This window comes from Sphingobium sp. KKT206, from assembly GCF_055640555.1.
In genome coordinates this window covers 490,344-545,374 of record NZ_CM145765.1, presented here as the reverse complement: position 1 = coordinate 545,374, position 55,031 = coordinate 490,344, and the positions used below count along the sequence as shown (strand labels likewise).

At 60.6% G+C, this 55,031-nt stretch carries 58 protein-coding genes and 1 pseudogene (2 of these 59 cut by a window edge); 19 read left to right on the top strand and 40 right to left on the bottom strand.

Annotation, left to right across the window (positions count from 1 at the left end):
* The 5 genes and pseudogenes from istB to ACZ2HM_RS20505 form a co-directional block, all read right to left on the bottom strand.
* Positions 1-655: the 5' portion of an IS21-like element ISSsp5 family helper ATPase IstB gene (gene istB / locus ACZ2HM_RS20525; RefSeq protein ID WP_007686288.1), read on the bottom strand. Its footprint begins 113 nt before the window's first position; 655 of the gene's 768 nt are visible here — the first part of the coding sequence; its start codon is at positions 653-655; its stop codon lies beyond the left edge, outside the window.
* Positions 652-2,145: an IS21 family transposase gene (istA, locus tag ACZ2HM_RS20520; RefSeq protein WP_011950768.1), complete on the bottom strand. Its 1,494-nt coding sequence runs from the start codon at positions 2,143-2,145 to the stop codon at positions 652-654. Before istA ends, istB begins: the two co-directional genes overlap by 4 nt.
* A 128-nt stretch (positions 2,146-2,273) precedes the next feature.
* A pseudogene (gene mobF / locus ACZ2HM_RS20515) lies at positions 2,274-4,244 on the bottom strand (MobF family relaxase); the annotation flags it as partial.
* Positions 4,241-6,274, bottom strand: a complete 2,034-nt coding sequence (locus ACZ2HM_RS20510) for a type IV secretion system DNA-binding domain-containing protein (protein ID WP_470427161.1) — start codon at positions 6,272-6,274, stop codon at positions 4,241-4,243. The pseudogene mobF and the gene ACZ2HM_RS20510, both read right to left, overlap by 4 nt.
* A complete protein-coding gene (locus tag ACZ2HM_RS20505) occupies positions 6,271-6,573 on the bottom strand; it encodes a hypothetical protein (protein ID WP_470427162.1) in 303 nt (100 codons plus the stop codon). The genes ACZ2HM_RS20510 and ACZ2HM_RS20505 overlap by 4 nt, the downstream gene beginning before the upstream one ends.
* Before the next feature lie 488 nt (positions 6,574-7,061).
* Here ACZ2HM_RS20505 and ACZ2HM_RS20500 point away from each other — a divergent pair, with 488 nt between their 5' ends.
* A complete protein-coding gene (locus tag ACZ2HM_RS20500) occupies positions 7,062-7,433 on the top strand; it encodes a hypothetical protein (RefSeq protein WP_470427163.1) in 372 nt (123 codons plus the stop codon).
* 78 nt (positions 7,434-7,511) lie between these two features.
* On the opposite strand, the gene ACZ2HM_RS20495 is transcribed toward ACZ2HM_RS20500, so the two are convergent.
* The 6 genes from ACZ2HM_RS20495 to ACZ2HM_RS20470 all read right to left on the bottom strand — a co-directional run bounded on the left by ACZ2HM_RS20495 (position 7,512) and on the right by ACZ2HM_RS20470 (position 11,804).
* The gene (locus ACZ2HM_RS20495) at positions 7,512-8,510 is read right to left on the bottom strand and encodes a DUF2493 domain-containing protein (RefSeq protein ID WP_470427164.1); all 999 of its coding nucleotides are present in this window, start codon (positions 8,508-8,510) and stop codon (positions 7,512-7,514) included.
* A gap of 372 nt (positions 8,511-8,882) precedes the next feature.
* Positions 8,883-9,257, bottom strand: a complete 375-nt coding sequence (locus tag ACZ2HM_RS20490; RefSeq protein ID WP_130754541.1) for a DUF6915 family protein — start codon at positions 9,255-9,257, stop codon at positions 8,883-8,885.
* A gap of 12 nt (positions 9,258-9,269) precedes the next feature.
* Positions 9,270-9,758 carry a DUF6878 family protein gene (locus ACZ2HM_RS20485; protein ID WP_313921847.1) on the bottom strand — a complete coding sequence of 163 codons (489 nt, stop codon included), beginning with the start codon at positions 9,756-9,758 and terminating at the stop codon, positions 9,270-9,272.
* A 158-nt stretch (positions 9,759-9,916) separates the two neighbouring features.
* Positions 9,917-10,180, bottom strand: a complete 264-nt coding sequence (locus tag ACZ2HM_RS20480) for a DUF6117 family protein (RefSeq protein ID WP_313921846.1) — start codon at positions 10,178-10,180, stop codon at positions 9,917-9,919.
* Between the two features lie 30 nt (positions 10,181-10,210).
* Positions 10,211-11,224, bottom strand: coding sequence for a DUF2493 domain-containing protein (locus ACZ2HM_RS20475; RefSeq protein WP_313921845.1), 1,014 nt, complete (start codon positions 11,222-11,224; stop codon positions 10,211-10,213).
* A gap of 76 nt (positions 11,225-11,300) precedes the next feature.
* Positions 11,301-11,804 (bottom strand): DUF736 domain-containing protein, encoded by a 504-nt coding sequence (locus tag ACZ2HM_RS20470; protein WP_119749426.1) that lies wholly within the window; start codon positions 11,802-11,804, stop codon positions 11,301-11,303.
* 347 nt (positions 11,805-12,151) lie between these two features.
* Between ACZ2HM_RS20470 and ACZ2HM_RS20465 the strand changes: the two genes are divergently transcribed.
* Positions 12,152-13,585, top strand: a complete 1,434-nt coding sequence (locus ACZ2HM_RS20465; RefSeq protein ID WP_470427165.1) for a DUF6880 family protein — start codon at positions 12,152-12,154, stop codon at positions 13,583-13,585.
* 17 nt (positions 13,586-13,602) lie between these two features.
* On the opposite strand, the gene ACZ2HM_RS20460 is transcribed toward ACZ2HM_RS20465, so the two are convergent.
* From ACZ2HM_RS20460 to ACZ2HM_RS20420, 9 genes are all read right to left on the bottom strand, one after another.
* Positions 13,603-13,809 carry a hypothetical protein gene (locus ACZ2HM_RS20460; protein WP_119749430.1) on the bottom strand — a complete coding sequence of 69 codons (207 nt, stop codon included), beginning with the start codon at positions 13,807-13,809 and terminating at the stop codon, positions 13,603-13,605.
* Positions 13,810-13,960: 151 nt separating this feature from the next.
* Positions 13,961-14,248 (bottom strand): type II toxin-antitoxin system RelE/ParE family toxin, encoded by a 288-nt coding sequence (locus ACZ2HM_RS20455; RefSeq protein ID WP_119749433.1) that lies wholly within the window; start codon positions 14,246-14,248, stop codon positions 13,961-13,963.
* Positions 14,248-14,523: a type II toxin-antitoxin system ParD family antitoxin gene (locus tag ACZ2HM_RS20450; RefSeq protein ID WP_470427166.1), complete on the bottom strand. Its 276-nt coding sequence runs from the start codon at positions 14,521-14,523 to the stop codon at positions 14,248-14,250. The genes ACZ2HM_RS20455 and ACZ2HM_RS20450 overlap by 1 nt, the downstream gene beginning before the upstream one ends.
* A 98-nt stretch (positions 14,524-14,621) precedes the next feature.
* The gene (locus ACZ2HM_RS20445; protein ID WP_130754530.1) at positions 14,622-14,945 is read right to left on the bottom strand and encodes a DUF5983 family protein; all 324 of its coding nucleotides are present in this window, start codon (positions 14,943-14,945) and stop codon (positions 14,622-14,624) included.
* Between the two features lie 44 nt (positions 14,946-14,989).
* Entirely contained in the window at positions 14,990-16,657 is a 1,668-nt protein-coding gene (locus ACZ2HM_RS20440; RefSeq protein ID WP_130754528.1) for a sensor histidine kinase, read from the bottom strand.
* Positions 16,658-16,784: 127 nt separating this feature from the next.
* Positions 16,785-17,189, bottom strand: a complete 405-nt coding sequence (locus ACZ2HM_RS20435) for a DUF5983 family protein (protein ID WP_130754526.1) — start codon at positions 17,187-17,189, stop codon at positions 16,785-16,787.
* Between the two features lie 69 nt (positions 17,190-17,258).
* Positions 17,259-17,471 carry a hypothetical protein gene (locus tag ACZ2HM_RS20430; RefSeq protein WP_119749441.1) on the bottom strand — a complete coding sequence of 71 codons (213 nt, stop codon included), beginning with the start codon at positions 17,469-17,471 and terminating at the stop codon, positions 17,259-17,261.
* 101 nt (positions 17,472-17,572) lie between these two features.
* Complete coding sequence (locus ACZ2HM_RS20425) at positions 17,573-18,769, bottom strand: DUF932 domain-containing protein (protein ID WP_130754524.1); 1,197 nt, start codon at positions 18,767-18,769, stop codon at positions 17,573-17,575.
* A 123-nt stretch (positions 18,770-18,892) separates the two neighbouring features.
* Positions 18,893-19,396, bottom strand: a complete 504-nt coding sequence (locus ACZ2HM_RS20420; protein WP_119750476.1) for a hypothetical protein — start codon at positions 19,394-19,396, stop codon at positions 18,893-18,895.
* Between the two features lie 166 nt (positions 19,397-19,562).
* Here ACZ2HM_RS20420 and ACZ2HM_RS20415 point away from each other — a divergent pair, with 166 nt between their 5' ends.
* The gene (locus ACZ2HM_RS20415) at positions 19,563-20,531 is read left to right on the top strand and encodes a Ros/MucR family transcriptional regulator (protein ID WP_130754522.1); all 969 of its coding nucleotides are present in this window, start codon (positions 19,563-19,565) and stop codon (positions 20,529-20,531) included.
* Between the two features lie 109 nt (positions 20,532-20,640).
* Here ACZ2HM_RS20415 and ACZ2HM_RS20410 read toward each other — a convergent pair whose 3' ends face one another.
* From ACZ2HM_RS20410 to ACZ2HM_RS20390, 5 genes are all read right to left on the bottom strand, one after another.
* A complete protein-coding gene (locus ACZ2HM_RS20410) occupies positions 20,641-20,877 on the bottom strand; it encodes a hypothetical protein (RefSeq protein WP_119750480.1) in 237 nt (78 codons plus the stop codon).
* Between the two features lie 55 nt (positions 20,878-20,932).
* Complete coding sequence (locus tag ACZ2HM_RS20405) at positions 20,933-25,105, bottom strand: strawberry notch-like NTP hydrolase domain-containing protein (protein WP_239019105.1); 4,173 nt, start codon at positions 25,103-25,105, stop codon at positions 20,933-20,935.
* Between the two features lie 267 nt (positions 25,106-25,372).
* Positions 25,373-27,436, bottom strand: coding sequence for a ParB/RepB/Spo0J family partition protein (locus ACZ2HM_RS20400; protein ID WP_043150398.1), 2,064 nt, complete (start codon positions 27,434-27,436; stop codon positions 25,373-25,375).
* On the bottom strand, positions 27,433-28,383 hold the full coding sequence (locus ACZ2HM_RS20395) for a DUF7146 domain-containing protein (protein ID WP_043150397.1): 951 nt from the start codon (positions 28,381-28,383) through the stop codon (positions 27,433-27,435). The genes ACZ2HM_RS20400 and ACZ2HM_RS20395 overlap by 4 nt, the downstream gene beginning before the upstream one ends.
* A gap of 4 nt (positions 28,384-28,387) precedes the next feature.
* Positions 28,388-28,765 (bottom strand): sigma factor-like helix-turn-helix DNA-binding protein, encoded by a 378-nt coding sequence (locus ACZ2HM_RS20390; protein ID WP_043150395.1) that lies wholly within the window; start codon positions 28,763-28,765, stop codon positions 28,388-28,390.
* 269 nt (positions 28,766-29,034) lie between these two features.
* Between ACZ2HM_RS20390 and ACZ2HM_RS20385 the strand changes: the two genes are divergently transcribed.
* The 6 genes from ACZ2HM_RS20385 to ACZ2HM_RS20360 all read left to right on the top strand — a co-directional run bounded on the left by ACZ2HM_RS20385 (position 29,035) and on the right by ACZ2HM_RS20360 (position 32,248).
* Positions 29,035-29,616, top strand: coding sequence for a helix-turn-helix domain-containing protein (locus ACZ2HM_RS20385; RefSeq protein WP_119750486.1), 582 nt, complete (start codon positions 29,035-29,037; stop codon positions 29,614-29,616).
* Positions 29,617-29,670: 54 nt separating this feature from the next.
* Positions 29,671-30,006, top strand: coding sequence for a hypothetical protein (locus tag ACZ2HM_RS20380; protein ID WP_043150391.1), 336 nt, complete (start codon positions 29,671-29,673; stop codon positions 30,004-30,006).
* A 14-nt stretch (positions 30,007-30,020) separates the two neighbouring features.
* A complete protein-coding gene (locus ACZ2HM_RS20375) occupies positions 30,021-30,497 on the top strand; it encodes a hypothetical protein (protein WP_470427167.1) in 477 nt (158 codons plus the stop codon).
* Positions 30,401-31,069 carry a JAB domain-containing protein gene (locus tag ACZ2HM_RS20370; protein ID WP_470427168.1) on the top strand — a complete coding sequence of 223 codons (669 nt, stop codon included), beginning with the start codon at positions 30,401-30,403 and terminating at the stop codon, positions 31,067-31,069. Before ACZ2HM_RS20375 ends, ACZ2HM_RS20370 begins: the two co-directional genes overlap by 97 nt.
* 212 nt (positions 31,070-31,281) lie before the next feature.
* The gene (locus ACZ2HM_RS20365) at positions 31,282-31,599 is read left to right on the top strand and encodes a MarR family transcriptional regulator (RefSeq protein ID WP_470427318.1); all 318 of its coding nucleotides are present in this window, start codon (positions 31,282-31,284) and stop codon (positions 31,597-31,599) included.
* 49 nt (positions 31,600-31,648) lie between these two features.
* Entirely contained in the window at positions 31,649-32,248 is a 600-nt protein-coding gene (locus tag ACZ2HM_RS20360; protein WP_119750488.1) for an alpha-ketoglutarate-dependent dioxygenase AlkB, read from the top strand.
* Between the two features lie 4 nt (positions 32,249-32,252).
* On the opposite strand, the gene ACZ2HM_RS20355 is transcribed toward ACZ2HM_RS20360, so the two are convergent.
* The 4 genes from ACZ2HM_RS20355 to ACZ2HM_RS20340 all read right to left on the bottom strand — a co-directional run bounded on the left by ACZ2HM_RS20355 (position 32,253) and on the right by ACZ2HM_RS20340 (position 34,189).
* Positions 32,253-32,444 carry a DUF6961 family protein gene (locus ACZ2HM_RS20355; protein WP_043150386.1) on the bottom strand — a complete coding sequence of 64 codons (192 nt, stop codon included), beginning with the start codon at positions 32,442-32,444 and terminating at the stop codon, positions 32,253-32,255.
* Positions 32,441-33,091 carry an SOS response-associated peptidase gene (locus ACZ2HM_RS20350; RefSeq protein ID WP_081764065.1) on the bottom strand — a complete coding sequence of 217 codons (651 nt, stop codon included), beginning with the start codon at positions 33,089-33,091 and terminating at the stop codon, positions 32,441-32,443. The genes ACZ2HM_RS20355 and ACZ2HM_RS20350 overlap by 4 nt, the downstream gene beginning before the upstream one ends.
* Positions 33,092-33,140: 49 nt before the next feature.
* On the bottom strand, positions 33,141-33,611 hold the full coding sequence (locus ACZ2HM_RS20345; protein ID WP_235209618.1) for an SOS response-associated peptidase family protein: 471 nt from the start codon (positions 33,609-33,611) through the stop codon (positions 33,141-33,143).
* Positions 33,612-33,913: 302 nt separating this feature from the next.
* Positions 33,914-34,189 carry an HU family DNA-binding protein gene (locus ACZ2HM_RS20340; RefSeq protein WP_043150384.1) on the bottom strand — a complete coding sequence of 92 codons (276 nt, stop codon included), beginning with the start codon at positions 34,187-34,189 and terminating at the stop codon, positions 33,914-33,916.
* A gap of 202 nt (positions 34,190-34,391) precedes the next feature.
* Between ACZ2HM_RS20340 and trxC the strand changes: the two genes are divergently transcribed.
* Positions 34,392-34,847, top strand: a complete 456-nt coding sequence (gene trxC, locus ACZ2HM_RS20335; RefSeq protein ID WP_043150382.1) for a thioredoxin TrxC — start codon at positions 34,392-34,394, stop codon at positions 34,845-34,847.
* Positions 34,844-35,173, top strand: coding sequence for a hypothetical protein (locus ACZ2HM_RS20330; protein ID WP_043150456.1), 330 nt, complete (start codon positions 34,844-34,846; stop codon positions 35,171-35,173). The genes trxC and ACZ2HM_RS20330 overlap by 4 nt, the downstream gene beginning before the upstream one ends.
* Here ACZ2HM_RS20330 and xth read toward each other — a convergent pair.
* On the bottom strand, positions 35,143-35,964 hold the full coding sequence (xth, locus tag ACZ2HM_RS20325; RefSeq protein WP_043150380.1) for an exodeoxyribonuclease III: 822 nt from the start codon (positions 35,962-35,964) through the stop codon (positions 35,143-35,145). The genes ACZ2HM_RS20330 and xth overlap by 31 nt on opposite strands.
* Positions 35,965-36,040: 76 nt before the next feature.
* Complete coding sequence (locus tag ACZ2HM_RS20320) at positions 36,041-36,262, bottom strand: GNAT family N-acetyltransferase (protein ID WP_081764064.1); 222 nt, start codon at positions 36,260-36,262, stop codon at positions 36,041-36,043.
* A 259-nt stretch (positions 36,263-36,521) separates the two neighbouring features.
* On the opposite strand from ACZ2HM_RS20320, the gene ACZ2HM_RS20315 reads away from it, so the two are divergent.
* From ACZ2HM_RS20315 to ACZ2HM_RS20300, 4 genes are all read left to right on the top strand, one after another.
* On the top strand, positions 36,522-36,911 hold the full coding sequence (locus tag ACZ2HM_RS20315; RefSeq protein WP_130754749.1) for a DUF6771 family protein: 390 nt from the start codon (positions 36,522-36,524) through the stop codon (positions 36,909-36,911).
* Positions 36,912-37,608: 697 nt separating this feature from the next.
* Positions 37,609-38,340 carry an ImuA family protein gene (locus ACZ2HM_RS20310; protein WP_043150375.1) on the top strand — a complete coding sequence of 244 codons (732 nt, stop codon included), beginning with the start codon at positions 37,609-37,611 and terminating at the stop codon, positions 38,338-38,340.
* Positions 38,261-39,814: a Y-family DNA polymerase gene (locus ACZ2HM_RS20305; RefSeq protein WP_081764063.1), complete on the top strand. Its 1,554-nt coding sequence runs from the start codon at positions 38,261-38,263 to the stop codon at positions 39,812-39,814. Before ACZ2HM_RS20310 ends, ACZ2HM_RS20305 begins: the two co-directional genes overlap by 80 nt.
* Positions 39,811-43,128 (top strand): error-prone DNA polymerase, encoded by a 3,318-nt coding sequence (locus ACZ2HM_RS20300; RefSeq protein ID WP_043150453.1) that lies wholly within the window; start codon positions 39,811-39,813, stop codon positions 43,126-43,128. Before ACZ2HM_RS20305 ends, ACZ2HM_RS20300 begins: the two co-directional genes overlap by 4 nt.
* A 242-nt stretch (positions 43,129-43,370) precedes the next feature.
* On the opposite strand, the gene ACZ2HM_RS20295 is transcribed toward ACZ2HM_RS20300, so the two are convergent.
* Both ACZ2HM_RS20295 and ACZ2HM_RS20290 read right to left on the bottom strand, forming a co-directional pair.
* On the bottom strand, positions 43,371-43,592 hold the full coding sequence (locus ACZ2HM_RS20295) for a hypothetical protein (protein ID WP_043150372.1): 222 nt from the start codon (positions 43,590-43,592) through the stop codon (positions 43,371-43,373).
* A 9-nt stretch (positions 43,593-43,601) separates the two neighbouring features.
* Positions 43,602-44,552: a DnaJ domain-containing protein gene (locus ACZ2HM_RS20290; protein ID WP_051519885.1), complete on the bottom strand. Its 951-nt coding sequence runs from the start codon at positions 44,550-44,552 to the stop codon at positions 43,602-43,604.
* Between the two features lie 773 nt (positions 44,553-45,325).
* Between ACZ2HM_RS20290 and ku the strand changes: the two genes are divergently transcribed.
* The 4 genes from ku to ACZ2HM_RS20270 all read left to right on the top strand — a co-directional run bounded on the left by ku (position 45,326) and on the right by ACZ2HM_RS20270 (position 50,653).
* Entirely contained in the window at positions 45,326-46,213 is an 888-nt protein-coding gene (ku, locus tag ACZ2HM_RS20285) for a non-homologous end joining protein Ku (RefSeq protein ID WP_043150451.1), read from the top strand.
* A gap of 18 nt (positions 46,214-46,231) precedes the next feature.
* A complete protein-coding gene (locus tag ACZ2HM_RS20280; protein WP_470427317.1) occupies positions 46,232-47,059 on the top strand; it encodes a GNAT family N-acetyltransferase in 828 nt (275 codons plus the stop codon).
* Between the two features lie 71 nt (positions 47,060-47,130).
* The gene (gene ligD, locus ACZ2HM_RS20275) at positions 47,131-49,608 is read left to right on the top strand and encodes a DNA ligase D (RefSeq protein ID WP_086486054.1); all 2,478 of its coding nucleotides are present in this window, start codon (positions 47,131-47,133) and stop codon (positions 49,606-49,608) included.
* A 151-nt stretch (positions 49,609-49,759) separates the two neighbouring features.
* On the top strand, positions 49,760-50,653 hold the full coding sequence (locus ACZ2HM_RS20270) for an SDR family oxidoreductase (protein WP_086486055.1): 894 nt from the start codon (positions 49,760-49,762) through the stop codon (positions 50,651-50,653).
* Positions 50,654-50,932: 279 nt separating this feature from the next.
* Here ACZ2HM_RS20270 and ACZ2HM_RS20265 read toward each other — a convergent pair whose 3' ends face one another.
* The 7 genes in view from ACZ2HM_RS20265 to ACZ2HM_RS20235 are tightly spaced (at most 32 nt apart) and all read right to left on the bottom strand, a layout consistent with a single transcriptional unit that may run on beyond the window.
* Positions 50,933-52,147, bottom strand: coding sequence for an acetyltransferase domain-containing protein (locus ACZ2HM_RS20265; protein WP_043150450.1), 1,215 nt, complete (start codon positions 52,145-52,147; stop codon positions 50,933-50,935).
* A gap of 23 nt (positions 52,148-52,170) precedes the next feature.
* A complete protein-coding gene (locus ACZ2HM_RS20260; protein ID WP_043150366.1) occupies positions 52,171-52,788 on the bottom strand; it encodes a hypothetical protein in 618 nt (205 codons plus the stop codon).
* 1 nt (position 52,789) lies between these two features.
* A complete protein-coding gene (locus ACZ2HM_RS20255; RefSeq protein ID WP_043150364.1) occupies positions 52,790-53,518 on the bottom strand; it encodes a HupE/UreJ family protein in 729 nt (242 codons plus the stop codon).
* Between the two features lie 10 nt (positions 53,519-53,528).
* A complete protein-coding gene (locus tag ACZ2HM_RS20250) occupies positions 53,529-53,909 on the bottom strand; it encodes a hypothetical protein (RefSeq protein ID WP_043150362.1) in 381 nt (126 codons plus the stop codon).
* A 32-nt stretch (positions 53,910-53,941) separates the two neighbouring features.
* Complete coding sequence (locus ACZ2HM_RS20245) at positions 53,942-54,190, bottom strand: DUF4198 domain-containing protein (RefSeq protein ID WP_470427316.1); 249 nt, start codon at positions 54,188-54,190, stop codon at positions 53,942-53,944.
* A 15-nt stretch (positions 54,191-54,205) separates the two neighbouring features.
* Positions 54,206-54,685 (bottom strand): hypothetical protein, encoded by a 480-nt coding sequence (locus ACZ2HM_RS20240; RefSeq protein WP_239018957.1) that lies wholly within the window; start codon positions 54,683-54,685, stop codon positions 54,206-54,208.
* A 17-nt stretch (positions 54,686-54,702) separates the two neighbouring features.
* On the bottom strand, positions 54,703-55,031 hold the 3' portion of the coding sequence (locus ACZ2HM_RS20235) for a hypothetical protein (protein WP_130752820.1). 145 nt of this gene lie beyond the right edge of the window; only the last 329 of its 474 coding nucleotides appear in the window; the start codon falls outside the window, past its right edge; its stop codon occupies positions 54,703-54,705.

Here is a 55,031-nt window from a genome sequence, read left to right as displayed (position 1 = left end):
GACGCTCAGATCCGAAGGTTTCGGTCCATTCGTCGAAGGGCAGGTTGCTGGTGATGAAGGTGGAGCCGCGTTCGTAACGCTGGGAGATCAGCTCGAACAACAGTTCGGCGCCGGTCTTGGAGAGCGGCACAAAGCCCAGTTCGTCGATGATGAGCAGCTTGTATCCGGCCATCTGCTTCTGGAAGCGCAGAAGACGGCGCTCGTCGCGGGCCTCCATCATTTCGCTGACCAGCGCTGCCGCGGTGGTGAAGCCCACCGACAGTCCTTTCTGGCATGCTGCCAGTCCGAGCCCCAACGCTACGTGCGTCTTTCCGGTGCCTGATGGCCCCAGAGCGATGGCGTTCTCACGCCGCTCGATCCACTCGCAGCGCGCCATCTCGAGCACCTGCATCTTGTTGAGCCTGGGGATGGCGGCGAAGTCGAAGCTGTCGAGGCTTTTGACGGCGGGGAAGCGCGCGGCCTTGATGCGCCGCTCGACCATGCGACGCTCCCTGTCGATCATTTCCATCTCGACGAGGCGGGCGAGGAAGCGGATATGATCGACGCCTTCAGCGGCACATTGCCGCGCGAGCTTGTGATGCTCACGCAGGCACGTAGGCAGCTTGAGCGCTTTGAGATGGTGAGCGAGAAGGATCTCCGGGGCCTGATCGCTCATGCGGCCTCCTGCCGGTCGGAGAGCAGGCTCAGATAGGCTCTGGCAAAGGTCTTCTCGACCGTGGTGCGTGGCAGGAAGGGATAGACGTCCAGGTCCAGCCTGGGCGGTACGCGTTCGATCCGGCACAGGACGAGGTGCTTGACGGCATCGAAGCCGATGGCGCCAAGATCGATGGCCTGTTCGACCGCCGCCTGGAGATCGGCGAGGGTGAACGTTTCCAGCAGGCGCAGTACCTGCACATATTCGCGCCTGCCATGTTTGTGCATGCGCCCTTCCATCAACCGCTGCAGTGTCGTGAACGCTTCGGGCAGGTCCCAGCCCTGCAAAGGCGCAGCCTGGTCGAATGCGTTGATCTTCTGCTCGATCAGCGGGAGATAATGGAGCGGGTCGAAGACAACCTCCTCGCGGGCATAGCAACGAGGATGACGGGCGATGACTTCGCTGCGGCAGCCGATCACCACCTCATCGACATAGGCCCTGATCCAGACCTCCTGATGGCCCCAGGCCACCGGAACCGAATAATCGTTGGTCCTGTAGCGCACCAGGGATTGCGAGGAGACCCGCCCGCCTTTCTGATCGCAGGCCTCGAAGGGTGTAGCGGGCAGAGGCTGCATGGCCGCGAGATCGCGCTGCAGCCGCTCACCGATCGTCTCGCTCTGCCCGCGCACCTTGTCCTGCTGGCGCTTGCGGCATTGCTCCTCCAGCCACAGGTTGAACGCCTCCCAGGTCGGGAACTTCGGGATCGGCACCATGAAGTTGCGCCGGCAATAGCCTACCAGCCCCTCCACATTGCCTTTCTCGTTCCCCTTGCCCGGGCGAGCATAGCGGTCGCGGATCACGTAATGTGACAGGAAAGCGCTGAACAGCGTGGCACGCTGCCGCGTGCCGTCGGGCAGGATCTTCGTCACAAGGCAGCGATCGTTGTCATAGACGATCGAGCGCGGTACCGCGCCGAAAAACGCGAAGGCATGCACGTGTCCGTCCACCCAGGCCTCCGCCACCGCCGCCGGATAGGCCCGCACATAGCAGGCATCACTGTGCGGCAGATCGAGCGCGAAGAAGTAGGCCTTCTGCTCCACCCCGCCGATCTCCACCAGCGCTTCCCCGAAATCGGCCTGCGCATCTCCCGCAGGGTGCGCCAGCGGCACGAACATCTCCCGGCTGCGCTGTTCGCGCTCCCGGATGTAATCCTTGATGATCGTATAGCCGCCGGTGAAACCATGCTCGGTGCGCAAACGGTCGAATACCCGCTTCGCCGTATGGCGTTGCTTGCGCGGGACACTGCGGTCACCCTCAAGCCATCCATCAATGATCGCCACAAACCCGTCCAGCTTCGGGCGCTGCGGTACGGACTGGCGCCGGTAACCCGGCGGCGATGAAAACGACAGCATCTTGCGTACCGTTTCGCGCGACACATTGAAACGCTTCGCCGCCGCCCGTTGGCTCATGCCATCCGCGCAAGCCAGACGGACCTGAAGATAAAGTTCCACGCTGTAGATCCCCACACCTCCCTGACTCGGCAGAAAGGCTTCAAGGTGGACGACTTTTACGCCGCCCGCAGCAGGACTATCCCGCCGCTACCGTGGTCGAATATTGCTCCGCCGTTCTCAGTAAACCCGGTATCTCGCCCGGCGAGCGCTCCTTCGGCCTTCAAAGCTTGCCGGATTTTGTCGTTGAGGATGAGACGGGTCGCATTTTCCAGCACCAATATGTTGGTCCTGGTGCGGCTCTTGGCACCAAGGCGCGTCCACTCTCCTACAAGCGCCTGCGCCAGATTTTCGGCGGTATCGCCACTTACCACCTTGTCGAGCGATGCCAGCGAAGCCCCATAATTCTCAAGCCGGGCCTGCGTCACTGCGACCTTCATAGGGCGTGTTTCTTGCCGAACCGATGCGGTCAGTTCCGCCTTGGGCAGCCCCAAGCGCTGCATGAGCCAGAAAGCCTTACCCTGCTCGATCGCACCGGTCTGCATATTATCGCCGAGCAGAATCAGGCGCGCGCCGGTCTTGCGACTGATCTCCAGCACTCGCATCGCCTGGCGGTTGCCAAGCTGCCCAGCCTCGTCAAGGATCAGGACATGGCGGTTATCGACATTGCGGCCACCACCCGCGATCAGGCTGGCCACGGTCCGCGATTCTATTCCCGCACTGTAACCCAGATTGGCGGCGGCCGAGGAGGTGGGCGCCAGCGCGATCAGGGTCGTTTCAGGCCCGGCACCTGCGTTCAATACCCTGACCAGCGTCGATTTGCCCGCGCCCGCAACGCCATGGACACCGACCACGCGGTCAGCCGTCGTGCCGATCATCACCAACGCCGCAGCCTGCTCGGCGTTGAGACCATTTTCGTCAGCCAGATTTTGAAGTTTCTCGCCGGTTGCGATTGGCTTTGCATCATTGAGCGCGAGCGCGAGTTGATCCGAGAGCGCCAATTCAAGTCGCGCGGTTCGACGCGAAGTGCGCCCGCGCGTATGAATTTCGTCGCCAGTTGGGTGGCGGGTTTCAAGCAGCCTGGCTCTGGCTTCATGCGCCTGCGCGAGGGGGCGGATATCTTCCAACCGCACCTCGCCGACATGAGAGGCAAGGCCGATACGTAACAGCTTGCCCAGATTATTGACCGCCTCGCGCGCCTCCGCCTGGCGCAGGCCAAAGAGCATGGCGCGCGCAGCAGTGGCGGGCTCGATACCAAGACGGCGCTCCCCTTTCTGCTCGGCTGCCACCTTCACGCCTTCGATAGCATCCTGGTGGACACCCAGGCGTGCTGACCAACGGTGGTGAAGCGCATCCAGGGCAAGTTTTTCCTTGGGACCGCGCGTCTGGTAGAAGGACATGCGTCGGGCCGCCTGGCCCGCCAGCCCATTTTCCCGCGCATGCGCCTCGATCTGCTCCGCGCGCTGGGACATATGTTTGATGAGTTCTTTGGGTATGTCACCAATCTCGAACAGTCCCTTGCGCGGATCATAGTCGATTTCATAGCCAAGTTCTTTGAGCCGATGGGCCAGATCGTTGCGATAAATCTGCCCTGCAACCATCTGTTCTGAAAACATCGCCCGGGTTTCGAGGCTGGACATGGGCGTTCCGTCCCCCCGATTGGTCATGTTCATGATCACGACATGGGTATGGAGGTGGGGGTCCAGTTCGCGCGAGGGATGTTCGGTAAACCGGGCAAAGATCAGACGCCCGGTGGTTTCGTGAAGGATATTGCCATCGACCCGGTGACGCAGCGTCGCATGCTCCTCCAGATAGGATAGCGCCGCGCTCACCGCTTTTTCATGCGCGGCAATGACCCGTTCGTCACCAGCAACGAGCGCCATGATCGACACCGATTTGGGCGCATTCACTGCAAAGTCCCATCCTGGATGATGCTGGATCTTGCCTTCCCCACGGCGGCGACCCAACTGCTGCTCACCGACCTTCCCATCGAGCAAAGCCTGGAAGGTCGAGGGATCGACCTTACCGTTTAGTCCAAGCTCCGCAGCGATGGCACCACCCCATTGCGAATGTTCGTCGGCACCTTTGGTGTAATAATCACCCACCATATAATAGCGGGTGAGATTGGTCGGCGTGCCCTTCAAGCGACGAGGATGGATCATGCTGGCGTCGCCCTGTTGCGAGCACCATCGTGACGCGCATGCTGGGAAAGGCGGAAGCCCGCGGGCTTGCCAAAAAGCTCCAACGGCGGTGGTACAGGTGGCGCTAGGCTTTCACCATCATTCCTGCTCGGCATAACGGCATTTGGTGCGGGCGCATCTACCCCGCCAAAACCGGCTTCTTCTTGTTCAGGCGGAATTTCGGCGGTCTCGTGGGATGACGATGAAGTCTTGCGACGGGTCGGCCTGGCCATGCGTTTCGATGCAGTTTTTGTCGGTGCCCCTTCCCCATCCAGCTGCGGTGACAGCCGGACAGGCGGGGCGATCCGCTCTGCAAACGCGACAGCAATTGAGGGCAACTTATTATAGCTGTCGATAAAGCGCACCACCGGAAGACTGCGACCGAAACGCAGATAACCGACGAGATTGGGAAGATTGGTAACCTCGGTATGCATGACCAGCGGCCGGGTCACTTGCATGCGCGACAGGTTTACCCCATCGCGCATATCGTTGACGCCGTAGGACATGCCCTCATTGGCTTCGACCTGTTCAACCTGTCCCAGATTTTCGCTGACATGCCTTGCGGTCGGGGTGTCGTTGGCGCGCAGCGCTACCCAGGTCGAGCAATAGCCGGTGATGGCTGCTGCATCCTGAATACCATAGGTGGCCTCAAGCTGCGGATAGCTTTGAAACCCCAATATACCACATCCGCCATATTTGCGGGCGCGGGCCAGAAAGTCGGAGAGCGAGGGCAGTTTCTGGAGTGATGGCAGTTCGTCGATCACACAGTAAAGACGCCGATCCTGGTCCGGCTCCAGGCTCATGATGGCGCTGATCGCGATGTCCAGCCAGACCGTTATCAGCGGACGAAGCGAGGGCAACTGGTCAGCCTTTACGGTAATGAATAGCCAGCTATCATCCTTTTCATTGGCGACCCAATCGCGGATCGACAGGCCATCATCTGTATCATCCAGATAGGAGAAGCTGCGCATGACCGAAGCGAGTTCCGCCTGGATGCCCGCTGAGGTTCGTTCCCCTTCAATGGAAATAAAGGCCGACGCATCGGTTCCGGCGGCAAAAGCGGCCAGTTCCTTGAGCTTGGACCGAAGCAGGGTGTCCAGCAGGATCGAAACCAGGGTCCGTTCCTGCCGCGCCAACTTGCGCATGACGGCGACCAGCGTGCCGCGCGCCGCTTTCGCCCAGAAGGGATCGCCGGTCTTGTCGGGGATGGTCGATTCCGCAATCTGGTCATAATGATAGTCGCGCGGCACATCGACCCAGGGGGCCCAGGCATCAGCGCGGGCATCGAGCGGGTTGAGGAGGATGTCGGTGCGTGGCCGGTAGAATTTCTCCACAAACGTACCCGCAGTGTCATATACGATAGCCCGGCGCTTCTTCTTGCGTACCCCGTCGAGCATCTTGATGATGAGGTTGGTCTTGCCTGTGCCAGGCGCGCCGCAGATGAGGATATGCTCTGACTCGAATGCGTGAGGCACGGGAACGCCGCCGATGGCGAGGCTGCCGCGCTTCTGCCAGCGCAACGCCCGGCGTATCTGCCGCACGGTTCCAAAGCGCGCGCCGCGCAGGAACTGGTTCGACCCGAGCCCCCTGCCCATGCGGGTAAAATAGAACCAGGCCCAGAACAGCATAGCGAGGGCAAATAGACCCGAAAGCGCCGCCCCGTGCAGGAGATAGGTTTCGAAAGCGACAAGCGTCTTATGGGCAATGCCCGACTCTAAAATATCTCTGGGCGTCGTCCAATATTCACGGCCGGCGGGTGTCTTGAACAATATGGGCGTGACGTTGCCAGGGACAGTATCCCCCATCACCATTGCCTGGCCGAGCTTCATCAGAACGAAGCGTTCATAGTCGGATGACTTCTCCAGCGCATACCAGATGATGCCGCCAATCCAGATGATGACACTGGCAAGAAAGGTCTGGTAAAAAACCTGCGTGGTCATGCGGACATTGTGGACGATCGCCTGGCCGCCACGCGTCCAGGACCCCAATGTGTCATGTCGGAAAATGCTCATGGCCGGTCCTGCTCGGGATCGAGCAGCCCCCTTTCCTTGAGCAGGCGTCGGGCATCGGCCAGTCCTGCTGCCAATATGTCGGGTGTGCGCGCGCCGATTGACTTGGCGAGGATCGCAAGGGTTTGAATGGCAGTCGCGTGCAGCTCATCCAGACGGGCATGATATCCCGATGGATCGTCCCCTTCAAAGCGGTGCAGAATATCACGGAGATAGGCAGACGGGGTGCTGCCGCTGCTATGGGCCTGATCGACCAGTCGGTCGAACAGGGCGTCATCTAGACGGATAGTTATTCGGGCCATGCGCAGATCCTGTTTCTGCGCCGACGGGTAGTGAAGCCTTGACCTTATGGCAGATTCGTCGCTTGATCTCAATGCCATAGAGAAATTTTCGGTGTCTGCCATGTCCGACAAATGATGACATGGGCGATCAAAGACTTAGCGTAGATCGACTGATCGGGCGTCATACCGGTATGACGATCAGTGACAAACTGTCCGACCGATGTGACAGACATAAGCTGCGGAAATTAGGGCGGTTCGCGTTCGCAGCACTCGTGCGTACGGTGCATTACAAAACGGCCTCGTGCCGTGCGTCCTTACCTCGCAGCGCACTTGCCGCTGCGCTGCCTCGTGCCGGAAGGCGCGGGGCTCCCCGCAGGGGTTTCTGTCCTTGCCCGCGGCACATCCCGCCACAGGCCAACGCACCCCAGCTGCAACATTTCCATTGCGATCATGATGCACTCCATCGATAAGAAACAGGTGGCGGGCAGGCCATCTGACAGGAAGATGCCATGCCCAGAATGACTGAACGCGAACGCCTCGCTGACCTCGAAGCACGACAGAAGAAAGTCGCGCAGGAGATCGACCAGACCCGCCGCGCTTTGCGCGGCAAATATGCCGCGATCGTCTCCGAACTGCCGATCGAGTTTTTGACTGAACGCGAGTTACGCGACATTCTCACCCACGCGATCCGCGCCGGTGGCGCAGCCTCTGTCGCTACGCTCAAGACCCTGCCGCCCGCCACAATCGCACATAACCAACAACCCGGCCCGCGCCCGCAGGGCGTCCCTGCGACGAGCACGGCGGAGCCGCGCGCAGGAGGCCGGGGTCGCCCAAAAGGCGACACCGCATCGCTCCGCGACGGACCCCTTACGGGTCCCTGAGCGGGGCGACATATCCCGACAGTAAAAACAGGAGGACCGGTTCGGCAAACCCGAACCGGTCCTCCTGACCCCTTTCCGTCAGGCCGCGCTGTGACGCTGCCCTGCTGCGCCGCTCTTCTGATCTGCAAGCCGGAAGAAGTGCGCGGGCACGCCTTTTGCGCGGACCAATCGTGCCAGATGGGACTGAAGCCCTGAGCCTTCGCACACCACCGCCTCGACTGGCTGCAGCGCCAGGAGTTGCTCATTGCGCGCGAACCCGGCCCTTTGTCCCAGCTTGCGGTTGAGGGTGAAGGCTATCAGCGGTGTGCCACTGCGCGCCGCCCAGGATGCCGCGATCGCATCGCATCCCTTGTCCTGCGCGCTCGTCGCCAGCACCATTGTCGGAATGCGCTGGCGTATCGCATCAAGGGTCGTGGTGATCTGGTCATGATCCTCCCAGACTTGCCCACCGGAGAATATGACGATCGGTCCCTTTGGGGAATGGCTTGCGGCTTTTTTCTCCCTGCGGGCGGTCAGGAAGTCCTGGGCGGCAACCACCGAGGCGGTGCGCTTGCTCGACACCAGCGATCCCTGCGGTGAAGACCAGGGCCGCCCTGTTTCATTATGATAACTTCCTGCGGCATGGTCGCGCATGCAGGCCACCGCATCGCGCGCCTCGTCGAGGGACTGGCAGATGGTTTGCGCTTCTTCCAACTGCGCCATCAGCACCTCGCTGCCGTCGGCATCGCGGACCAGATCCCGGACCTTGAGCGCTGCCTTGTCCGCCTCGCCATCGAGCTGTCCTGCAACCTTGTGGAAGCTGTGCACGATCCCCCAGGCGATCCGTCCGGCTATGCTTTCGAGCCTTGTGTCGCGCAGGACGTCAAAAAGAGTGCAGATCATCAGTTCGGTCGCCTGCTGCACCTGCCAGGGATCGGGCATCCCGGCATCGCTCTCCTCCTCGGCATGCCCCATGCGGAACCCGTCGATCGTCTCGGTAAAAGCCTGGCTGAAGCGGTCGGACACCTGCCCGGTTTCGAGCCCCAGCAGGTCGGCAATTTCGGGGAAGGAACGGACGGTACGGAAAATCCTTGTCATGAAAACCTCCTCTTTACAGTTTGAGATTTTCTCTTCGGCACGGGCTCCGAGCAGCGGGGTCAAGGATCGGGCGTAGCCCGACCGCGCAGCGGCGGTGGGGGTCACGATTTTTTCTGGCGGCCACTAAGGCTGGATCGACAGACACAGGTCAGACCCGCCGGAAAAAATGGTGGGGCCCTGCCGTCCTTGAGGCCGGTGCTGACCCCGTGCCACACTAAAAAGAGTTGAGAGAAGAGAGGAGGCTCCCGAATCTGGGGCTCGATGCCCCTGATTCGGGAATGGGTCCTGGGATGACCTGGCGATATTACGCCATCAGCGAGCCCCGTTTGAATATGAACTCTTCAGGGGTATCGCGCTCAAATATGCCAAAGTTCAGGCCGCCGTCGGAGTGATGGAAAAGGGATCGACCAGGCTATGGATAGGCTGCGCTCGTCCCATCCATGGTTCGGGCTTGATGGCGCGAACCCAGTCGGCAAAGGATGGAATAAATCCCAGATCCTCGATGACATGCTGTTCGGCAATCAGGCGCACGGGAACAATGCGGCCTGTCGAAAGGGTGATCGTTGGCCCAAAAAAATGCTCCGCCATGAAAATGCCTTCGGCATGATGGCGCAGGCTTCGGTGCCGATAGTCGGCGATGATCAGTTTTGAAGGCTCATCGAACCATTGATGAAGCGGCAGGAAATCTTCGGCCTCACCGCCCCATTTGCGTACGCTCGAAAGCGCATGATGATAGCAATGTCCCATGACGCGCCTCCTTTAGAAATGGTGGGTAAATTCTTCCGTGGCGGTATAGCGGTCATAATGGTCGAGCCGGATCGTTCCGGCAGCGACGTCGAAGATAAATTCACCAAAGGCCCCGTCTCCATTTTCCCAGCCCGGATGGGCAGAACCCAGTAAATGATAGGTGATATTTTCCAAGGCCTGGCCCAGCGGAACAGTCTGCGATTTAGGGATATCTTCGCCCCAGGGCAGTACCAGCATGTTCACCGGCACATCGGTTATCGGAAGGCTAATGCCCTGTGCATCGCGCGCCTCCATCTCTTCGATCTGGCCACTATCGCCCGATCCATCAAAGCGGATGAGCACCATGCTCATGCCAGCAGCCGACAGTACGCCAAATATGCCGGTCTTGTTCACCGGCAGAAGCTGGGCCTCCTGCGCCTCCCGGCGCGCCCACCTGGCCATGACGTCGTCTACCACCACAGGCGACACAGACGCATCGCCCCATTCTGATCCTTCTTCCATGCGCAGCCTCCTTCATAGCCACGCGATGATCCTGTCATCGCGCCACATCCCCCCTCCTCCGCTCCTATCCTGGGGCCGTAAGCTTGCAGTCGCTCACCTGAGAGCAATGCCCCGACACTCGCCTTAGACGCCGGCCCGCCACGCGCTCAGATCTGCGATCAGTATGTTTCAGGATTTCCCGGTGGCACATAGGCGAGGTAGGGATCGCCTTCCCACAGATGCCCGAAAGGCGTCATAATATAAGCCTCTCCATCCCGTCCAACCGCGCACAGAACATATTTTGGTTCGCCCGTCACGGAATCGGTACATTCCACCAGCGCAAGATTGCCGTCTTCCGCTGCCCGCAGCAGCGTTTGAAAATTCCGCCGGTACGCATCAGGTATCGCCATATTGGCCTCCCAAAAAAAGGGACGGTCGCTCATGCGCCGTCCCCGGTTTGGTAGATTGAACGATCAGGCAGCGGCGTTGCGCCGGCGCCTAGCGCCAGGCCTGCCCACGGCCTCTAACGGGGCCTGATCTGCCTTGCGGAAGGCATGGATTGGAATGCCCGCCTTGCGCAGCACCTGGTAGAGATTGGCCTGAATGCCCGATCCTTCGCCCAGCACCGCTTCGACGGGTTTCAGTTCTACCATCTTGCGGTTGCGCAGGAAGGGCGCTTTACGACCTGACCCCGCCAGGGTGTAGGCGACCAGCGGCACGCCGCGGTCACCGGCCCAGGCCGCGACGATCGCGTCGAACCCCTTGCGCTGGGCTGTTGTCACCAATGTCATGTGCGGCACCCGCTTGCGCACCAGATCGAGCCGGTCCCATATCGGTTGCCAGTCATGCCAGTCGGCATGGCCGGAGGCGACCACAATCGGGCCTTTGGGCAGATAGCGCTCGCGCGCAGCCAGATCACGGGCGCGCATGAAATCCTGCACCGCGATCTGGGTGGCGCTGGATGCAGGCGACGCCCGCGTCCCCCGGGAGGGCGACCAGGGCCAGCCCGACTGAGCGCTATACACATGGGCGGCATAGTCGCGCATACATTCGATCGCTTCGCGCTGCTCGGTGGTCGATTGGCACAGCAACTGCCGTTCTTCCAGTTCGCTGTTGAAGACTTCGGAAAGATCGGGCCGCCGCAGCATGTCGCGTAGTTCATCGACCAGCGCGTCCTCGCGCCGCTCTAGTCTGGACGCCACGAAATGGAAGCTGTTGACGAACCCCCAGGCGATCTCGGCGGCAAGCGGTTCGAGCCGCGTACCAGAAAACAGGTCGAAGATGGTGGCAATGACGGCCCCGCATTCGGCCTGCGCGGCAAGCGGTTCGGGCATGTCATGTTCGCTTGGGCTTTCGCCCGGCTCGATGATGCTGAGCGGGATCGGATCGCCAAAGGCCCGCTGAAAATCGGGACTGGCGGTGATGGCGGCATAAAGCGTTTTAAGATCAGCAAAGCTGTCGACGCTGCGGGCATTATCCTGGGACATGGATTGTCTCCTGGGTGATGGCATGACAAAAAAATGGCCGGAGAAGCGAATGCTTCCCCGGCCACAGTGCGGATGATCAGCCGTTCAGCCGTTCAAAGTCGGCTTGCCTGTCGAACCCCGCGTCGGCACCGGCCAGCGACCCGTCCATGCCAGCGGTGCTAGCGCCAAAGCCGCTCTCTTCTGCCCGATCATAGCCAGCGTCACCGCCACCCATCCGGTCATAATTGGCCGCGCCAAAGCCAGTGCCACCAAAGTCCGAGCGCAGCGTGTCGCGCCGCCAGGCGATCGAATAGCCGCCATTGTCGGTCGGGAAAAAGGCAACCGGCAGCGGTTCAGGCAGGCTGGGATCATCGATATTGCCGGCGAGGAATATTTCGCCCGACTTTTTGGCCACCGCTTCCCACAGCGCACCGACCTGCACCCAGCGCCGCGCGACGTTAAGCGCGAGGATTTCATAGACCGGCGCACGCGGATTCTGGCTATCGACTTTGCGCAGGCCGATGCGGGGGAGATCGATGGTGCGGGTGGCGACACGGCCTTCCAGACGACCATTGACGATACGAACTTCTCCGATGTTCATTGACTTAACCTTTCCAGATCGTCGCTCGAAACCCATTTCCGGCGACAATCTTTCCAGATCCTCCTCTCCTCTGATCCTGCCCTCGCCCCCTGCGCCATTGGTAGGGGCGACCCACTGCCATTCGCCTATGCCCCCATTCTTCACGCCGCGCCGCGCTTCCTTTCCACGCATACCCCCGCCCCACGCGGCAGGGATGCGCGCCCGTCAGGGCCAAGACCCGCGCAGCGGGGCTTGGGGCGCCAGCCCGCCAGCCCGGTGCCCGCGCACCGCGCGGGCAGCCGCCCATTCCCAGTCCCAATATCATTCCACGCTTGACGTCCCTCGTCCCAGCAAGACAAAAATGGCCCATGGCCTCATCCAAAACCCTCAATCAGACCAACCTCGAAGCGCTGGGCGCGCAGCGCCTGGCGCAATTGCTGCTGGAGCTTGTGACGAGGGACGCGCAGGCCAAACGACGGTTGCGGCTGGAGCTGGCCAGCGTCAGTGGCAGCGGGGACGTTGCCGACCAAATCGGCAAACGAATTGCGACCATCGCCAAAGCGAAAGCCTTTGTCGACTGGCACAAGGTCAAGCTGCTGGCAGCGGACATAGAGGCACAGCGGCGAGCAATTATGGATCATGTCGCACCCCATGATCCGGCAACTGCATTGGATCTGCTCTGGAAACTGGTTGCGCTGGCAAGACCGGTATTTGATCGCTGCGATGATAGCAGCGGTCAGATCGGTTCGATATTTGCTACCGCATTGCCTGACCTTGTGCCACTGGCTGCGGCAGCAAAACTGCCAACTGCACGGCTGGCAGACAGAGTGTTCGATAGCGTGTGCGACAATGGCTATGGCCAGTTCGACGCGCTCATCACGCTGATGGCGCCGGTTCTCGGGAAGCCGGGACTGCTACTGCTCCAAGGCAAGTTTGAGGCGATGGCAAGCAGCCCGTCAAAGCAACAGACGCAAGCTGAACGACCTATGATCGGCTATGGATCAGGGGGCGCCATCTACGAGGATGATATGGAGATCCGGCGTCACGCCCGCACAGTCCAGACCGCGCTGCTGGAGATTGCCGATGCGTTGGGTGATGTGGATGCTTTCATAGCCCAATATCCCGTCGAACAGCGCGACAATCCCGCCATCGCCGCGGCGATCGCCGAGCGCTTGGGCGACGCGGGCCGGACGGACGAGGCGATGGCGGCTATCGAGCACGCGCAGGCCGTAAGGCAGAAAGATGGCCACTGGCCGGATTGGGACCGGGTGCGGATTGCTATCCTCGATTCCCTGGGCCGCACCGACGAGGCGCAGGCCGAACGATGGGATAGGTTCGTCACGGCGCTCGACGCCCAATATCTGCGGGCCTATCTCAAACGCCTGCCCGATTTTGATGATCTCGACGCGGAGAAGAAGGCGCTGGCCCATGTCCGCGCCTTCCCGTCCTTATCCCACGCCCTGCATTTCCTGCTCGCCTGGCCTGATATCGAGGGCGCGGCAGCTATGATGCTGGCGCGCGCTGACGAACTGGATGGCGATCCTAATGAACTTCTCAACCATGCTGCCGAAGCACTGGAAAGCCGCCATCCGCTGGCGGCCACATTGGCGCTTCGCACGATGGTCGATTTCGCGCTGGAGCGGGCGCGGGTCAAACGCTATCCGCATGCCGCCCGCCATCTGGAAAGCTGCGCGCATCTTGCCCGCAGAATCGATGATTATGGCAATCATCCCGACCATGAAACCTATGTAGCAGCACTCCAGGCACAGCATGGACGCAAGCGCGGTTTTTGGGAGGACTGATCGCAGCCCATTTCTGTTCAAGCGACCAGCGCGACAATATATTCCTGAAACCTGGGCGCACGACTGGTCGTGCGAAAGGGCTGCAGAGGGTTCGCCGTGCGAAGGATGAACTGGCTGACGCCGGTCTGCCGCTGGCGTTGCAAGGCGACGGCGTAAGAGTTTTCGAACGAGGACAGTCGCTGGCGACGCGGCGATAGCGATGCCGCAGCATCGGTGTTGGACATTGGGACTTCTCCATCAGGGGCTTTTTGCGCCGATGACTAACCAGCCAGCATCATCAATGCGGCATGACGGTTCGACTCCTGACAGGAAGGAAGTCGGTCCAGCTTAATGCGCGAGCACCGGCCGCCACGACCGGGCGATGCCACATCAGTCTTACGACAGGATAGTGCTCACATCCCGGGCACCGTGGAGAATGCGTTCAATGCGGACACTCCCCGGCACAAGCGTGTAGAAAATCACATAACTGCCATATACTCTGGACCGCAGATCCGGGCGAAGCTCGGAACGCACCGTGCCAGAGCCAGGAAAATCGAGAAGCTTTGTGCAAGCCGCTTGGAGTTCATCGATGAATGTCAACGCCCGATCAACATTATCCCGGGCAATGAAACTGGCAATATCTGTCAGATCAGCGTCGGCTGCCGGTGAAAACGAAAGATGCATCACTGCTCCTTGTTGGCAGCGGCGATGTCAGCAATGCGTGCCCTTGCATTTGCGAAGGCTTGCTCCGCAGGTATGCCAGTCCCGCTGCTCGCACCCAGATCGATCTCGGCGCGTAGCGCCTCAAGCCGCGCCTGTCGCATGGCGTCCTGCTCCTCTAGCAGACGCAGGCTGTCGCGAATGACCTCACTGGCCGATGCATAACGACCGGTGTTCACCTGTTGCTTGATGAAGCCCTCGAAATGGGTTCCTAAGGTGAAGCTGGATGGCATAGTCATACTCCTTTCCGACCTAGATATCATTTTATGATATAATTCTGCAAGAGCCGCGCTCGACAGAATGCTGACAAGCAGGTGACGAGAGGCGAAGTGCTCCCTCAACCTGCATCGAACGTCGGCCAGCAAGAGGATGGTGGTTCATCCCGGTCGAACAGCAGCCAGGACGCTCCGTCCGCATTGGCTGCCGAAAGCAACGCCCAGAGTTGAGGCGAGATGTCCGGCGGATCGGCGGCCTGGCAGGCCGCGATGCCGCAATGAACGAAGAATCCGTAGAGATGGGGTTCGATAACCAGATCATTATGCGCGACATGCAATCGGCCGTCATCATCGCGCGGCGCTGCCCTGATCAGCTTTTCGATCTTCTGTCGCTCGGCGAGCGGAATATGCATGGTGGACAGGGTAAACATCGCGGATCGTCGCATATCAAGCCTCCCCAGAGCAGGAATTTTTGGAGGGTGCGAAGGCGTCATGGCGCCGGTTCCAATGTCAGTTCGACGCCCGTACGGGTCGCTGTAACCGTGAGAGTGCGGTCCGGCGGTATCAGCCATTGCACCTTGTCGGTAAGCCTGTCGCGGATTTGCCGCAGCAGAGCCTCCTCCTCGCTCAGCAGCAACGCATAGGCGTAGTTACGCGCGCTTCGCTGAAAATTGTCCTGCTGGGTTTCCCAGCTGTCGCAATCGCTGCCATCCGATGCCCTAAAAAGGCTCTGCTCCATTTGCCAGGCCAGATCATCGGGTGAAACGACGGCATTGCTCCCAATAAGGATGATCGCATCCTCGAGATCATAGCCTTCATTGCGACACACCAGCAGTTCAAGCGGGAAGCATCGCTTCGTAAGCGTCGCACCAGGCAATGCGCAACTGGCGATCCCCAGTTCGAGCGTGATTGCGTCGGCCCGTCCCGATGTGCAGGACGGATCTAGTTCGGTGTCGGCCTCATACATATGTTCGAGACCATTTTGTTCGATCACAAAGGCAAGAGTCTGCAGGCGGGGCAGCCTGTCATACCAGTCATAGCCGGAAAATTCCGGCGCGATCCGCACCGTGCGCATGCCGAGCTTGTCCGGCGCATTCAATATCGGCGCAGCGCCTTGCTGAAGGTCTATCTCCAATGCGGGCACGACCAGCATATCAGGCGACGATATGGGTTCGCCCTGATCGCACCCCATGCTGTCGGCGGTCATCGGCGCCCAGCATGGAAGCCAGGGCGCTGCATGCGGTAGCATGATGCCCAATGCCCTGGCGCGCTTCCATTCCGTAAAGCCCAGTCGATGGTCGCCACTGTCGCAGATCATCCGATAGATAGCGGCTTCTGCAGCGATCTTGAGCGCGTCGAGCCCTGCATTACGGACCATTTCCTTGCGCGTAGGCAGAACCAGTTGCAGATCGGGCGCGTCGATAATGTCGACCTTCACGCACCATTTGTCGATTTTGCCCACCTCCGACACGAACGGCAAATCGCAAGGCACGGTGACACCGTGAAAATTAATGCGGGCCATGTCGACCGGCTGGTAGCCGCGCCAGCTGAAAATGCCGATGCGGCAGCCCTGCCAGGTTTCGACCCGAACAGCCTCGGCGAGGAAATCCTCGCGTGGCAGAGGCGTGCCCGACAAAGTTACCGGCAGCGGAAAATAGCGTGCGGCGTTGCGGGCGGCGGCAAGCAAATTCTTGGTCCATGCGTCCGGCAAGGCGATGCGCAACTGCGTACCGCCGGTTATGACGCAGGGCTGGATCGCGAGCGGCTCTGGGCTCTGCCAGCCTTGTTCGGGGATCTCGACCATCCAGCCCCTGCCCGCGCTGCGCGACCAGGATCGTACTTCAACATGACGTCCTGCAAGACTGAACATGCCCATGCCGGCCGGATCCTCGCGGTGGGCAACTGCATCATTCCAGCCTGAATAGCCAAGAGTCAGCAGCGCAACCGGGTCATCGATGCCCGAACCGTCATCACTCACGACAAGGATAGGGGCACCATCGGAGCCTTCAAGATCCAGAGTTACAGCGCTGGCGCCAGCGCGGCGGCTGTTTTGCAGCAGCTCGTTCAGCACATCGTGGATCGTACCATTGAACAGACGCGTGACGCGCGTGATGAGGGACGCGCCCACCTGTGGGGTGATCGTAAGAGGTAACGCCATGATCTATGTCTCCTTGGACAGGCGGTCATTTTCCGCCCCTTCTCAACGTCCCCCTCCCCTCCGATCGAAAATCCGCCGCTGCCAGGCCGATCTGTGCAAAGCGATTTGCCGTCGGCGCGCTTCATGTTCACCAGTCATGCACGAGCAATTGCGGCAGCGTTGGGCCATCGCAGTCGAAATGCAGCAGATCGATGCCGCGCCGCCGCGCAAAGAGGATGGCAGCCATCAGATCGGCAGGCAGGGCGCGCTCGCAATCGGCTGACATAGAGCGGGTCGACAGAAACCAGCCATGGGCGTTGCGCGCCACCGTGGTTGGCGCTTCATGGGCGTGGCCATTGCACCAGCTATCAAGCAACAGCGCCGTGTTCATCGAAAGATGCGCGGTGGAAAGCAGCTGATATTTGCCGATCACGCCAATTGCGGGCGTAGGCGACTGTTCTGCAGGTCGGCTGCGCAATTCAGGATGGGTGCGGGCCGGCATCGACGATCCCGCCAATAGCGAGGCAAGGCCGCGCTTTGCAGAGGAAGGCATAGGAAAACTCCTGAAATATATGGTGTAGGAGATGTGTCTGCGCGGCGACATGGCGCGGTAGACGCACGGTCAGGCCAGCGATGATGTCGCCGTGCGCCGAAGATCGGGCACCCGACCATTGTCGTAAGCGCTCTCGCCCGACAATTGCAGCGCCTGCTGCTCGGCACGATACCAGTCTGGCGCATCGATCCGGTAGGTTTCACAGGCATAGAGGTCGTTTCCGCTGAAGAAGTGGATATCGACGCGAAAGCTTTGGAGCGAATGCTGGGACGAGGTCCGCATGATGGCGTCCTTTCAAGGGCGAGCGTGATTGTCGCCTTTCAACGACCGTCACTGATGTGCGAATGGGAGATTGGGCGACGCGGTGCCGGGGCCAGCCGGGGTCAATGCGCCCGTTCGAGAAGCCTGCGTCCCTTCGTCTCAACGTCGAGACGGCTGTCCTGATTGGATTTGGACCGGGCATGGGCGGTGATGCCCTGGACAAAGTCGAAAATGCTGGCAGGCGGATGACCTTCTTCGGCCAGCACGGTGGCGATGATCTTGCCGGTTTCGGCCTTGGAAAAACCCTGACCGCGCAGGAATGTCTGGCGATCTTCGTCGGTGCGGGCGACAATACGCTCGCGCGCAGCGCGAATGCCCCGGATGAAGCCGCTGGCGGAGGAATCAGCGAAGTTTTCAAGTGCAGGCGCGGCTTCATGGGCGAAGCGATTGGCGGCAAACTTTGAGTGGCGGATCGAGATTTCCTCGAAATTCTCGACACCCCACAGATTGCGATTCATGCAGACGGCGCGCAGGTAGAAAGTGGCAATGCCCAGCGTCTTTGACCCGACTTCAGAATTCCAGCAGTAAAAACCGCGGAAAAACAGGTCCGGATCGCCATTGGCAAGGCGTCCGGCCTCAATCGGGTGGGTATCATCCACAAGGAAGAGGAAGACATCGCGATCGGACGCATAGAGCGTCGTTGTGTCGCGGGATACATCGACAAAGGGGTTATAGTGCATCGAAGACCAGTCAAGGACGCCGGGCACTTTCCAGCGCGTATCGCCCACACCGTCGCCCGCGATCTTCATGACCGCGGCGACCAGCTCATGATCCCAGATGCGTCCATAATCAGGACCTGTAACCGCGCGTAATTCAGCGCGGCCATTTTGCGTCTGAAGCAGCTTCACCTGTTCGCCGCGATGGGAGAGCAGGCCATGCTGGAGATTGATGCCGGCAAGCGCTGCGGGCAGCGAGCGCAGATAGGAAGCGGGTGCACCGACCAGGCTGGAGAGCTGGCCAAAGGACCAGTTGGTGGGCGCGATGGGCATATCCTCGCCCGGCACGAATAGGGTCAGGCGTTCCGGATTATCGGCACGCGCTTCGACCCGGAGCGATCGGCTTTCGACGATCCGCGTCGTCGCTCGCTCGGCCCGCGTGCGGACATGGTCGTAAAGGTCTGTCAGCGACAGGAATTTCTCGTCATCGGGCCGCGAAAACCATTCTGACGAGACACGGCTGACATTATGGCCGCGGGAAATATCGACGCGATAGGCACCCGTTACCGGCGCACTGTCGACCGGGATTGCAAGACTGGACATGAGAGGCTCTCCTCATAAGAGTCATGAAGCCAGGGCAGCGCCACTGATCCTCGCAAATCCCTTCCCCCCTCCCCTCCGCATGTCTGGCCAGGGTCCTGTGTCCCACAAACAGCGTGTCACCGTTCAGATCACAGCACCGCTCAGTGCGGCTGACAAGGCGTGAAGGGTGCTTTCAAATTCGAGGCGATCAGGAAAAATGGCGCACCACCCGCCGCGGAAATGTCCGACGCGCGGTCTGGAACAGACTTCCGCCCATTCAAAGCCGATCGGTGCCTGTGCCAGGCTTTGGGCACAGCAGCGCTGGATCAGCTTTGCAATCGGCGCAGGCTGAAAATCCGTCATCCCGCAAATCACCACTATTCGCATGTCCCGATTATCGCGATCGACGTCGATCTGGAGATCAGCACCAAAGTCGGGGAAATCGGGATTGTCGAAAATGGTGAGCAGGCCTGACCATGGATCGCCTTCATCAAGAGGGGGAAACAATGTAGTGAGTGCGGCGGAGGGCGCGTCTGGCTCGACGTCATCGCGCAACGACATTACGGCGTACCAGGCTTGGCCCAATGTTTCGGCCTCTTCCACATGACATATGAACGCAAAACTCCCCTGAATATATATGTCCGCCATTGTCCATAAGCTCCTGTACCGGTTTACCTGCCCAAGCTGTTTGCCTGCACAGACATGGCTCCCCCTCCCCTTTGACAAATCACGGCCCGGATGGCTAAACTCCTGTTTTTGAGCCGCGGCTCCTGCAGCGCCGACATTCTCACCATGTCTTGGACAGGATATTCCCATGACCGATGCCGACCAGCCCGACTATACGGTTCTGACCGTTCAGTTGCTCAGCGCCTATGTCACCAATAATATGGTGCCAAGCGCCGATCTGGCAGGGTTGATCCAGTCGACACGTGCAGCGCTGGTGGCGCAAACATCCGCAGTGGAAGCAGAGCCCGTGCTGGAATACACGCCTGCGGTCAGTGTTCGCAAAAGTCTCGCCTCCCGCGAGCATCTCATCAGCCTCATCGATGGCCGGCCTTACAAAACGCTCAAGCGGCATCTGGCCTCGCACGGCCTTAAGCCAGCGCAATATCGTGAGCGCTATGGTCTTGCGTCAACCTATCCCATGGTTGCACCGGCCTATTCCGAGCAGCGCCGGGAAGTCGCGCAACGGCTCGGCCTTGGACAGCGTGGAACTGCTGCAAAAGCCGCCGCTGCGAGCGCTGCTAATGTGTCGCCGGCAACGAGCGAGCCGACCATCGCAAATGTCCCTACCGAACAAGTGTCTGCGCCTGTGACGGGCAAGGGGCGGAAGGTAAAGACGCCTAAGACGACGGTCGCAACAAGCCGGGCAAGGCCCACAAGCAAGGCTGTATCTGCGCCCATAGCATCAACCACCGATGAGAAGATGTCCGCAACCGGCGCTCCAAAAGACGCCATAGCGACATCTGCCGACATTTTACCACCCAAGGCATCGCGCAAGGTGAAGGCAGCAGGAGACCAGCCCGTCGCCAAGCCTGCGCGAAAAACGCCTTCCAAAGTCAGCATATCGGCGACATCTATTGATGCGATCGCCCCTCCGGTTGACACCGTCAAAGCCTCGAAGCCTGCGAAAGCGAAACGTCAATCGAGCGTCACCGCGAAAAAGACGCCAGCGGAACCCGCACCTAAAGCTCGCTCTGCAAAAACCGTAAAATCTTCTCGCAAGACCCTCGGTATCAAAACGCCCGACGTACAGTCCGCGCCGAAAACGGCGGAAAGCTGACCTGGTCCGAGACATTGAGATAAGCAGGACAGCCGCCGGGGTGCTTGGGTTCCATGAGCTTCGGCGGCCAATGTCTGACCTCAGGATTACTAACTACAAGTCCAGATACTCAGGCTGTCTGCATCTTTTCAATCGCAGCGGCAAAATCCTGGATGTTTCCAATCGCCATCGCCATTCTGCGCAGTGCTTCTTCGCGCGTGTCGCAATCCTCGGGGGTACCCAACTCAATCATCAGAAATGTGAAGAGCGTATCGCTAACTGCGCGAACCTGCTCGATATCTTCGACATGGGCGAAGTCACCCTCGCAATAGGCGTCGGCGCATGTACGCTGAAACGGATTGAACATAAGTTTCCCTTGTCAGATAAGCGGATACGGCATTACCATGTCACACATTGCCGTCTCAGCGTCGCTCCGCGATGATCGCGTCGAGTATTTCGACAGCCCTGTCGACGGGAATGAAAAGCCGCGTGCGATACTGGATGATCTCGCTGAACACACCGCGCGCTTTCAGCCAGGCGCGGTCACCAGTATCATAGTCGCGGATTTCAAGGCGACGGGCACTGTTGACGAGAACTGAGGCGAGACGCGCTTTGCCAAGACCCGGTATGGCGACGTCGTCCCCAGCTTTTACGGCAGTAAGCAGGTCTCTGGCACCGAGCCTTATGCCCTGTTCCAGTCCAAAGGCCGCTTGCAGTTTTTCAACCGCGCCCGGACGAATGATCCGGCCCAAAATGGATGTGCCCGCGCCATTATCGATACGCCACACGCGCACATCGTCCTGTGGTAGCCTGTTCCAGACAGGCAGAAGAAGGCCCATCGCGACCCAGATGGTCTCGACGTCAAGCCGTCCTTCTGCGGCGGCCACCTCCTCGTCCCAGACAGTCTTGAATGTCTCGGCATCGATGCAGGCCCAGTGACTATGTACGAGCGATGCCCGATCGATCCGCGTCGATCCGGTGGGCCGGACAAGCTGGCACATGGGAATGGGTCGCCCTTCTTCATCGGTGATCGACCAGGAGGGCAATTGCAAGGCGACGCGCCCGGAGCGGCTGTTGCGCAACCAGGCCATGTCGTCCATGCCCTGATACCGTTGGTTCAGTATGTGCCATGTGGTGACGCGGGGCTGGATGTGAAGCTCAAGGCGCAACAGACAGGTCTGCGCGCCGGTCACCGGATCTGTGCGCAAAATCTGCTCAGACAAAGTCTCGATCCGCTCGGCGCGAATAGTCTCGACGCCAAGGTCAAGCGTGCCCGCCGCACGAGCGGCGTCCACCCTCGCCTCAATGAGACCCATATATTCCTCAAAGATTGCATTCTGGATCGCGATCCGCAGCGCCAGGATGCGATTAAGCCAGCGCTGGATGGGCGGGAGGGTTTCAAGCAGGTTACCGCCCTCATCGACGAGCTTGAGACCAGTCAGTGTGACGAAGTCGCCCATCGTCACGCTGGAAAGCTTGCCTGCGAAAAGCAGCCGATACCATTGCCCAAGCGCTTCACGCGCATAGTCGCTTTCAAGATTGTCGGCCGGATCGAACATATTTTGGCCGCCCGTCTGCCGTTGTCCGCGAGTTAGGGCACCAAGGCCGTCCAGCCTTCGCGCAATCGTGCTGATGAAGCGGCGTTCGCCCTTGCAGTTGGTGGTCACAGGCCGGAACACCGGGGGGCAGGCCTGGTTGGTACGATGGGTGCGCCCAAGCCCCTGGATCGCGACGTCGGCACGCCAACCCGGTTCGAGCAGGAAATGGATGCGGCGTTTGTCTGCGCTTTTGCTGGCAAGATCGGCATGGTAGGAGCGCCCGGTGGATCCAGCGTCGCTGAATATCAATATGGGCTTGACCCCTTCCATAAACGCCCGTGTTTCGCTGATATTGGCATGTGTGCCGCGCCGCTCGACCTGCTGCCGCCCGCTGCTATCAACGACGATCCGGCGTGAGCGCCCGGTAACCTCGGCGACCTTGTCCGCACCAAAATGCGCGATGAGCGCGTCCAGGGGAGCAGGGATGGGAGGGAGCGCGCACAGATCCTCGATCATCGTGTCGCGCGCATTGAGCGCTTCCTGGCAATGAACGGGCTGCCCGTCGGCATCGATCATCGGTTCAGAGCGTAGTTCGCCGTCGCTGGCGCGGTACACCCGCATCTGCCGGGTGGGAAAGGCCGATGTGAGATAATCAATCAGGGTTTGAAGCGGCGACAGGTCAAGATTTAATCTGGCACGATCTTCCGCACATAAGTCGGCAAGACGGCGTTCCAATATCGCTTCGGCTGTCGTGACGAGTTGCACGACAGCAACATGGCCGACGGCTATCTCTGCCTCTATGGCCTTGATCAGGCTCGGCACCTTCATCGCAATCAACAATTGCGAGAAGAAGCGCTGCTTGGCACTTTCAAATCGACTGAGCGCCGCGCCTTTAGCCTGGCCGTTCAGCGTCTGTCCTGACATGGCATCGACGACGCCGGACGCGCCCAATATCTTGTGCAGATTGGCATGGATCACCGCCCACCCATCCGCGAAGGCATCATAGATGGCGATCTGGTCAGGGCTCAATCGATGTTCGAGCGGATCATATTCCACCCCGGCAAAGCTGAGCGCCCGCGCGGTGTAGAGGCCGGTGGCTTTGAGATCGCGCGCCACGATCTCCATCGCGGCGATCCCGCCCCCGTCCATCGCCGCCATGAAAGCATTGCGGTCGGTGAAGCCTGTGCCCGGCCCCCACAGGCCAAGGCGCGAGGCATAGCTGAGGTTTTCAGGCTTGGTGGCACCCGTCGCGGACACATAGGCTATCCGCGCGCGGGCCAGGGCATTTTGGAGGCGAACGCCCGCCAGGCCTTGCTCTGACCCCTTCGCCGTTCCAAAATCGCCTTGCGTGCCTGCAGCGTTGCCCATCGCGTGGGATTCATCAAACAGGATGACGCCCTCAAATTCAGCATCGGTCCAGACCAATATCTGCTGCAGGCGTGAGAAATTGTCCTGACGGACCGAGCGCAGCGTTGCATAGGTGAGGAAGAGAATGCCAGACGTCATGGTGATCGGCTCACCGAGCGGGAAGGCATCGAGCGGCTGGATATCGATCGGCAGGCCGCCAAGGGCGCTCCAGTCCCTTCGGGCGTCTTCGAGCAGGGCAGCACTGCGCGAAATCCAGATGGCACGGCGATTACCCCTGTTCCACTGGTCAAGGATCAGGCCCGCCCCTTCCCGGCCCTTGCCAACGCCTGTGCCATCGCCAATGAAATAGCCCGTCCGATAGGCGCGCCCTGCGGGATCTTCATGGAGTTGATCCCCTGCTGCATTGGGCGTGAACATACCGGGCAGATCGCGTGAAAAGGCTTCGCCTGCATGGATGATGGTTTCCAGTTGCGCCTCGGACAGGGCAGCGAGCGCCCTTGGTTGTAATAATGGCTGCCAGCGCGGTACGGGCGGCAATACTGATCCCATGGCCAGGGATTCCACCAGCTTGTCGGGATGGGGTGTCGCGCCTTCGATCGCAATCCGCGCAAGCCGCCAGGGCGCATAGATGCCAACAGGGTCGCCTACCGGCAGAGGCGTGTCGCGTACGGCGTAGGAAAGCGGAACAGCATTGGCATTGTTTGCTGCTATACGCGCCGGCGCGGCGAGTGGCGTGGCGGACAAAGTGCGAAACAGCGATGCCGCCTCATCCTTTGCCTTTGGCCGAGGGAGATGGAACGCGACGGCAGGACTTGGTGGCTTTGGCAACGGCGGGGGTGGCAACAAGGCAGGTGGATCGAGCCGGTCAGGCAATGCCAGGACGAGATCAAGCGCTGCGTCCAGATTATCGGCGACATGACTTTGTCCCTGACCATGCCATCCCTTGTCGAATAACAGCAGTCGTACAGCGATACCGGTGCCATGTTTGGCAAAGGGGCTGCCCAGGATGGTGATTTCAACGCGAGGCGGGATCAATTGCGCGATCGTCGCATAGGCTTTTGCGCCGCTGCCATCAGCAGCAAAGCCAGGTGGCATGATGGCGACACAGCGACCGTGCTGGCGCAGTCGTAGCAAGGCCGAGCGCAAATGCCGCACCCCGGCCTGCCGGTCATTGCCGCGTCCCTCGCTGCGACCGAAGGGCGGATTGATCAGGACCACAGAAGGGTCATTGCCCAGGGGCAACAGATCATGGATATATTCCGCGTCATGGCAGGTGACAGCCTGCCCGATGGCAAGCGTGAGCAGCGCCGCGCGGTCGGGATCGCGTTCATTGAGCGTGAAGGTGCAGCGTCCAGGCGGAATGGATCCGAGCAACATTCCCGTGCCTGCCGATGGTTCGAGAATATGATCCTCTGGCCCAAGGCGTGCTGCCTGGACCGCCAGCCATGCGAGGGTCAGCGGCGTGCTGAACTGCTGCATCGCGATCTGCTGTTCGCTGCGATAGCTGTGCGTGGGCAGGCTGGTTTCAAGACGGCGCAAAGCGGCGTAACAGGCAGTCGGATCTCCGGATCTGGCGATGCCACTATTCCCCCGCCGCAGGAACAGTATCAGGGCGATTTCAAGCGCGTCATAGGCCTGGCGCATCGACCATGCGCCTTGTGCATCGCTCGCGCCAAAGCTGGCTGTCATCAGCTTTCGTAGGGCATGTCGGGTCGGTATTTGCGATTGCGTCAGATTGTCGGCGAGTATTGTCGCGACATCGAATAGGCGTTGCGCGCGTGAACGCGTTGCGACGGGATCAGGCTGCTGCGTAGCGAACAAAGGAAGAGTCATAAATATCTCCAGGCCTCGGACCCGATCGGTCCACGCCTCGTCCGCTCCCCTTCCCTCCCAGGACGGCGGACAGAAAAAGGGACCATGACGACACATCATGGTCCCCAGCATTATACCCCAGGCTCAGGCCGCCTGCGCGACGCGGTCCTCTCCAGAATCTTCGTCAGGTGCCTCAGCCAGCGCTTCCGCCGCAGCATCCCCATCGACACTGACCCGCCCGACGCCACAATCGGCATCGCCATCTCCGGTGAGACTGGCTTCAGCTTCACCAACCGGCACAAAGCGCATGGCGTCCGGCAACCATTGCAGCGCGCGTTCCTTGACCTCTGCCTCGACGATGAGATCGCCGCTGAACAGTCGCTCGGCCGAGAGCGCAAGATCATGCTTCTTCGACGCCGCGTAGCGGGAACTCAGCTCTAGGCCGCCGACCGTTTCGAACGCCTGGAGGATCATCGCCTTGCTGACCCGGTCGAAATAGTTGCGCGCGGTCGGTCGCCACCAGGCCGTAACATCGATCCCGCACTTGACCCCCAGATGGTCGAGAAACACGCTGCCGGTCCGCCCGGCAGGCACCGCCTGGACCGTCCGGGCAATTGCCCAGCTGAACCAGGCAGCCCGTGCCTCCTGGCTCAAAGCGCAAAAGGCGTCATAGCGTGTCCGCACATCGGCATGATTGATCCAGCATCGATCAAGATCTTTTTCCAGCTTGAGCCACTGGTCGGCGGCAGGCGTATCGCTCTCATAGCCATGAAGCGGCGATGCGGGGGCATTGGCGCGCAGGTCGGTGGCCCGTTCCGCGCTGCCATAGGTGCGCGTTGCCGCGTCAGCCATGCAGAAAGTGGCGAGATCGAGCGCGAACCGCGGATCGCTGGCGATATGGACGCGCAGAAGTTCAGCCTTCATTTCAGCGAGCTCATCGGCAAGGCGCTGGCTGATCTTTGGCTGGCCCGGCACCACCTGTGCTGGCGCGCGATCCGCATCCGCATCGACTTCATCATCATCACCGGTCGAATCCTGCGCATCGTCGGCCTGTTCAGCCGGAACATGATAAAGCTGTTCGTGGACGCGCGGCTGACCGTCGGAACCGATCACCACATAGGCCAGTGCGGACGCCTTTTGCTCCTCGGTCAGAATCGGTGCCCGTTGCCGGATTGCCTCATATTCAGCATTCAGCCGATCATAGCGCGCTTCGACCTCCTCCTCGGTCTCGTCGGTTTCAACCGGGTTCTCGAACGCTTCCAGTTCCACTTCGATATCAGCAAGCCGCTGTTCCTGCTCTGGCGTCAGCGGTGGCTGTTCGCCCTCAATGGGCTTGAGATCCCAGGTTGCGCTATAGGCAATATGAGTGCCGGACACGATGCGGACATCGCCAAAGCCTTCCCGTTCCCGGATCGCTTGCGCCGCCTGCGCCAGCCTGTCGGTCGCCAGTTGATCGAGCAGGTCGCCATCGATCCACATCTCGCTCGCATCGTCGGTGAACAGGTCGCTGTCGATCCGGCCACCGGCGGCCACATAGGCGTGGGGACCGACAAGCAGGGCTTTAGGATCATTGCCACTATAGCTGCCTTGGGCAAGCTGGCGCCGGATCTCGTTTAGATTATTGCGGTAATAGCTCTGCCCCAGAGTTTCGAATATCTGCGCCTGGCGCACGGCATCGGGACTGCTGGCATAAGCCGTGGCAATCTCAAGGCTGATCTCGCCGTCGCGCAGGGCGTCAAAAATGCAGGGTGCCAGATCCGCAAGGCGCAGCCGTCCCAGTACGAAGCGCTCGGTCAGGCCAAAACGTTTGGCGATCTCGGCCGGGGTCTTGCCTTCGGTTTCGACAATATCCTGGAAAGCCCGGCAGGTGTCCGCTGGGTTCATGCTGAGCTTGAAGAAATTTTCCTCCAGGCTGGTGGCGATCGCATCTTTCGCGTCGCGCAGGACCAGCACCGGCACCTGATAGTCTGGCCCGAAGACGCCCTTTTCGATGAGACGATGCACCGCATCGAGGCGCCGTCCGCCCGCGGCGATACGATAATGGCCTTTCTTGCGCGCAACCGGCACGCCGATCAGATTCTGCCTTATGCCCTTGGCCGCGATATTGGCCTCAAGCTGGGCGTCGGCGACAGCATCGCTCGACTTTCGGACATTGGATGGCGACTTGCTGAGGTTCGCCGCGGCAACGAGAATGGGAAGCTGGTTCATCGACTGGGATCTCCAGGCGCCAAAGACCCGCCCATCGGGTCTTCCTGCGCCACATCATCCAATCCCCCTCCCTCCCTTGCCTGCTGGACATCGTTCCAGTCATTATAGCCTGATGGCGGCCGGATATGCCTGACTGGCCTGCCGGCGCCGCGATACGCCGCCAGCGCACGCATTGCGGCGATTTTGCCCGCACGATCGTTGTCGGGCAGGATAATTAGCCGCTTAACCGACGCGGGAATGGCAATGCTGTGCAAGCGCTCGCTACCGAGCGTGGCCCAGACCGGAATTTCGAGAAAGGACATGGCCGACAGGGCCGTCTCGATCCCCTCGGCAAGACCAAGAATATTGGTAGCAGGAGCCAGCATGACGGCGCCATGGCCGGGTCGGCCCAGCAAGCGACGCGCCGGTTGTACGTCGGCAGCGAGACGGGAATAGCGAGGATCAAGGAATGTCCGGTGGATGGCGACAATTTCTTCTCTGTCGCGCACAGCAGCAATCATGGCAGGGCGAAACTCAAGCCCCGTGTCGGTTCGCAAGGGCGTTCGCGGATGAAAGCGCAGCCATTCTCCCAGATTGGTGATGGAACGAGACTGCAGATAGTCCTGTGCCGGCGTGTCAGCGATCGGTCGGCTCGCATGCCAGATGTCCCTCGCCTGGCTGCGGAAACCGGATTGAAAATCGCGCGTCGAATGACCTGGCTCATGACAAGCTGTCAGCGCCTGATGGTCGATCCGTGCGATTGCGCGCAGCACATCGCGGGCATGGCAGCCTGCAAAGCATTTGAAGAGCAGAGCTGTCTTGCCCAGTCGGACAGAAAGGCTGGGATGATGATCGTCATGGGCCGGGCAAAGGCACAGGCCGCCAGACGAGGCCCAGCGGCCGCCCAGACGGTTGACCAGCAGCTTTGCGCGCGCTTCCATGACAAGCCGGTCGATGGGAACCGTCATTGCGTCAATGCCTGTCGCGCGCAAGGATCGCCACGGCTCGCCGTAAATGGCGACGAACCCGGCGGGGGCGGATCTCGAAGGTTCGCGCAATGTCGTCAATCTGCATGGCATAAGGTACGCGCAGCAAGAGAAAGAGCCGGGTCAGGGTTGGCATATGTTCAGCGCAGCGTGCGGTCATATCGGTTTTGTCGGAAGACAAGGCCGATTGATCGTAATACCATGCGGATCGGTCCTGCGACTGCTGTTTAGGCAGAAGTTCATCCTGATCCGCTTGTTCCTGGTCGTCGAGCCAGGCAAATATAGTGCCCATGAGAGCCTCATCCCTGCGGCAACGCAGGCAGGTGAATATATGGCGCGCGAGGCGGACGATAAGTGCGTTCATGGTGGATATCCGTTGGGACGTTCTGGCCGAAACCTGCCCGATCATCCCCTGTCCATCCCCTCCCCTCCATGCCCGGAGATCTGGATGGCGGCATCCCGCACCAGGCCAGTTGCGACATGGCTATGCAAATTTCTTCGATTCGTCTCAATTGCTCGGCCAAATGGTTGCGTTTGCGTTGCAATTTCATGACATTGTGAGCGGGGCCGCAGAGGAGATATCAGGCGCGACCGATCTGCCCCGATGCGTCGCAAGGCTGGAGACAGTGCGCGATGATGAACAAACCACCCGTTCCGCCGGACATTGCGGTATTCAGGACAAGGCTCGCCAGCCTTACGGGTCGGCAACGGCAATGCCTAGTACTAGTGGCGCAGGGCTATTCCAGCAAGGAAATTGCTTCGCGACTGGGCAATAGTTCCGGCCGTGTCGACAAGCATATATATGAAGCGCGCGGCAAGCTCGGCGGCATTGGCCGGCAGCAGGCGGCACGCCTCGTGGCTGCCTATGAAGCGGACCGCACGGAGATTTCTCCGGGGGCCCAAAAAATAGGCGCCCAATCTTTGGTCCTGCCAATCCCGGCTGCGTCTGGCCAATCTGATTCCACTGACGATCAAGTGGACGCAGATATTGCCGATGCCGATTTATTGGCCACGCAGCAGGAGGGCTACCATGGTTTGGTGCGCTTTCCCCTTATGGGCAATTTTCTGCCGTTCCGCACAAGCGGGAGGCCCGACAATGACCTGACTTCGAACATGACGTTGATCGCTCTTGCGATCATGGCGACGCTTGCTCTTGTGATGGCTGGATCGGCCGCTTCACTGCTCTCGGCGCTAGACGCCCTGGCTCGCCACTAAAACCAACATTTTTATGTTTTCCCTGTTCACCCGCTTTTGCGGGAAGGAGATTCTATGCGCGTTAAACGACAGACCATCGCCAAATCGGTTGCCGAGCGGCTATTTGCCGCCGAAGCTGCGCTCGATATTGCTGCAGCCCGGATTGCCGAACTCAACGCCTCGCTACCCCTGGCTCGTCTTGATGCCCGTTTTGCAGCTGCGATCGGCCAGGAGGCTATCGCGACATCTGCCGCTGCTGTCATGCTGATTGCGCAGACGCGCGAGCAGATGGTCATAACCCACGCCCATCTCAAACGGGCCAGCGATGATGTTGGGCTCGGGCAAACCGCTTATGGCGACCTTTTCAAAGTTGTCTCGCATGATCAGCCTGCCCATCTGCGCGTCGTCTGACGCGCAAGAGAGGATTGACGCAATGCGGCCACCTGGGTTCAATCAGGGTCATGACCCGGCAAATCGCGTTCCTGACCCTGCTCATTGTCAGCACCCTCTATGCCGCATGGCGGGGCGGCACGCCCGAAAGGATCGGCGCTGCAGCCCTGCTGGGCGCTGCCTGTCTGTCCGTAGGGCTTGTCGACCCGTTCGGCGACCGGTTCCATCATATCGAGATCGCCATTCTCCTGGTCGATTTTGCCTTATTGAGTGTGTTTATATGGCTTTCTCTACAAAGCACACGGTTCTGGCCGCTCTGGGTCGCGGCGATGCTAGGCGCAGAGGTAGCCGTGCATCTGATGCGGATCCTGATGCCGGCGATTGTACCGCGTGCCTATGTCGATGCGCTGGCGGTGTGGAGTTGGGTAGCACAAACCATGCTCATCGGCGCGACCTTTCGACATCGCAGCCGGATAAAACAGCGCGGTGTCGACAGGCCCTGGAAGAGCTGATCGCGCTCACCTGTCCGGCGCGCGCGCCCGAACTGGCGCAGCGGCTGGTCGACAGGTTCGGTTCTTTTGCTGCAACCCTCTCTGCGCGGCGCCAGGACCGGATGCGCCTTCTGGATGGCGCGCTATGTGTCGAGCGGACATTTGAGTGCCTGCAAATGTCTATCCACCATATTCTGCGCGGAAAACTCGCCGGTAAATCGATACTCTCGAACGAACAGGCACTGCTGGACTATCTGCGCGCCACCATGGCATTCGCGCCGGTCGAACAGTTGCGGGTGCTTTTCCTCAACGCCGTCAATGAGATATTGGCAGATGAGGTGCTGGCGACCGGCACCATCTCTCATGTCCACGCCTATCCACGTGAAATCATGAAGCGATGCGTCGAGATAGGCGCGACCGCAATTTTTCTCATTCATAATCATCCATCGGGCCAACCTCAGCCTTCACGGGCTGACCGGGCTTTCACCAGAAAGATTGTCGATGCCGCACGCTGCCTGGATGTCGCGGTTCATGATCATCTGGTCATCGCCCATGCCGGGCATGTGAGCTTCCGCCAGGCGGGGTATCTTTAGCCCCACGCCCCGCCGCGCCGCACAGCAGGCGTAGCCAGAAAGGCGGCAACCACTTCAGGCGAACCACAATGATCAATGTGGCTGTCTAACATGGCCCGCTCGTCCACGGGCGGAAGAGAGGAGCGAAGGGTCAGTATCCAAAAAGGAGGCATGACATGACGCAAATATATCCCCCCGACACACGTATCGATATGTGCCGCAGGCTGGTGGTCATGCGGCAGACGATTGGTGAGGCTATTGGCTATCGTCTATGCCCCAGCCCTGTCTGGGACATGCTGCTCGATCTTTACCTGGCGCAATATGAGAAGCGGGAGGTCTATCTCTTCTCCCTGTATACGGCCGCCCCCGACGTTCCGCAATCGACCGCCCACCGCAAGATCGCCGAGATGGAAAAGCGGGGGCTGGTGACGCGGGACATTCCTCGTCCAGATGGGCGACGCGTCGCGATTTCGATGACGGCCCAAGGCCTTGCCATCGTCGACCGTCTGCTTGATCGGATTATTGAGTTATGGGAAGGCGGGAAATCATAAATCACCTATGCGATTGCCTTCTAAGCGCAGCGTCCCAATTTAGGCATGGATGGCCAGCCTGTTTCCCGATCTGTTCGAGCCCCCGAAAATTCCGGGCCTCTCCTATCGTGACGACCTTCTCTCTCGCGACGAGGAATTGAGCCTGATAGCCGGGATCAATGCTACCACGCTCGAGCCATTTCGCTTCCAGGGCTGGCTTGGCAAACGCCTGACCAGTTCCTTTGGCTGGCGTTATGATTTTGACGACGCACGCTTTGGACCGACGGATCCCATGCCTGATTGGCTACTGACGGCGCGCGACAAGGCCGCAGCCTTTGCTGGCCTTGATTCCGCCAACCTCGCCCAGGCACTCCTGATTCGATATGATCCTGGCGCAGGCATCGGCTGGCACCGCGATCGCCCGGTCTTCGACCATGTTGTTGGTATTTCGCTGGGCGTGTCTGCCCCCTTGCGTTTTCGGCGGCGCAAGCCCGACGGGTTCGATCGCATCACCGTTCCGCTTGCGCCGCGCTCGGTCTATCATCTTGAAGGCGAAGCGCGGTACCAATGGGAACATAGCATAGCCGAAATGGACGAGACCCGCTGGTCGATCACCTTCCGCACGCTTTGTGAGAAAGTGGTGAACCAAAATAGGCTCGGATATCGGTAAGCCTTCAATGCGCCATGGCGCTCGCATCGAGAAGCTGGTCCAGCCGCGTCGCAATGTCGAGCCATCGCACCACGCCTGCCTGATCGCCCGCCAGCGCCAGCATTCTTACCCTTTCTGCAATGAAGTCGCCGGCGTTCGCGCCATGCTCCCGCTCGACCGCCAGCGCTTCAGCCCAACGTTCAAGATCGGCCCTCACAGCAGCGACGGCGCAGATGCTGCTGCCCGCGGCTTGTTCCAGGGATCGCTGGTGCGCGTCATCTCGATGAGATCGTCGGGGAAGCAGCGATCCTGGAAAGCGATCGCCTCGTCGAACGATCCGCCGAGCCAGCGGTCATATTCATCCTCATGCAAGAGCACAGGCATGCGATCATGCACCGGGCGGATCGCTTCGTTGCAGTCGGTCATCACCCCTGAATAGACCGCGCCCCATTCCTGGCTTTCCCGCCAAAGTCCCGCCCAGGCAAAGACCGGTCGATCCTTCAGATGGAACCAGGTACGGGTCTTGCTCCCCTTCTTGCCCTCCGCTTCTGCAAAGGCCGTCAAAGGGATGAGGCAACGCCATTGGGGCTTTCGCGCGAGGCCGACCCACATGGGTTTGCGCAGGTCGGCAATGTTATTGACAGGCTTTGGCTTGGATCCAGGCTTCATGCCGCGCAGGACCAGCGGAAACCCCCAGACCATGGATTGAAGGACACGCTTTCCTTCTGCCTCGCGCACCACCATGCCGGGATAGCCGGGATAGACTTCGTCCGGCACGTTCATGGCGGCGATGTCGGGCGCCTCGACGCCGAAATGCGCCGCCACCTCGGCTGCGCTTAGTCGCTCGGTATAAAGATTACACATCGTCGCACCTGCCTAGTCGCGCCGCCCGACTGCAAGTGTTGCGCGGCGTTCAGAGCAAGGCAAGCTGCGGCTGGGCTTTCGCCGGCAATTTTCCGCTGCGCCAGAGATCTTCTGTATGCTCGACGACCATGCGCTCAGCAGCAAAGGGTGCGCGATGCTGGAATCCGATGACGTCCCTGATGCCGCCGTGCAGCCATGCGTCATAGTCGTGGGGATCGAAAAGAACCGGCATCCTGTCGTTGGTCGGCATGACCGCGGCGTTCGCCACCATTGTCATGCCCGCATAGACAGGGCCGTAATCAGGCAGGTTCCGGCAGAAGCCGGCCCAGGCCATGACGGGAGCATGTTTGACCGAGAACCAAGTCCTCGTCTTATGCCCGGGCGCGCCGTCCGGATTGGCGAAATGGGTCAGGACGATAAGGCAGCGATAGCGCGGGTCCACGACCATATGCTCCCACATGGGATTGGTGAGATCGGCAACCAGCCCCAGCCGCTGAGGATCGTCGCCATGTTCGCGCATCTCGCGGGGCGCGGGAATCCCCACCCCATCGACCGTAACAGCCGACGTCCCCGGCTTTCAAATACGACGAGCCCGTCGGCGCCCTCGGTGGTTTCACGAGCAAAATGGACAGGCCCTTGCGGCAGCGCCGCACCGAAATGCATGGCGACTTCGCCGACACTCGCCAGGGTCGTATGCAATCTGGACATCGACCGCTCCTAGGGAGACTCGAAAGACATCCGATGATTGGAACATAAAGCGAACAATATTGTCAACCGGCGATAGCCGGGAAGCGCCGTGGACGGACGTTTCCCGGCGAAATTTCAGCCGTTCAGTTTATCCTTTATCGCCTTGGCGGGCGTGAAGCCGAGCTTCTTGGCAGCTGCGATCTGGATAGTGGCGCCCGTGGAGGGGTTGCGACCTTCGCGCGCTGGCGCGTCCTTGACCTTGAACTTGCCAAAGCCGTTCAGGGCAATTTCTTCGCCCGCTGCTGCAGCATCAGCGATTGCGGCGAAGACCGCGTCGACCAGCTTGCGGGCATCCGCCTTGGAAAGGCCGTTGTCGCCGGCGATCTTCTCAGCGAGGTCGGTATTGTTCATGGGCTATATCCTGTGTCGTTGGACGGCGGGCATAGACGAGGGCGCAAGCCAACGTCCAGCCAGGACGCTATCGCTTTTTGGCAGTCTATTGGCTTCATCGTCCTCCCAGGCCTTGCTTGCCTTTGCGGGGCCTGACATTCGGGATGCCCGATCCCATCTATGGCATCTATGCCATCCAAGACGACGCATGATGGAGACCAGAATGGCTACGGCGCCCAATGATGCCCTGATTGTCATATGTCCGGCTTGCGCAACGGCGAACCGGTTGCCCCGCGAAAGGCTGGCCAAGGGAGGAACCTGCGGCCGATGCAAGCGCCCCCTATTCTCTGGGGAGCCCGTCAAACTGACCGCAGATAATTTCGACGCGCATGCCGCGCGGTCCGACATTCCCCTGCTTGTCGATTTCTGGGCGAACTGGTGCGGCCCCTGTCGTCAGATGGCCCCCGCCTTCAGCGCCGCGGCCGGACAACTTGAACCCTATATGCGCCTTGGGAAACTCGATACCGAGGCGCATCAAGCGATCGCGGGTCGCTATGCCATCCGGTCCATTCCCACGATGATCCTGTTTCGGGGTGGCCGCGAAATTGCGCGGCAATCGGGCGCTATGCCGCAACAGGCCATCGTTGCATGGGCGCGCGAGGCGGCACGACCGGCGTGAGCCGGGAGCCCGCCACCCACCCGGCGACGCCCGATGGCCGTTATTTCGTCGTGCGCGGTCGCCTGTGGCGACTGTCCAATCCCGCGTTGGACGAGGACGTTCGCGCCACCCTGGTATCGGATCTGATGCAGGCGCGTAGAGCCGTGCGCGACGCCCGTAAAAACGGCGATGTATCGGCCGAGCGTGAAGCGCATGCGGCGGCGGACATTGCCAAACGCGGACTTGGCGAGCGTGGCTCAGTCTGGTGGACTGATGGCGCACCTGACTATAATCGCCATATGGCGCGCAATACGCCCTATGCTGACTGGTTTGCAGCCCTCGACTGACGCGCCTTGCGCACCGGCTTGTTGGCCAGCTCAATCCAAACTGGAGCATGGTCGCTCGTCTTTTCCCATCCGCGCGGCGCTGTATCGACCTGCGCCCATTCAAGCTTGCTGCGTGCCTTTGCGTTGAGCAGAATATGGTCGATCCGAAGGCCCGCGTTGCGCTCGAACGCCCCGCGCCAATATTTCCAGAAGGTGTAGATGGTCTCATCAGGATGCAATTCGCGCAGAGCGTCGCTCCATCCCTGCTCCAGCAGATGGCGATAGGCGTCCCTCACCTCCGGCGCGAAGAGCGCATCGTCCCGCCACCGCTCGGGCGCATAAACATCCAGATCGGTTGGCATGACGTTGAAGTCCCCGGCGACCACAACCGGCGCATCGAGATCGACGAGCAAGGCAAGGTGATCATGAAGCCGCTCGAACCAGCGCAATTTGAAGTCGAACTTGGGTCCAGGGCGTGGATTGCCGTTGGGTAGATAAAGACCAGCAACCAGGACCCCGGCAACCGCCGCTTCGATGTAGCGGCTTTGCGTATCGTCCGGATCGCCGGGCAGGCCGCGGCGCGTCTCATGGATATCACCGACACGGCTCAGGATCGCAACGCCGTTCCATTGGCTTTGCCCATGCCATATCGCGTCATAGCCTGCGTCGCGGATCGCTGTTTCGGGAAATTTGCCCTGCGGCGCCTTCAGTTCCTGCAGACAGACGATGTCGGGCTCGGCTTCGCCCAGCCATCTTAGCAGGACAGGCAGGCGCCCGTTAATCCCGTTCACATTATAGGTGGCGATCTTCATCGTTGCGTTGACCTAGCTGGCGCGGGAGAGGCATGGGAATGGTTATAAGCCATGGATGATCCACACATCCCTGCGATCAGCCTGGCGCGTCGAGCGCCAACAAATCCTGCTCCTCTGGATGGCGATCAAAATAGCCGGCGACGAATTCGCATAGCGGCACGACCTTCAATCTCTTCTCCCGCACGTCCGCCAACGCGCCGGCGATCAGCTTACTGGCAATGCCTTGCCCTTCCAGCGCCTCAGGAACCTGCGTGTGCGTGAAGATCAATGCGCCATCGCGCCGTTCATAGGCCGCAATAGCCGTGCTACCATCGACCTTGAGTTCATAGCGGCTCTCGCCTTCATTATCGCGGACGTCCTCGTCTCAGCCATAGTCGGTTCCTCTTTCTTTCGGGTCATATGCATCGGCGATTTTCGCAGAGCCGGTCGATAGATCGAACAGATGGACAATGGCGCGGTTCCGCTAGAGCTGTCTGCTGACGAATGTGGCCTGGCCTTTGCGTTCCGATGCCGTGGCAGCCACAAGCCTTGCTGGAAAAAGCCGAGCTGCAGCGCTCATGAACAGCAGCTTCACCCGTCATTCATCGCAACATGCTATTTCATGTTCTGTCGCTTCTTCCCCCCTTTGGAGCGGCACCTCCCTGAACTTCGGTCCCGCCGCGAGCCTTGCTCTGGCGGGGCTTTTTTTATGCGTCCCCTGCTTTCATCACGATCGCCTTTTGGGTGTCACCTTGATGATTGCTTGTCTGTACGCGACCACCCATAGGGTCCAAATGGACCAAGAGACTTCCGAGCTCATCATGCGTGTCATCGCGCGCGCGCCGCAATGGCTTCGCCACGACCTGTCGTCAAAGGACCTCAACGCCCGTGGACGGGCCGAAGAAACACTCGCCGCCATGATCGTCGATGCGCTGTCGCACGGAACGCCGCTGGAGCCGGAAGGTTAAGCTTCGCGTGGGACCCTCCCATGGAGCATCTGTTTCGATGGGACGCCTTCTCCTCCCTGCCCTGCTTGTCGCCGCTGTTCCGACCGCAGCCTGCGCATCGGACAGCGAGCAGCTGACCATATATTGCGACGGCGGTCGAACCTTCCTTGCCAAGATCAGCCGGGATGGCGCGCTCGTAACGATCGGGAGACGGACGGTCGCGCTCAGGCCACGGGACTCATCGCTTGGGCGACGGTTTGAAGCAACAGGCGCTGCCCTGATCATAGATGGCGAGATGGTCGCTTTGGTACTCGATAACGATATCGATTTTCGAAACTGCCGGGTGAACCCGCCTGGTTCCTAGCTTCGGAACGCCGGATGAACGTCACCAGCCTGATCTCTCCTGTTTCGAGTGCTGGTAAACAGACATCTGCTTCTCTTTGATGGTCCCCGATTCGGAATGCGAACACGGCGAACAGCGACCGAATGATTTGGCGATTTCGATTCGGGCATCGCCCCTCGATTTTCTCTCGCGCTCGATATTTTGTGAACTCACGATCGCGTCGCGAAACGATTCAGGGAATCCATGACGTTGGATCCGTCGGATGCCCCAAGCAGGACCTCGTTCACCCCGAAACATGCGCTCGACTAACTTGACAGTCCGGGGAGTCATGGAGAACAGGAAGGGAACACACTGTTAGACCGATGAGACCAAGGAATGCCCCGCAATGCCATCCTCGAGGATTTGCGTTCGTCGATCGCCCATGTGACGGGCGATGGGCGCCGTCATGGCGTCCATCCTTTCGGCCTTGACGATATCGACGATCATCTGCCCGGAAATGGTCTTGCAACCGGCGCATTGCATGAGGTTCTGGGCTCTCCCGACATTTGCGACGACGCAGCCGCAACGATATTCATCGCAGGCATATTGGCGCGCATGGAAGGCCCGGTTTTCTGGTGTCTGCGCTGGCGCGATTTGTTCACCCCTGCCCTCGACCTTGCAGGCCTTCATCCTGACCGCCTGACCATCGTCGAGCCTGGCGATGACAAGGGCGCGCTGATCGCGATGGAAGATTGCCTGCGCGTGGCTGGCGTCGCCGGCGTTGTGGGCGAGGTCTCAAAGCTCTCGACGACCGCGTCGAAACGGCTTCAGCTTGCTGCCGAAGGGTCCGGGGTGACTGCGTTCATCCTGCGTCGCGCCGCCAAGGCGGACGCACTGATCGAGGGCTCTGCAGCACAGACCCGATGGCGTGTTACGGCATCACCGAGCGCAGATCTGGGCATCCCTGCCCTTGCCCGCCCGCGCTGGTCGGTCGCGCTCGAGCGCGTCCGCGGCGCAGAACCTAAAAGCTGGATAGTGGAGGCCTGCGATGCGCAGGGTCGTCTCGCTCTACCTGCCATACTGGTCGACAGACCGGATCAGCAGGAAGCGTGGCGTATCGCCGTCTGAGGCGAACGCAGCGCCATCCCGGCCGCCGCTTGTCACGGCCATAGAATCGCACGGTCGCAAGCTGATCGCGGCGGTGGACGTGCTTGGCCGCAGCCTTGGCATCACGCCCAGCATGAGCGTCACCAAGGCAAGGACCCTGGTGCCCGATCTTGACGTGCTCGATGCAGACGAAGCGGCCGACGCGCAAGGGCTTGAGCGGCTCGCCTTGTGGGCAGGGCAGCGCTACGCCCCCTTCGTCGCGGTCGATTACCCCGATGGCCTATGGCTCGACATCAGCGGATGCAGCGAACTGTTCGGCGGCGAGGAAGCGCTGGTCAAGGACCTGTTCCGCCGGGTGAACGGCTCGGGCCTTACAGCACAGATCGCTGTTGCTGACACGGCAGGCTGCGCGCATGCGGTCGCGCGCCATGTCCCTGCCGGTCGCCCGGTTATCATTGTTCCTGGAGACCAGAAGAAGGCGGTCGGCCTCCTACCCCTTGCCGCCCTGCGCATCCCGGCAAAAGTGGCAAGCGATCTGCACAAGATGGGCTTCACCCGGATCGAGCAACTCATTGCCGAGCCGCGCGGTCCCATTGCGCGCCGCTACGGACATGAACTCTACCGCCGCCTCGACCAGGCCCTTGGCCATGCGCCAGAGGCGATGGCCCCGATCTTCCCGCCGTCACTGCCCCAGGCGCGCCGCGGGCTTCTTGAACCCATCGGTACGGCCGACGCCATCGCGAAGGTCATCGGCGATCTCACCGACGACATTTGCGCTGCGTTGATGCGGGACGGTACCGGCGCGCGGCGCCTCGACCTCCATTGCGAACGGGTCGATGGCCAATATCAGTCCGTCAGGATCGGGATGGCATCTCCTACAAGGGATGCCCGGCATCTGACAAAGCTCCTGGTTCCCAGGATCGAGCGGATAGATCCAGGCCTTGGGATCGAGACCATGATCCTGATCGCGCCGATCGTCGAACCACTCCGCAGCGCACAGGCTGATCTTGCAGGCGATACGCATCGCGGCCCGGACCTTGGTGCCCTTATCGACGCGCTGGCGAACCGTTTCGGCTATGACCGGCTGTACGGCACGACGCCCTGCTCGTCCGCCATGCCCGAACGCACGGTCAAGCGAACAATGGCGCTGCGCGAGGGTGCGGATCGGCGCTGGAACGCTGTCCTGCCGCGCCCGGGCCGCATGATCGACCCGCCTGAGCCGGTCCAGGTGATCGCGATGATGCCGGACCATCCGCCTGCCCAGTTCGTCTGGCGGGGCAAGCGGCGCAAGGTAGTTCAGGCCGATGGTCCCGAACGCCTCCAGGGCGAATGGTGGCGCGCCAAGGGCCTGGAAGCCGACAGCCCCTATCTCGTGCGCGACTATTTCCAGGTCGAGGTCGAAGGTGGCGGGCGCTACTGGCTGTTCCGCTTGGGCGACGGCCAATGGTCGTCGACCGGACCCATGGCCTGGTTCATCCATGGCGCCTTCGCATGAGCCTTGCCGATCAGCGCTATGTCGAGTTGCAGGCGACGAGCCATTTCAGCTTCCTGCGCGGTGCATCCTCGCCTGAGGAACTGCTGACCGCAGCTGCCATGCTGGGCATGCCTGCCATCGGCATCGTGGATCGCAATAGTCTGGCGGGATTGGTGCGCGCCTGGGACGCTGGCCGTTCGACGGGCGTGCGCGTCATCAACGGCTGCAGGCTGGATCTTTCCTGTGGCACCGGCCTGCTTATCTATCCCACCGATCGCGCAGCCTATGGTCGCCTTTGCCGGCTATTGACGCTCGGCAAATCGCGCGCCGGCAAAGGAAGCTGCGAACTCCATTGGGATGATGTCGCGACATGGAGCGAGGGGCTGATCGCCATCCTTATCCCCAATAGCGATGACGCAAAAACGCAGGCGGACCTCGTCAGCGTCTCATCGATCTTTCAGGAACGCAGCTACCTCGCGCTGACCCTACAGCGGCAACCCGGCGATGCGTTGCGGTTGCGGCGCCTGACACAGATGGCACAGCAGGCGCGCGTCGCGACCGTCGCCACCGGCGATGTCCTCTACCACACGCCCGAGCGCCGGATGCTGCAGGATGTGGTGACCTGCATCCGCGAGAAATGTACGATCGACGATCTGGGCGAGCGACGCGAGCAGATCGCAGACCGGCACCTTAAGGACGCCGACGAGCTGGACCGGCTGTTCGTGCGCTATCTTGGGGACACAGGGCCAGTTCGGCGAAGTGTCGCTATCGCCGAGCAATGCCGCTTTTCCCTTGAAGAGTTGCGCTATCAATATCCCGATGAAATCGGTAAAAGCGGGCGTACACCGCAGCAGGAACTTGAGCGCCTTACCTGGGCAAAAGCCCCTGCCCGCTATCCAGACGGCATCGACGACAAGACAAGGGCCCAGCTGGAGCATGAGCTGCGTCTCATCGCCCAGCTCGATTACGCACCCTATTTTCTGACGGTCCACGCGATCGTCGATTTTGCGCGCTCGAAAGACATTTTGTGCCAGGGCCGGGGATCGGCCGCGAACTCGGCGGTCTGCTACTGCCTTGGCATCACCTCGATCGATCCGGTGCGCACCGAACTGCTGTTCGAACGGTTCGTGAGCGCCGAGCGACGCGAGCCGCCCGATATCGATGTCGATTTCGAGCATGAGCGGCGCGAGGAGGTGATCCAATGGATCTACGAGACCTATGGCCGCAACCATAGTGCGTTGACTGCCGTGATCTCCCGCTTCCGTACCAAAGGCGCGATCCGTGAGGTCGGCAAGGCGCTTTGCCTGTCGACCGATGTCACCGACGCGCTGTCAGGACAGGTCTGGGGCTGGAGCCGCGAGGGTGTGCAAGACCGCCATGTCGCCGAGCTCAATCTTGATATGACCGATCGCCGCCTTGCCCTCACGCTGGAGCTGTCGCGTCTGCTCATGGATACGCCGCGCCATTCCTCGCAGCATCCCGGCGGCTTCGTGCTGACCCGCGACCGGCTCGACGAGTTGGTGCCGATCGAACCTGCCCGCATGGATGATCGCCAGATCATCGAATGGGACAAGGATGATATCGACCTTATGGGGTTTATGAAGGTCGATGTGCTGGCATTAGGCATGCTCAGCTGCATGCGACGCGGCTTCGATCTCCTGCGCGAGGAGAAGGACATCCACCTCGACCTAGCCACGATACCGGCCGAAGACCCGGCAACCTATGCGATGATCCGCAAGGCTGACACGCTTGGCGTCTTCCAGATCGAAAGCCGGGCGCAGATGGCGATGCTGCCCCGTATCAAGCCAAGGACATTCTATGACCTGGTCGTCGAGGTCGCCATCGTTCGGCCCGGCCCCATCCAGGGCGACATGGTCCACCCATATCTAAGGCGCCGCGAAGGCAAGGAAAAGGTCAGCTATCCCAGGCCGGAGCTGCGCCGGGTCCTTGAAAAGACGCTCGGCGTCCCGCTCTTTCAGGAGCAGGCGATGCGGGTCGCCATTGAGTGTGCCGGGTTCACCGCCAGCGAGGCGGACCTTTTGCGGCGGGCGATGGCGACGTTCAAGCTGACCGGCGGGGTCAGCCATTTTCGCGACAAGCTCATCGGCGGCATGGTCGAACGCGGCTATGAGCAGGCTTTTGCCGAACAGACCTTCAAGCAGATCGAAGGCTTTGGCTCCTATGGCTTCCCCGAAAGCCATGCCGCAAGCTTCGCGCTCATCGTCTATGCCTCCTCCTGGCTTAAATGCCATCATCCAGATGTCTTCTGTGCGGCGTTGTTGAACGCCCAGCCCATGGGCTTTTATGCACCAGCCCAAATCGTCCGCGACGCACGCGAACATGGCGTTGAGGTCCGCCCGGTCGATGTGAACCATAGTCGCTGGGACTGCACGCTTGAAGTGGGGAACCGGCGGTACAAGGCCGTGCGCCTTGGGCTGCGTATGGTCCGCGATCTTGCCAATCCGGACGGCGCGGCGATCGTCTCGGCCCGCGGCGCAGAGCCCTATGCTTCAGTGGAAGAAATCCAGCGCAGAGCCGGCGTGGGTGCTGGTGCGCTCGATCGGATCGGCGATGCTGATGGCTTCGGCTCGCTCCGGCACAGCCGTCGCACTGGCCTGTGGGATGTGAAAGGGTTGCGCGACAGCCCCCTGCCCCTTTTTGCCGCAGCAGACGAGCGCGAGGGGAAGCTCCGCGCCGAAGCGGTCGAACCCGAGGTCGCGCTCTCGCCGATGGCGGAAGGCCAGGAGGTAGTGGAAGACTATCGCAGCTTCGCGCTATCGCTCCGCGCCCATCCGGTAACCTTTCTCAGGGAGGATTTGGCAGCGAGGAAGATGGTCCCGTGCGCGGCGCTTTCTGACATCCGCGATGGTCGCTGGGTCAATCTTGCAGGGATCATCATGGTGCGGCAGCGGCCCGGCTCTGCCAAGGGTATCATGTTCATCACCATCGAGGACGAGACCGGGATCGCAAATCTTGTAGTGTGGACCAAAGTGTTCGAGGCCAATCGCGGCACTGTCCTTGGCGCATCCATGCTCGGCGTGCGCGGTCAGGTCCAGAAAGAAGGCGAGGTCATTCACGTCATTGCCCAACGGCTCGAAAATCTGTCTGGATTACTGGCAAGCGTGGGCGAACGGAGCGATCTTTCCAACGTCTTCCGCCCGGCGCGCGGCGATGGCGCGAAGAGTGGCGGCGGACCTGATCCCCGGGACCCGGACAGCAAATTGCTCGGTCGAAAAGCGCGTGAGATATACATCCCTGACCTGCGGCTGGGATCAGGCATCATGCCCGGGAAGCCGACCGAGGGCATCGAGGTGAAGCCAAGAAATTTTCGGTGAGAATGTCAACATCGACATCGGCTCAGACAAAAATCGGAGGGCGTGATAGAGCAGTTTTGCGAGATTTCTCGTCGCCAGATCTGCTTGATTAGCCTTTTGTAGCTGCCGACCCGCGCGATCTAATCAGAACCCGATACGGAAGCCTACCGGTGTCGACCCATGCCGGACGCTCAGCGCCCGATTTTCTATCTCCAGCAGCAGACGTTCCGCTTTTCCGACGGATGTCGACCAACATACGCCGTTCACTTATGCGGGACGCTGCGATCACGATCGCTCTCGACCATGAGGATCGCGTTGATTGTCCGTAGCTGCTCGGCCAGCACGCCGGCGCCATCAGCGAGCGCGTGATTATGGTGCGCGCAGTAGATGCGCTTGTTAACGCGGCGGCCACCCAATGCGGCGGGGAAGAGATGCTCGCGCGATCCGGCGGGCTCGGCACAGATGATGCATGTTCGTCGTGCCATGGTGTTCGCCTAGAGACAGCCCTCGACATATTCGATGCTGGGCGAACCAACTGAGATCCCACTGACTTTCCCGCCGTTTATCGAGAATTTGATGCCGCGTTCTCCGCCCGGTTCATAATAGAAGAGCTTTTTATCGGGCGGCTCGGAGTAGATGTCCGGCAGCTGCTTGAGCCCGGCATAGGCCTGGCGCACCGCCGCCTCAGAATCGCCGAGCTTCACTCCACGGTCAGTCATGAAGGTCGGTGCGGGAGGATCGAGATAGGCCTCGACCGTCGTCACCACCCCGCTTTCGACCAGCATCTGCAGATTCTTGGGTCCTCCGATTACCTCATAGGCAAGGCACGTCCCGTCGCCAGCCTCGGTGTAATGGCCATCGTCGCCGATTTTAAGGCCCGATGCCGCCTGCGCGCTGTCCGTCGTTACACCGGCCTCGATCCCGCCCCAGCCAAACGGCGTCAGCACTCGGCAAGTCATGCCTTTGCAGGCTGCGAGCGTCGTAGACGATGCCGACGGCGACGGCGCTGTCTTCGCAACTGGCGAGGGCGCGGGCTTGGGGAAGGCCGTTGGCGTGCTGGCGGTGGCTATGGGAGCCGGTGGCGCCTGTCGGTTCGCATAAGCGACAACCGTGATGACGGCTGCTATCGCCAATCCACCGATGAGCAAGCCCCGGTGCCGAGCCGAGGGCGGGTTCGGATTTGCCAAGGCCTCTCGAACCGGCGCGGTCTTTGGGGCTGCCGGCCCGAGCGTCTCGTCGTAGGCGCGGCGACGCTCAGCATCGCGCAAGGTGGCATAAGCTTCGTTGAGTTGCTTTGCGCGGCGCTCACCCTCGGCTTTCAGTCCGGTGAAGGTGTCAGGATGATATCGCCGCATCATCGCCCGGTAGGCGGCGTCGATGACCTCCTGCTCGGCGCTCCGATCGACCCCTAGAATCTCGTAATAGTTTGGCACGCGCACCCCCATTCAGGCAGATGAAACGAGAGGCACGGTCGAAGCAAGGCAAAGCTCAATCATGCGGTGCTATTCCGACCGAGAAGTCGATGACGCTAGCACCCGGCGCAGGCTTCTTGGGAGCCGCCGTTCCGGAACTGGCCCTTCGTAGTGATTCTGCGATGCCGTTCAGTAAGGCACTGGATGGCAGGATTGTCTCACTACACGGCGTTTGGCACTTAGGAAAACCGACCCATTCCGGCCACTCAGTCGCCGACTTTCCATACCCAGGTGCGGTCAGTCTGCTTTCCCATTCTGGACGCGCAAGACAGGCCTTTAGACGACTGTGTGGTAGGGGACGTAAGCCGAAGCTGCCGCTGGCTTTATTAAAAAGCCGGTGCCCGGTCATTAGCGCATTCGCCGATGCAGGGTCGCGTCGCCTTGAATGGTATCCTATGTGTCATGATCCAATCGAAATTCTATGCGTCATCGGTCGTCGGTTTGGTTGATCAGCGGCTGTCCGCGAGAACTCTGGACCCCTAGACGGCCTCGTTCGCTCCAAGCGTCGGTCTGCTCTCGGTCCTATGCGCCGTTCAGAACCGGCTTAGAGGAAGATTTCTCACGTTTGGCCGTCACCAGTTTATCAAGCAGATCGCCGACAGCTTGAAACGGACAAGGGTATTGGGCTACCGACGCCAGCGCTGGCTACAGATCATTATCCCCGAAGCCGATAGCGGGCACTTCGCGTTCAACCGGAACGGGACCATGCGCGAAGGGTTGTTGCCATAGACCGACAGGAGATGATCATGGTTGCACGACCCTATTGGAAAGGCCAGATCCGGCTCGCGCTCGTCTCCATCCCTGTCGAGATCTATTCCGCCACCAGAAGCGGTGCTACGATCGCTTTCAACCAGATCCATGAGCCTTCGGGTAAGCGTATTAAATATGAGAAGATCGTGCCTGGCATCGGGCCGATCGACCTGGACGACATCGTCAAAGGCTTTGAATATGCCAAAGGCGAATATGTGCTGCTGGACGAGAAAGAGATCGAAGGCGTCAAGCTGGAGAGCAAGAAGACGCTGGAGCTGACCCAGTTCGTCGATGCGCATGACATCGACATGATCTATTTCGAAAAGCCCTATTATGTCGTGCCCGCCGACGACCTGGCGGAGGAAGCCTTCATCGTCCTACGCGAAGCGTTGCGGCGCAGCCGGAAGGTTGGCCTTGGCCAACTCGCGATGCGCGGCCGGGAATATGTCGTCAGCATCAAGGCATGCGGGCGCGGCATGGTGATGGAGACGTTGCGGTATGCCGATGAAGTCAACAAAGCTGCGCGCTATTTCCACGAGATCGGCGATGGCGAGCCGGATGACGAATTGCTCGATCTCGCCACGACCTTGATCGACAAGAAGACCGGTAAGTTCCACGCGAGTGATTTTCACGATCGCTACGTCGATGCGCTGAAGGAGCTTATCGAGCATAAGAAGAAGGGCAAGACGCTTAACATCGACAGCGACGATGAAGGCGGTGCTGATCCACGTGGGAATAACGTCGTCGATCTGATGGCGGCACTCAAGAAATCCATCGGCCCGGCCAGCAAGGCCAAGGCGACGGCGAAGAAGCCAGCGGGCAAGGTAGCGGCCAAGAGCGACGCGAAGTCGGCAGGCAAGACATCCGCCAAAAAGCGGGCGTGACGGGGACGTCCCTGGATCATGAGTGACGCGACCAGGGATCAGACGCTGCGTGAAATGGCCGCCCATCGTGGTTTCAAGCTGGTAAAGTCCCGCAGGCGCAAGGTTGGTGCGGGTGATTATGGCAAATATGGGCTCACCGATGCGGGCGGGAAGCCTTTGCTCGGGGTTGGCGATGATGGGCTGACCGCCTCGCTGGAGGATATCGAAGCGTTTCTGCGCAAGGGCGCGACAAGCAGCTGGAAGGCATCGGCTCACGCCATGCCTGTATGTGCCGCACCGACAAGGAAAGCGACAACAGCGACGCATGAAAACGTCGAGCCCGCCCTCCGACCGCGCGCGAGGCGTTCCATCGGGCAGACGCCAACGCCCGCGAAGAAAATAGCGGCCAAGCCTGCGCCCACGCCCGAACCGGGCCCGCTCCGCATTCGCGCCGCCAAGCGGACCGATGCGGCAGGCATGGCGGTGCTGCTGCGCCAGCTTGCCCAAACGACCATCGATGAACACGGTGTCGCGCATAATCTTGAGCGGGTCAGGAAGGCTAGAGGCGGCGCGATCGTCGCTGTTCTGGAGGGGATCGTCGGTTGTTGCGGCTGGACGCTGATACCCACGCTTCACCATGGCCTGATCGGCCGGATTACTGTGTTGCTGGTGGATGGGGCGCATCGCCGCCGAGGCATCGCGACTGCCATGCTGGATGCTGCGACAACGGCGCTGCGCGAAGCAGGATGCACGCGGATCGAAGCGATGAGCGACATCGACATCAAAAATGCGCATAATTTCTTTCGGGCTTCGACGTTCGAGCAGACCAGCTACCGCTTCGCGCGCGCCATCGATGCGGAGGCGTGATCGTTTGCGATACCCCCGGAACGAGTTGGCACGCTTGCGGATTGAGGGGCAAAGCAACGGACCGAACCAACATGGCAAAGGCGCAGGACAAAAGCCCTAAAGACAGTCTCGACCTCTATCGGGCAAAGCGTGACTTCGCACGCACGGCCGAGCCTGCTGGTGCGGAGTTTCCGACGGCCGGCAACGGCTTTGTCGTCCAGAAACATGCAGCGTCGCGGTTGCATTATGACTTCCGGTTGGAACTGGACGGCGTGCTGGTTAGCTGGGCCGTCACCCGTGGGCCGAGCGCCAATCCCGACGACAAACGCCTGGCGGTGCGAACCGAGGATCACCCGCTTGATTATGCACGGTTCGAAGGCCTGATCCCCAAAGGGGAATATGGCGGCGGCACCGTCATGCTGTGGGACAATGGCACATGGGAACCGATAGCAGGTAAAGACCCGTGCAAGACACTGGCCGAAGGGCATCTCCATTTCATCCTGCATGGCCGCCGGATGCAGGGAGAGTGGGTCTTGTTCCGGCTCAAGCCACGCGGAAAGGAGCGCGGCGAAAACTGGATATTGCGCAAAGTCAGCGACGCTTTTGCCGGCGGGTCGGACGATCTGGTCAGTCACCATCTCACCAGCATCGACAGTGGCCGCACGATGGAGGAAATCGCCGCTGGCAAACCCATTTCCCAGCGCAAAGTCGCAAAGGCGAAGGCGACTGCGCGCGGGAATGCCAAGGGCGATGTCCCGCCGCCTTTTCAGCCTGTGCAACTGGCGACACTTGTCGACCATGTGCCTGCAGGCAGTCATTGGCTCCATGAGCTAAAATATGATGGCTATCGCACGTTGCTGGCCATCGGCGGCGGCAATGGCCGCGCCTATACACGATCCGGCCTCGACTGGTCCGATCGCTGTGCCGGGTTGATCGCCGACGCGACAAAGCTGGATGCATCAAGCGCCCTGATTGACGGCGAGGCCGTGGTGATCCTAGCCGATGGCCGCACCAGCTTTCAGGGTTTGCAGGCGGCGCTCAAGGACGATCCCGGAAAAATCGACTATATGGCCTTCGACTTGCTGGCATTGAATGGCGAGGATTTGACCGGGCGGCCCTTGCTTGAACGCAAGGCGATGCTCGCCACGCTGCTCGGCGATGGCGCGGGCCATATCCGCTATTCCGACCATATCATCGGGCGCGGCGAGCAGTTGTTCGAGCGCTTTTGCGGCGCGGGACTTGAAGGCGTCATCTCCAAGCGGGGGGATGCCCGCTATTCCGGATCGCGATCGAGCGGCTGGGTCAAGACCAAATGCACCCGCCGTCAGGAGTTCGTGATTGTGGGCTGGTTGCCCTCGGACAAGCAGCGCGGGTTCCGTTCGCTGCTGCTGGCCGTCCATGACAAAGGCACGCTTCGGTTCGCCGGGAAAGTCGGCACCGGCTTTTCAGCGGACGAGATGGAGCGGCTGCTGGCCTTGATGGCACCGCTAGCCCGGAAGACGCCGACGGTCGAGGCCCCGCGCGCGGCAGTACGCAACGCACACTGGATCAAACCGAAACTGGTCGCCGAGGTCGCCTTTGCGGAATTTACCGACGAAGGCGTGCTGCGCCATTCAAGCTATCTCGGATTACGCGAAGACAAGAAGCCGGAAGCGGTGGTGCTGGAGGTCGAAGCGCCCGTCGAACAGGCGACGCAGCCCGCCGCGACCAACGGCGTTAAGATCAGCAATCGCGACCGGGTAATCTTCCCGGAGGGCAAGCTCACCAAGGGCGAGCTAGCCGACTATTATGAAGCGGTAGCGGATATCATGCTGCCTTGGGCAGGCAGTCGGCCGATCAGCCTCGTGCGCTGCCCGCAAGGCCGCGACAAGAAATGCTTCTTCCAAAAACATGATGCTGGCAGTTTCGGCGACGACGTCAAACAGGTGGGCATCCTGGAAAAGGACGGCCATGAAGAACCCTATCTGTTCGTCGATACGCCCGCAGGGCTGCTGACCTGCGTTCAGATGGGGACGATCGAATTTCACGGCTGGGGTGCCCGGATCGAGGATGTCGAGAAGCCCGACCGGCTGGTGTTCGATCTTGATCCCGACGAGGGGCTGGCGTTCAAGGATGTGGTGTCGGCGGCCTTCCATCTGCAGGATATGCTGGTGCAGATGGGGCTCGTCACCTTTCCGATGATGACCGGTGGCAAGGGCGTGCATGTGATCGCGCCGCTGACCCCCAGCGCCGAGTGGCCGCAGGTCAAGGATTTCGCGCATCGTTTCGCCACCGCGCTGTCACAGGCCGACCCCGACCGATTTACGGCTGCGCTCGCCAAGGCGAAGCGGACGGGCAAGATCTTCATCGACTATCTGCGCAACCAGCGCGGCGCGACCGCCGTCATGCCCTATAGCGCACGGTCGCGGCCGTTCGCACCGATCGCGGTGCCGCTCAGCTGGGAGGAACTGCGCACGCTGGACGGCCCGGACCAATGGCATATCGGGGACGCAGGCGAAATGCTGAAGCGCGCCGCTTCCAAGGATCTGGCCCATTGGGGCAGAGCCGACCAGATCCTGCCCGATCTTTAGTCTGTTGCGGCCAAAGACGTCGTCATTCGGTGAACCGGGGCATGGCCAAGCCTAACGCAGGAACTGGCGGCCGGGGTGGCTCGTAATTCGACCTTCAGCCTTCGGAGCGACGGCGAAATGTCCGCTCGCCATTCATCAGCAAGGAGCCATCATGGCCGATCGCCTCACCCTGCAAGATCCACGCGACCAATATCCCAAACCGCCTTTCCCCAAGCAGCCCCAGCCAGCCCCAGGCATAGCGGCGCAGATGGACCCGACACCGGACCATGGCGAAGAGAGCTATGTGGGGTCGGGCAAGCTTAAGGGGCGCAAGGCGCTCGTCACGGGTGGCGATTCCGGCATTGGTCGGGCAGCGGCTATCGCTTACGCACGGGAAGGGGCCGATGTCGCCATTGCCTATCTGCCCAGCGAAGAGAGCGATGCGCAGGCCGTGATAGCTCTGATCGAAGCGGAGGGGCGCAAAGCCGTCGCGCTTCCCGGCGACGTGATGGATGAAGCCTGGTGCCGCCAGTTGGTCGACGATGCCGTCGCCGGTCTTGGCGGGTTGGACATATTGGTCATCAATGCGGGCCGTCAGCAGTTCCGGGACGATGTGCAGGTGCTGAGCTCAGATGATTTCGACCGCACGATGAAGACCAACCTCTATGCGTTGCACTGGATCGTGCAGGCGGCGGTGCCGCATCTGCCTGCCGGTGCCTCGGTCATCACGACCGCGTCGATCCAGGCCTATGATCCATCGGCCATCCTCCTCGACTATGCGACGACCAAGGCGGGGATAGTGGCCTATACCAAGGCGCTGGCCAAGCAACTGATCGAGAAAGGCATCCGCGCCAATGTCGTGGCGCCCGGCCCCTTCTGGACGGTTATGCAATCCACTGGGGGTCAGCCGCAGGAAAAGGTCACGAAATTCGGCGAGCAGAGCCAGTTCGGCCGCCCCGGCCAACCCGTCGAGATCGCGCCCATCTATGTGCTGCTGGCGTCGCAGGAGGGCAGTTATATCACCGGCGAGGTCTATGGCGTCACCGGTGGTGCGGGTATTGCCTGAACGGTGCGGTGTTGCCGACGTGCCCAAATCACCAAACATTGTCTGACAGCTGGTTGGCCACCGGCGCGTGCGATCCGTGTTAACAGGTGATCTCTGCCCTCGACCCGAATCAGCCGTTTGGCGACCAAATTTCTCATCGCAACAGCAGACCGTCCGCAATTCTATTTGTAAGCTCGCAAACTGCTGCAAAGCCGGACTGGCAGCTGCTCCGATTCATGCTGCAACGAAGCTGCTTTCTGGCTGACATTGAACCAGCGGCATCTCACTACAATCTCGCAATCAAAGATATTTCAGCCACCAGATATCCTTGCGGCGCTGCTTGAGCCGGGCGAACCATCTCGTTGGAAAATAGAGAACCGGGATCAATATAAACACCCAGATCCATACCCACCTCAGATTATCGACACCGAACACGGCGCCCTTCGTCGGGCCGTAAAGCAGCATCGCGATATTGTAGAGCAGCTTGAGCGTGTAGAGATGGAGGATGTAGTAGAACATCGGCGCGCCGCCCAGCATGGCGAGCGTCGGCATCATCTTGCTATCCTCGAACTTCTCGCACAGCGCCAGCAACAGGCATCCGGTGCCCACGGTCAGCATCAGGAAGAGCAGCGATGGCGGATATTTGGTGAGCGCGAGGAAGCTCATGACGGTTCGCAACGACGTGTCCGCGATGAACCAGGGCTTGTCGCCATAGAAATTGAGCGTGCGGATGAGCAGGAAGCCGACAAGCAGGCCCAGGCCAAGCATAGCCAGCCGCTTGATCCTTGGCTTGGGATCGGTGCCCCGCGCGAACCACGGACCGCAGGCATAGCCTAACAGGATGATGCCGATCCAGGGCAGCGCCGGATACGTCGTCTTGAACAGGATCCCGGCGATCTCGAATTTGTCGCGCTGATGGAGCATCGCCCATGGAATGAAGAAGGGAGAATCCGGGCTCAAGCGAATCGGATCGAGCAGATTGTGAAGGCAGACGATCGCCAAACCCAGAGCGAACTGCGCAGGGCGCGGCAGATGGAGCAGCGCCGCCAGCGCGATCATGCTGATGCCGATCGTATAGATCACCTGGAACCAGATGGTGGGGGGCGGGAATGTGTTGGCCTGTGTTGGCCAAGCGTAGCAGACAATCGTGAATTCCAGGAAGATCAGAAAAAGCCCGCGCTTCAGCAGGAACTCAGACACCTGAGCCCGACTATGCGACTGGCCGTAGAGCCATGCCGAAAGGCCGGTCAGCGCGACGAAAGTCGGCGCGCAGAAGGTGGAGAGCAGGCGCGTGAAGAAGAGTCCCGGATCGGTTATATTCGCGTCAACGGGATCTGTGACCTGCAAATGCAGGAACCATGTTTCGCGGACATGATCGACCAGCATGAACAGCATCACCAAACCACGCAGCGCGTCGATGGCGATCAAACGCGTGCGCGCCTTTGCAGCGGCGACAGGCGATGTCATGCCGGGGTTTAGGGCTGTAAGGGGCGCCTGGCCCGCAATGCTGTTCATCTGATTATCCCTCGCCTGGCTCTTCACTCACCCTTGGGCAGGAAGAGATCCTTGTAGAAGCCGACCGTCTTGACGGTGACGGTGATCGGCGTTTCGCCCTTGTTGCGGAAATACCAGCCATGGGTGCCATCGAAGGGCGCAGTGAAGTCGCCCTGACCGCCGGTAAGTTCGAGTTCCTTCCAATAGTCGGTGAAGGAGCCGTCGGTGACGCCGGTTTTTTCGCCGTGCATTTCGGCCTTCACCGGACCACCTGTCGACTTCCACTGGAAGATGAAGCTGTCACCCTTGACCATGTGCGCCTTCACCTCTTGCCCGCTATGAGGTGCCAGAGTGATGGTCATCTCGTCCTGTCGCCATGCGGCCGACTTGGCGATGGTCGCCTTGGTCGGAATCGCGATGTCGGTTGGGCCGGCAGCTTCCGGCGCGGGCGCGGGGGCTGTTTCGGCCGCTTCGCCGGTGACCATGCCGTTGAGGCCAAGCGCCGTGCCGACGCCGGTGGGGTCGATGCCATATTCGGCCGGCAGCACGAACAAGGTGAGAATAGCAACGGCCGCGATGGCCGCGCCGCCGGTCGCCTTGGCAAGCGTGGAAGGCGAGGGCTTGATCGAGGTCGGAAGTGCGGAAGCAGTTTGCATGGTCATGTCAGGCACCCTGGGTAAAATAGCCGGCCAACTGGAAGCCGATGAGGACGAAGCCGGCGGTCATGAGCGCGGCGTTGGCGACGGTGGCCGTTCGGTTGAAACTGGACGACATGCGCCACAGGTTCATCAGCAGGAGGATCACGGTCAGCGCCATGAACTGGCCCATCTCAACGCCCACGTTGAAGCTGATGAGGTTGGGGATCAGCCCGTCCTTGGCCAGCGTCAGTTCCTGGATCTTGGTGGCCAGGCCAAAGCCATGGAAGAAACCAAAGATCAGCACCGCCGCCTTGGGATTGGGCGATACGCCGAACCAGGTCTTGAACCCGTCCAGATTATCGATCGCCTTGTAGACGACCGACAGGCCGATGATCGCGTCGATGATGTAAGGGTTGGCGCGAATGTCGAAGATCACGCCCAACAGCAGCGTGGTGCTGTGGCCGATCGCGAACAGCGTCACATAGGCGCCGACGTCCTTCAACCGATAGAGGAAGAAGATGACCCCGGCCAGGAACAGCAGATGGTCGTAGCCGGTGACCATGTGCTTGGCCCCCAGATACATATAGGGGATGATGTTGACGCCTGACGCACCTTCGATGAAGGCCTTGTCATTCTCGTTGACGCCATGCGCCCAGAGCGTCGCGCTCATGAACGCCATGGCCAAGCCCAAAAGCAGCAGCACGATCCGCCGCAATATCTGGGGTTGGAGCGGAAACCGGATCGCGCTGTGCATGTCGGCGCCTTTACTTGGTCTGGAACGTCGCGAAGATTTTCGCGCCGCTCTTGTCGATCAGGGCCACAACGAGTTTCGCGCCCTTGGCCGCCTTGAAGCCGGCAGCAGTCAGCTTGTTGCCCCCGGCAGGCTTGAGCGCCGCTTCGGTCTTGGCGCTCCCTGCCGTCTGGGTGAGCTTGGCGGTGTAACCGGCGGCAGGCACCGGCTCATCTTCTTCGCTCAGATAGACGTCGACACCCTTGGGGCCGGTCACCAGTTCGATCAGGGTTTCACCCGACATATGTACGAGGCCGCCATGTTGCGGCTTCATGCTGCCATGCGCGAAGGCGGAAGCGGGCAGCGCGGCAAGTGCCAGGGCAGCAAGCCCCGTGCGGAAAAGATCGATCTTCATAATGCATGTCTCCAATGGATTGGCCGAAAGGCTTATTCGGGCAGGTGAGGGAGGACGAAGGACAGCGAGGCGCGATATTCCTCATGATCGACCTTCTTGTCGGTCGCCTGGCCAACATAGATCGCCATCAGCACGTTGATGCCCTGGTTGCGCAGCTTGATCGTGGCGGTGCCATCAGCGCCGGTCTTGGCCGGGGCGACTTCGTCGGGATCGTTGACATAATCCTGCATCACGGTGGCACCGGCGACAGGCTTGCCCTTGTAATAGACGCGCACCTTCATCGGCTCGCCCATTTTCTAGGGAATGGCAAGGTCGGCGGGCACGACCTGAAGCGTGTGGCCCTCGAACAGCGGCACCGGCTTGGTCGGCACTTGCGTCAGATGGACCGCATATTTGAAATTATGCTCGGCAAGCGTCGCGTTGGGGACTTCGTCGCGGCCCTTGTTATGCCACTCTCCGTCCGGGGTCTTGCTCCAATAGCCATAATCCATGGTGGCCGCGACGGCCGCGACCGGTTCGTCGCTGTCGACGACCGGGATTGCACCGGCGGCGCGAAGAGAGGTGGTGACGGGTGCCCAATCGCTGTCATAGCCGGTGACCGTCTTGACCAATGGCAAGCGCTTGACGGCGTCCAGATCGTCGGCGCCAACGCCATAGACCAGCGCCAGTTGGCGCGCCCGCTGCGCGAACCAGATGCCGTGCGCACCGACCGGCGCGGTTGCCGCCAGCAACGTGCTTACACCCAGTGCGACGGATAATGTTCGAACCAGTCTCATACGAGTCTCCAACCTATTCAATTTTCCAATTCTTCAGCCATCATGCGGCACAAGGCCAAGTGATCACTGAAATGCGTTAGGTCATATTGGTAATGATGCGCGACTTTTAGGGCGTTTCCGCACGATTTTTCAAATGCCTGGGAAGTAGAAAGCCCCGGATATTTCTTATTGATCTTCTCCCATAGTCTCGCATTTGTTCGGTCTGCATAGGCACGACATTGCCCCCTGACTGCGTCCCGGTGCAGGCCGTAATAATAGCGAAGGCTATGCTGCGGGCCTCGTCGCTCGCGCACATGGCCTTCACCAGCCGTTTTCCAGCATGCCGCAAAGACGCTCTGAGCATGCG

What these genes read in the sequence shown, in the direction of transcription:
- ACZ2HM_RS20310 (WP_043150375.1), top strand. Translation starts at nt 37,609, where the DNA reads ATGCCCCGCAATGCCATCCTCGAGGATTTGCGTTCGTCGATCGCCCAT.
- ACZ2HM_RS20350 (WP_081764065.1), bottom strand. Translation starts at nt 33,091, where the DNA reads ATGTGTAATCTTTATACCGAGCGACTAAGCGCAGCCGAGGTGGCGGCG.
- ACZ2HM_RS20455 (WP_119749433.1), bottom strand. Translation starts at nt 14,248, where the DNA reads ATGCATCTTTCGTTTTCACCGGCAGCCGACGCTGATCTGACAGATATT.
- ACZ2HM_RS20305 (WP_081764063.1), top strand. Translation starts at nt 38,261, where the DNA reads ATGCGCAGGGTCGTCTCGCTCTACCTGCCATACTGGTCGACAGACCGG.
- ACZ2HM_RS20395 (WP_043150397.1), bottom strand. Translation starts at nt 28,383, where the DNA reads ATGACGGTTCCCATCGACCGGCTTGTCATGGAAGCGCGCGCAAAGCTG.
- ACZ2HM_RS20485 (WP_313921847.1), bottom strand. Translation starts at nt 9,758, where the DNA reads ATGGAAGAAGGATCAGAATGGGGCGATGCGTCTGTGTCGCCTGTGGTG.
- ACZ2HM_RS20480 (WP_313921846.1), bottom strand. Translation starts at nt 10,180, where the DNA reads ATGAGCGACCGTCCCTTTTTTTGGGAGGCCAATATGGCGATACCTGAT.
- ACZ2HM_RS20245 (WP_470427316.1), bottom strand. Translation starts at nt 54,190, where the DNA reads ATGAAGGTGCGCGTCTATTACAAGGGCAAGCCTGTCGCCGGTGCCACC.
- ACZ2HM_RS20345 (WP_235209618.1), bottom strand. Translation starts at nt 33,611, where the DNA reads ATGCGCGAACATGGCGACGATCCTCAGCGGCTGGGGCTGGTTGCCGAT.
- ACZ2HM_RS20250 (WP_043150362.1), bottom strand. Translation starts at nt 53,909, where the DNA reads ATGAAGATCGATCTTTTCCGCACGGGGCTTGCTGCCCTGGCACTTGCC.
- ACZ2HM_RS20380 (WP_043150391.1), top strand. Translation starts at nt 29,671, where the DNA reads ATGCGCGTTAAACGACAGACCATCGCCAAATCGGTTGCCGAGCGGCTA.
- ACZ2HM_RS20430 (WP_119749441.1), bottom strand. Translation starts at nt 17,471, where the DNA reads ATGCGGACCTCGTCCCAGCATTCGCTCCAAAGCTTTCGCGTCGATATC.
- ACZ2HM_RS20280 (WP_470427317.1), top strand. Translation starts at nt 46,232, where the DNA reads ATGAGTGACGCGACCAGGGATCAGACGCTGCGTGAAATGGCCGCCCAT.
- ACZ2HM_RS20360 (WP_119750488.1), top strand. Translation starts at nt 31,649, where the DNA reads ATGGCCAGCCTGTTTCCCGATCTGTTCGAGCCCCCGAAAATTCCGGGC.
- ACZ2HM_RS20410 (WP_119750480.1), bottom strand. Translation starts at nt 20,877, where the DNA reads ATGTTCAATCCGTTTCAGCGTACATGCGCCGACGCCTATTGCGAGGGT.
- ACZ2HM_RS20435 (WP_130754526.1), bottom strand. Translation starts at nt 17,189, where the DNA reads ATGCCTTCCTCTGCAAAGCGCGGCCTTGCCTCGCTATTGGCGGGATCG.
- ACZ2HM_RS20390 (WP_043150395.1), bottom strand. Translation starts at nt 28,765, where the DNA reads ATGAACGCACTTATCGTCCGCCTCGCGCGCCATATATTCACCTGCCTG.
- ACZ2HM_RS20425 (WP_130754524.1), bottom strand. Translation starts at nt 18,769, where the DNA reads ATGTCCAGTCTTGCAATCCCGGTCGACAGTGCGCCGGTAACGGGTGCC.
- ACZ2HM_RS20475 (WP_313921845.1), bottom strand. Translation starts at nt 11,224, where the DNA reads ATGTCCCAGGATAATGCCCGCAGCGTCGACAGCTTTGCTGATCTTAAA.
- ACZ2HM_RS20400 (WP_043150398.1), bottom strand. Translation starts at nt 27,436, where the DNA reads ATGAACCAGCTTCCCATTCTCGTTGCCGCGGCGAACCTCAGCAAGTCG.
- ACZ2HM_RS20265 (WP_043150450.1), bottom strand. Translation starts at nt 52,147, where the DNA reads ATGAACAGCATTGCGGGCCAGGCGCCCCTTACAGCCCTAAACCCCGGC.
- ACZ2HM_RS20290 (WP_051519885.1), bottom strand. Translation starts at nt 44,552, where the DNA reads ATGGGGGTGCGCGTGCCAAACTATTACGAGATTCTAGGGGTCGATCGG.
- ACZ2HM_RS20340 (WP_043150384.1), bottom strand. Translation starts at nt 34,189, where the DNA reads ATGAACAATACCGACCTCGCTGAGAAGATCGCCGGCGACAACGGCCTT.
- ACZ2HM_RS20445 (WP_130754530.1), bottom strand. Translation starts at nt 14,945, where the DNA reads ATGCGACGATCCGCGATGTTTACCCTGTCCACCATGCATATTCCGCTC.
- ACZ2HM_RS20420 (WP_119750476.1), bottom strand. Translation starts at nt 19,396, where the DNA reads ATGGCGGACATATATATTCAGGGGAGTTTTGCGTTCATATGTCATGTG.
- ACZ2HM_RS20385 (WP_119750486.1), top strand. Translation starts at nt 29,035, where the DNA reads ATGATGAACAAACCACCCGTTCCGCCGGACATTGCGGTATTCAGGACA.
- ACZ2HM_RS20495 (WP_470427164.1), bottom strand. Translation starts at nt 8,510, where the DNA reads ATGACAAGGATTTTCCGTACCGTCCGTTCCTTCCCCGAAATTGCCGAC.
- ACZ2HM_RS20505 (WP_470427162.1), bottom strand. Translation starts at nt 6,573, where the DNA reads ATGGCCCGAATAACTATCCGTCTAGATGACGCCCTGTTCGACCGACTG.
- ACZ2HM_RS20415 (WP_130754522.1), top strand. Translation starts at nt 19,563, where the DNA reads ATGACCGATGCCGACCAGCCCGACTATACGGTTCTGACCGTTCAGTTG.
- ACZ2HM_RS20255 (WP_043150364.1), bottom strand. Translation starts at nt 53,518, where the DNA reads ATGCACAGCGCGATCCGGTTTCCGCTCCAACCCCAGATATTGCGGCGG.
- ACZ2HM_RS20470 (WP_119749426.1), bottom strand. Translation starts at nt 11,804, where the DNA reads ATGAACATCGGAGAAGTTCGTATCGTCAATGGTCGTCTGGAAGGCCGT.
- ligD (WP_086486054.1), top strand. Translation starts at nt 47,131, where the DNA reads ATGGCAAAGGCGCAGGACAAAAGCCCTAAAGACAGTCTCGACCTCTAT.
- ACZ2HM_RS20240 (WP_239018957.1), bottom strand. Translation starts at nt 54,685, where the DNA reads ATGAGACTGGTTCGAACATTATCCGTCGCACTGGGTGTAAGCACGTTG.
- ACZ2HM_RS20365 (WP_470427318.1), top strand. Translation starts at nt 31,282, where the DNA reads ATGCGGCAGACGATTGGTGAGGCTATTGGCTATCGTCTATGCCCCAGC.
- trxC (WP_043150382.1), top strand. Translation starts at nt 34,392, where the DNA reads ATGGCTACGGCGCCCAATGATGCCCTGATTGTCATATGTCCGGCTTGC.
- ku (WP_043150451.1), top strand. Translation starts at nt 45,326, where the DNA reads ATGGTTGCACGACCCTATTGGAAAGGCCAGATCCGGCTCGCGCTCGTC.
- xth (WP_043150380.1), bottom strand. Translation starts at nt 35,964, where the DNA reads ATGAAGATCGCCACCTATAATGTGAACGGGATTAACGGGCGCCTGCCT.
- ACZ2HM_RS20460 (WP_119749430.1), bottom strand. Translation starts at nt 13,809, where the DNA reads ATGTCCAACACCGATGCTGCGGCATCGCTATCGCCGCGTCGCCAGCGA.
- ACZ2HM_RS20260 (WP_043150366.1), bottom strand. Translation starts at nt 52,788, where the DNA reads ATGACCATGCAAACTGCTTCCGCACTTCCGACCTCGATCAAGCCCTCG.
- ACZ2HM_RS20405 (WP_239019105.1), bottom strand. Translation starts at nt 25,105, where the DNA reads ATGACAGCCAGCTTTGGCGCGAGCGATGCACAAGGCGCATGGTCGATG.
- ACZ2HM_RS20270 (WP_086486055.1), top strand. Translation starts at nt 49,760, where the DNA reads ATGGCCGATCGCCTCACCCTGCAAGATCCACGCGACCAATATCCCAAA.
- ACZ2HM_RS20450 (WP_470427166.1), bottom strand. Translation starts at nt 14,523, where the DNA reads ATGACTATGCCATCCAGCTTCACCTTAGGAACCCATTTCGAGGGCTTC.
- ACZ2HM_RS20465 (WP_470427165.1), top strand. Translation starts at nt 12,152, where the DNA reads ATGGCCTCATCCAAAACCCTCAATCAGACCAACCTCGAAGCGCTGGGC.
- ACZ2HM_RS20490 (WP_130754541.1), bottom strand. Translation starts at nt 9,257, where the DNA reads ATGGGACATTGCTATCATCATGCGCTTTCGAGCGTACGCAAATGGGGC.
- ACZ2HM_RS20440 (WP_130754528.1), bottom strand. Translation starts at nt 16,657, where the DNA reads ATGGCGTTACCTCTTACGATCACCCCACAGGTGGGCGCGTCCCTCATC.
- ACZ2HM_RS20500 (WP_470427163.1), top strand. Translation starts at nt 7,062, where the DNA reads ATGCCCAGAATGACTGAACGCGAACGCCTCGCTGACCTCGAAGCACGA.
- ACZ2HM_RS20300 (WP_043150453.1), top strand. Translation starts at nt 39,811, where the DNA reads ATGAGCCTTGCCGATCAGCGCTATGTCGAGTTGCAGGCGACGAGCCAT.
- ACZ2HM_RS20315 (WP_130754749.1), top strand. Translation starts at nt 36,522, where the DNA reads ATGAACAGCAGCTTCACCCGTCATTCATCGCAACATGCTATTTCATGT.
- ACZ2HM_RS20295 (WP_043150372.1), bottom strand. Translation starts at nt 43,592, where the DNA reads ATGGCACGACGAACATGCATCATCTGTGCCGAGCCCGCCGGATCGCGC.
- ACZ2HM_RS20510 (WP_470427161.1), bottom strand. Translation starts at nt 6,274, where the DNA reads ATGAGCATTTTCCGACATGACACATTGGGGTCCTGGACGCGTGGCGGC.